51 protein-coding genes and 2 pseudogenes (1 of these 53 running past the window's edge) are annotated in these 57,671 nt (G+C 38.0%); 30 read left to right on the top strand and 23 right to left on the bottom strand.

What is annotated here, in order from left to right:
* The 4 genes and pseudogenes from DV434_RS05460 to DV434_RS05475 all read left to right on the top strand — a co-directional run.
* Positions 1 to 101: pseudogene (locus DV434_RS05460) on the top strand (IS1595 family transposase); the annotation flags it as partial.
* Between the two features lie 23 nt (positions 102 to 124).
* Positions 125 to 2,005, top strand: a pseudogene (locus tag DV434_RS05465) (TonB-dependent receptor domain-containing protein); the annotation flags it as partial.
* Positions 2,006 to 2,103: 98 nt separating this feature from the next.
* The gene (locus DV434_RS05470) at positions 2,104 to 2,922 is read left to right on the top strand and encodes a Slam-dependent surface lipoprotein (RefSeq protein ID WP_118785824.1); all 819 of its coding nucleotides are present in this window, start codon (positions 2,104 to 2,106) and stop codon (positions 2,920 to 2,922) included.
* Between the two features lie 54 nt (positions 2,923 to 2,976).
* Complete coding sequence (locus tag DV434_RS05475; protein WP_118785823.1) at positions 2,977 to 4,416, top strand: porin family protein; 1,440 nt, start codon at positions 2,977 to 2,979, stop codon at positions 4,414 to 4,416.
* A 44-nt stretch (positions 4,417 to 4,460) separates the two neighbouring features.
* On the opposite strand, the gene DV434_RS05480 is transcribed toward DV434_RS05475, so the two are convergent.
* From DV434_RS05480 to DV434_RS05490, 3 genes are read right to left on the bottom strand one after another with little or no spacing between them, the layout of a single operon-like run.
* On the bottom strand, positions 4,461 to 5,492 hold the full coding sequence (locus DV434_RS05480; protein ID WP_118785822.1) for an adenine-specific methyltransferase EcoRI family protein: 1,032 nt from the start codon (positions 5,490 to 5,492) through the stop codon (positions 4,461 to 4,463).
* A 13-nt stretch (positions 5,493 to 5,505) separates the two neighbouring features.
* Positions 5,506 to 6,339: an EcoRI family type II restriction endonuclease gene (locus DV434_RS05485; protein WP_118785821.1), complete on the bottom strand. Its 834-nt coding sequence runs from the start codon at positions 6,337 to 6,339 to the stop codon at positions 5,506 to 5,508.
* A 32-nt stretch (positions 6,340 to 6,371) separates the two neighbouring features.
* The gene (locus DV434_RS05490; protein ID WP_118785820.1) at positions 6,372 to 7,634 is read right to left on the bottom strand and encodes an HlyC/CorC family transporter; all 1,263 of its coding nucleotides are present in this window, start codon (positions 7,632 to 7,634) and stop codon (positions 6,372 to 6,374) included.
* Positions 7,635 to 7,914: 280 nt separating this feature from the next.
* Here DV434_RS05490 and ffh point away from each other — a divergent pair, with 280 nt between their 5' ends.
* The gene (gene ffh, locus DV434_RS05495; protein WP_118785819.1) at positions 7,915 to 9,303 is read left to right on the top strand and encodes a signal recognition particle protein; all 1,389 of its coding nucleotides are present in this window, start codon (positions 7,915 to 7,917) and stop codon (positions 9,301 to 9,303) included.
* 55 nt (positions 9,304 to 9,358) lie between these two features.
* Here the strand turns inward: ffh and DV434_RS05500 are convergent, their stop codons facing one another.
* The gene (locus tag DV434_RS05500) at positions 9,359 to 10,114 is read right to left on the bottom strand and encodes a Nif3-like dinuclear metal center hexameric protein (RefSeq protein ID WP_118785818.1); all 756 of its coding nucleotides are present in this window, start codon (positions 10,112 to 10,114) and stop codon (positions 9,359 to 9,361) included.
* 375 nt (positions 10,115 to 10,489) lie between these two features.
* On the opposite strand from DV434_RS05500, the gene DV434_RS05505 reads away from it, so the two are divergent.
* Positions 10,490 to 10,633: a hypothetical protein gene (locus DV434_RS05505; protein WP_005634891.1), complete on the top strand. Its 144-nt coding sequence runs from the start codon at positions 10,490 to 10,492 to the stop codon at positions 10,631 to 10,633.
* A gap of 232 nt (positions 10,634 to 10,865) precedes the next feature.
* Here the strand turns inward: DV434_RS05505 and DV434_RS05515 are convergent, their stop codons facing one another.
* Together DV434_RS05515 and DV434_RS05520 are read right to left on the bottom strand one after the other, a co-directional pair.
* Entirely contained in the window at positions 10,866 to 11,510 is a 645-nt protein-coding gene (locus tag DV434_RS05515; RefSeq protein WP_118786135.1) for an IS1595 family transposase, read from the bottom strand.
* 27 nt (positions 11,511 to 11,537) lie between these two features.
* On the bottom strand, positions 11,538 to 11,849 hold the full coding sequence (locus DV434_RS05520; RefSeq protein WP_118784866.1) for a helix-turn-helix domain-containing protein: 312 nt from the start codon (positions 11,847 to 11,849) through the stop codon (positions 11,538 to 11,540).
* A gap of 220 nt (positions 11,850 to 12,069) precedes the next feature.
* Here DV434_RS05520 and DV434_RS05525 point away from each other — a divergent pair, with 220 nt between their 5' ends.
* A complete protein-coding gene (locus tag DV434_RS05525) occupies positions 12,070 to 14,907 on the top strand; it encodes an autotransporter outer membrane beta-barrel domain-containing protein (RefSeq protein ID WP_118784871.1) in 2,838 nt (945 codons plus the stop codon).
* Between the two features lie 79 nt (positions 14,908 to 14,986).
* Here DV434_RS05525 and DV434_RS05530 read toward each other — a convergent pair whose 3' ends face one another.
* A complete protein-coding gene (locus DV434_RS05530) occupies positions 14,987 to 16,018 on the bottom strand; it encodes a branched-chain amino acid aminotransferase (RefSeq protein ID WP_005626306.1) in 1,032 nt (343 codons plus the stop codon).
* A gap of 474 nt (positions 16,019 to 16,492) precedes the next feature.
* Here DV434_RS05530 and DV434_RS05535 point away from each other — a divergent pair, with 474 nt between their 5' ends.
* The 7 genes from DV434_RS05535 to cysB all read left to right on the top strand — a co-directional run bounded on the left by DV434_RS05535 (position 16,493) and on the right by cysB (position 23,406).
* Positions 16,493 to 17,386, top strand: a complete 894-nt coding sequence (locus tag DV434_RS05535; protein ID WP_118784865.1) for a transcriptional regulator GcvA — start codon at positions 16,493 to 16,495, stop codon at positions 17,384 to 17,386.
* On the top strand, positions 17,379 to 18,470 hold the full coding sequence (gene rlmM, locus DV434_RS05540; RefSeq protein WP_118784864.1) for a 23S rRNA (cytidine(2498)-2'-O)-methyltransferase RlmM: 1,092 nt from the start codon (positions 17,379 to 17,381) through the stop codon (positions 18,468 to 18,470). The genes DV434_RS05535 and rlmM overlap by 8 nt, the downstream gene beginning before the upstream one ends.
* 35 nt (positions 18,471 to 18,505) lie before the next feature.
* Entirely contained in the window at positions 18,506 to 19,675 is a 1,170-nt protein-coding gene (sucC, locus tag DV434_RS05545) for an ADP-forming succinate--CoA ligase subunit beta (protein ID WP_118784863.1), read from the top strand.
* Positions 19,675 to 20,544: a succinate--CoA ligase subunit alpha gene (gene sucD / locus DV434_RS05550; RefSeq protein WP_118784862.1), complete on the top strand. Its 870-nt coding sequence runs from the start codon at positions 19,675 to 19,677 to the stop codon at positions 20,542 to 20,544. The genes sucC and sucD overlap by 1 nt, the downstream gene beginning before the upstream one ends.
* Before the next feature lie 134 nt (positions 20,545 to 20,678).
* Positions 20,679 to 21,302: an L-threonylcarbamoyladenylate synthase gene (locus DV434_RS05555; protein WP_118784861.1), complete on the top strand. Its 624-nt coding sequence runs from the start codon at positions 20,679 to 20,681 to the stop codon at positions 21,300 to 21,302.
* Positions 21,303 to 21,349: 47 nt separating this feature from the next.
* The gene (rluB, locus tag DV434_RS05560; protein WP_118784860.1) at positions 21,350 to 22,423 is read left to right on the top strand and encodes a 23S rRNA pseudouridine(2605) synthase RluB; all 1,074 of its coding nucleotides are present in this window, start codon (positions 21,350 to 21,352) and stop codon (positions 22,421 to 22,423) included.
* 11 nt (positions 22,424 to 22,434) lie between these two features.
* Positions 22,435 to 23,406 carry an HTH-type transcriptional regulator CysB gene (gene cysB, locus DV434_RS05565; protein WP_005626290.1) on the top strand — a complete coding sequence of 324 codons (972 nt, stop codon included), beginning with the start codon at positions 22,435 to 22,437 and terminating at the stop codon, positions 23,404 to 23,406.
* Between the two features lie 53 nt (positions 23,407 to 23,459).
* Here cysB and DV434_RS05570 read toward each other — a convergent pair whose 3' ends face one another.
* Entirely contained in the window at positions 23,460 to 24,524 is a 1,065-nt protein-coding gene (locus DV434_RS05570; RefSeq protein WP_118784859.1) for an MFS transporter, read from the bottom strand.
* Between the two features lie 103 nt (positions 24,525 to 24,627).
* Positions 24,628 to 25,572 carry a 50S ribosomal protein L3 N(5)-glutamine methyltransferase gene (gene prmB / locus DV434_RS05575; RefSeq protein ID WP_118811531.1) on the bottom strand — a complete coding sequence of 315 codons (945 nt, stop codon included), beginning with the start codon at positions 25,570 to 25,572 and terminating at the stop codon, positions 24,628 to 24,630.
* A 129-nt stretch (positions 25,573 to 25,701) separates the two neighbouring features.
* Between prmB and smrB the strand changes: the two genes are divergently transcribed.
* Entirely contained in the window at positions 25,702 to 26,205 is a 504-nt protein-coding gene (smrB, locus tag DV434_RS05580) for an endonuclease SmrB (protein ID WP_005630706.1), read from the top strand.
* Positions 26,206 to 26,281: 76 nt separating this feature from the next.
* Here the strand turns inward: smrB and pta are convergent, their stop codons facing one another.
* Both pta and DV434_RS05590 read right to left on the bottom strand, forming a co-directional pair.
* Positions 26,282 to 28,417 carry a phosphate acetyltransferase gene (gene pta / locus DV434_RS05585; protein ID WP_118811532.1) on the bottom strand — a complete coding sequence of 712 codons (2,136 nt, stop codon included), beginning with the start codon at positions 28,415 to 28,417 and terminating at the stop codon, positions 26,282 to 26,284.
* 67 nt (positions 28,418 to 28,484) lie between these two features.
* Complete coding sequence (locus DV434_RS05590; RefSeq protein ID WP_118811533.1) at positions 28,485 to 29,690, bottom strand: acetate kinase; 1,206 nt, start codon at positions 29,688 to 29,690, stop codon at positions 28,485 to 28,487.
* A gap of 220 nt (positions 29,691 to 29,910) precedes the next feature.
* On the opposite strand from DV434_RS05590, the gene yfbV reads away from it, so the two are divergent.
* From yfbV to purF, 3 genes are all read left to right on the top strand, one after another.
* Positions 29,911 to 30,354 carry a terminus macrodomain insulation protein YfbV gene (gene yfbV / locus DV434_RS05595; RefSeq protein WP_118811534.1) on the top strand — a complete coding sequence of 148 codons (444 nt, stop codon included), beginning with the start codon at positions 29,911 to 29,913 and terminating at the stop codon, positions 30,352 to 30,354.
* An 86-nt stretch (positions 30,355 to 30,440) separates the two neighbouring features.
* Positions 30,441 to 30,932, top strand: a complete 492-nt coding sequence (locus tag DV434_RS05600) for a CvpA family protein (protein ID WP_118790621.1) — start codon at positions 30,441 to 30,443, stop codon at positions 30,930 to 30,932.
* A 10-nt stretch (positions 30,933 to 30,942) separates the two neighbouring features.
* Positions 30,943 to 32,460, top strand: a complete 1,518-nt coding sequence (gene purF / locus DV434_RS05605) for an amidophosphoribosyltransferase (protein WP_118811535.1) — start codon at positions 30,943 to 30,945, stop codon at positions 32,458 to 32,460.
* 65 nt (positions 32,461 to 32,525) lie between these two features.
* Here purF and DV434_RS05610 read toward each other — a convergent pair whose 3' ends face one another.
* Positions 32,526 to 33,416, bottom strand: coding sequence for a TIGR01777 family oxidoreductase (locus DV434_RS05610; protein ID WP_118811536.1), 891 nt, complete (start codon positions 33,414 to 33,416; stop codon positions 32,526 to 32,528).
* Positions 33,416 to 33,871 carry a transcriptional regulator ArgR gene (gene argR, locus DV434_RS05615; RefSeq protein WP_105888214.1) on the bottom strand — a complete coding sequence of 152 codons (456 nt, stop codon included), beginning with the start codon at positions 33,869 to 33,871 and terminating at the stop codon, positions 33,416 to 33,418. The genes DV434_RS05610 and argR overlap by 1 nt, the downstream gene beginning before the upstream one ends.
* A gap of 206 nt (positions 33,872 to 34,077) precedes the next feature.
* Between argR and mdh the strand changes: the two genes are divergently transcribed.
* Complete coding sequence (mdh, locus tag DV434_RS05620; RefSeq protein ID WP_005663773.1) at positions 34,078 to 35,013, top strand: malate dehydrogenase; 936 nt, start codon at positions 34,078 to 34,080, stop codon at positions 35,011 to 35,013.
* Between the two features lie 86 nt (positions 35,014 to 35,099).
* Here mdh and lysS read toward each other — a convergent pair whose 3' ends face one another.
* Complete coding sequence (gene lysS / locus DV434_RS05625; protein ID WP_118811537.1) at positions 35,100 to 36,608, bottom strand: lysine--tRNA ligase; 1,509 nt, start codon at positions 36,606 to 36,608, stop codon at positions 35,100 to 35,102.
* A 111-nt stretch (positions 36,609 to 36,719) separates the two neighbouring features.
* Positions 36,720 to 37,818 (bottom strand): peptide chain release factor 2 gene (gene prfB / locus DV434_RS05630; RefSeq protein WP_118811538.1). Its coding sequence is split into 2 segments (ribosomal slippage): positions 36,720 to 37,742 and positions 37,744 to 37,818, totalling 1,098 coding nucleotides; the frame shifts between segments, so codons are not numbered across the junction.
* Positions 37,819 to 37,950: 132 nt separating this feature from the next.
* On the opposite strand from prfB, the gene dsbC reads away from it, so the two are divergent.
* The 11 genes from dsbC (at position 37,951) to yciH (ending at position 47,512) form a co-directional block, all read left to right on the top strand.
* A complete protein-coding gene (gene dsbC, locus DV434_RS05635) occupies positions 37,951 to 38,640 on the top strand; it encodes a bifunctional protein-disulfide isomerase/oxidoreductase DsbC (RefSeq protein ID WP_114890879.1) in 690 nt (229 codons plus the stop codon).
* A gap of 287 nt (positions 38,641 to 38,927) precedes the next feature.
* Positions 38,928 to 40,655: a single-stranded-DNA-specific exonuclease RecJ gene (gene recJ / locus DV434_RS05640; RefSeq protein WP_118811539.1), complete on the top strand. Its 1,728-nt coding sequence runs from the start codon at positions 38,928 to 38,930 to the stop codon at positions 40,653 to 40,655.
* The gene (locus tag DV434_RS05645; RefSeq protein WP_118811540.1) at positions 40,648 to 41,352 is read left to right on the top strand and encodes a thiol:disulfide interchange protein DsbA/DsbL; all 705 of its coding nucleotides are present in this window, start codon (positions 40,648 to 40,650) and stop codon (positions 41,350 to 41,352) included. The genes recJ and DV434_RS05645 overlap by 8 nt, the downstream gene beginning before the upstream one ends.
* Positions 41,352 to 42,041 carry a 5'-methylthioadenosine/S-adenosylhomocysteine nucleosidase gene (gene mtnN / locus DV434_RS05650; protein WP_118811541.1) on the top strand — a complete coding sequence of 230 codons (690 nt, stop codon included), beginning with the start codon at positions 41,352 to 41,354 and terminating at the stop codon, positions 42,039 to 42,041. Before DV434_RS05645 ends, mtnN begins: the two co-directional genes overlap by 1 nt.
* Positions 42,042 to 42,079: 38 nt before the next feature.
* Complete coding sequence (gene cmk, locus DV434_RS05655; RefSeq protein WP_192882520.1) at positions 42,080 to 42,757, top strand: (d)CMP kinase; 678 nt, start codon at positions 42,080 to 42,082, stop codon at positions 42,755 to 42,757.
* A 96-nt stretch (positions 42,758 to 42,853) separates the two neighbouring features.
* A complete protein-coding gene (gene rpsA / locus DV434_RS05660) occupies positions 42,854 to 44,503 on the top strand; it encodes a 30S ribosomal protein S1 (protein WP_114908866.1) in 1,650 nt (549 codons plus the stop codon).
* 103 nt (positions 44,504 to 44,606) lie between these two features.
* The gene (locus DV434_RS05665) at positions 44,607 to 44,906 is read left to right on the top strand and encodes an integration host factor subunit beta (protein ID WP_474509137.1); all 300 of its coding nucleotides are present in this window, start codon (positions 44,607 to 44,609) and stop codon (positions 44,904 to 44,906) included.
* An 80-nt stretch (positions 44,907 to 44,986) separates the two neighbouring features.
* On the top strand, positions 44,987 to 45,280 hold the full coding sequence (locus DV434_RS05670) for a LapA family protein (RefSeq protein WP_118784845.1): 294 nt from the start codon (positions 44,987 to 44,989) through the stop codon (positions 45,278 to 45,280).
* The gene (lapB, locus tag DV434_RS05675; protein ID WP_118784844.1) at positions 45,280 to 46,470 is read left to right on the top strand and encodes a lipopolysaccharide assembly protein LapB; all 1,191 of its coding nucleotides are present in this window, start codon (positions 45,280 to 45,282) and stop codon (positions 46,468 to 46,470) included. The genes DV434_RS05670 and lapB overlap by 1 nt, the downstream gene beginning before the upstream one ends.
* A gap of 23 nt (positions 46,471 to 46,493) precedes the next feature.
* Positions 46,494 to 47,186: an orotidine-5'-phosphate decarboxylase gene (gene pyrF / locus DV434_RS05680; protein ID WP_118784843.1), complete on the top strand. Its 693-nt coding sequence runs from the start codon at positions 46,494 to 46,496 to the stop codon at positions 47,184 to 47,186.
* A gap of 5 nt (positions 47,187 to 47,191) precedes the next feature.
* A complete protein-coding gene (gene yciH, locus DV434_RS05685; RefSeq protein WP_118784842.1) occupies positions 47,192 to 47,512 on the top strand; it encodes a stress response translation initiation inhibitor YciH in 321 nt (106 codons plus the stop codon).
* Positions 47,513 to 47,540: 28 nt separating this feature from the next.
* Here the strand turns inward: yciH and hda are convergent, their stop codons facing one another.
* The 8 genes from hda to aceE form a co-directional block, all read right to left on the bottom strand.
* Positions 47,541 to 48,236, bottom strand: coding sequence for a DnaA regulatory inactivator Hda (gene hda, locus DV434_RS05690; RefSeq protein WP_118784841.1), 696 nt, complete (start codon positions 48,234 to 48,236; stop codon positions 47,541 to 47,543).
* Between the two features lie 69 nt (positions 48,237 to 48,305).
* Positions 48,306 to 49,550, bottom strand: coding sequence for a nucleobase:cation symporter-2 family protein (locus tag DV434_RS05695; protein WP_005628846.1), 1,245 nt, complete (start codon positions 49,548 to 49,550; stop codon positions 48,306 to 48,308).
* Between the two features lie 103 nt (positions 49,551 to 49,653).
* On the bottom strand, positions 49,654 to 50,280 hold the full coding sequence (upp, locus tag DV434_RS05700; RefSeq protein ID WP_013525717.1) for a uracil phosphoribosyltransferase: 627 nt from the start codon (positions 50,278 to 50,280) through the stop codon (positions 49,654 to 49,656).
* Positions 50,281 to 50,419: 139 nt separating this feature from the next.
* A complete protein-coding gene (gene dnaX / locus DV434_RS05705) occupies positions 50,420 to 52,486 on the bottom strand; it encodes a DNA polymerase III subunit gamma/tau (protein ID WP_118784840.1) in 2,067 nt (688 codons plus the stop codon).
* Between the two features lie 11 nt (positions 52,487 to 52,497).
* Complete coding sequence (gene apt, locus DV434_RS05710; RefSeq protein ID WP_005650156.1) at positions 52,498 to 53,040, bottom strand: adenine phosphoribosyltransferase; 543 nt, start codon at positions 53,038 to 53,040, stop codon at positions 52,498 to 52,500.
* Between the two features lie 158 nt (positions 53,041 to 53,198).
* Positions 53,199 to 54,623 (bottom strand): dihydrolipoyl dehydrogenase, encoded by a 1,425-nt coding sequence (lpdA, locus tag DV434_RS05715; RefSeq protein WP_118784839.1) that lies wholly within the window; start codon positions 54,621 to 54,623, stop codon positions 53,199 to 53,201.
* A gap of 100 nt (positions 54,624 to 54,723) precedes the next feature.
* A complete protein-coding gene (gene aceF, locus DV434_RS05720; RefSeq protein WP_118784838.1) occupies positions 54,724 to 56,613 on the bottom strand; it encodes a pyruvate dehydrogenase complex dihydrolipoyllysine-residue acetyltransferase in 1,890 nt (629 codons plus the stop codon).
* Between the two features lie 63 nt (positions 56,614 to 56,676).
* Positions 56,677 to 57,671, bottom strand: partial view of a pyruvate dehydrogenase (acetyl-transferring), homodimeric type gene (gene aceE, locus DV434_RS05725; protein ID WP_118784837.1) — the final stretch only. The gene runs 1,666 nt beyond the window's last position; 995 of the gene's 2,661 nt are visible here — the last part of the coding sequence; its start codon lies off the right edge, out of view — the gene reads right to left on this strand; its stop codon occupies positions 56,677 to 56,679.

Below are 57,671 nucleotides of genomic sequence, written 5' to 3' on the forward strand. Positions count from 1 at the left end.
AGCATTTTGAGCTATATTTAAAGGAATGTGAATGGCGTTTTAACAACAGTGAAATAAAATCTCAAATTTCCATTTTAAAACAATTAGTTAAGGGGATTTAGATCTAGTTATCTAGTACAGCCCCAAATATTTAATAGATAAAGCCGAATATATAAAACAAATGCGTAAAAAATGGAAAGAATACGCTAATTCCAATAATAAAACACCAAATATTAAGGGGGTTTTTGATACCAAAGAAGCGCAAGCACAATGGTCAAAAGATAATCATTATGGTGTTTATGCCAGCAACCGTTTTGAAGTTACTCCAAAATTAAATTTTGATGTAATGAGTAATTACAAATGGGAGAATCTAAATTCTGAAAATGAATTTACCAAAAATACTCCACTTGCAAACGAGGTATGTGGTGGTTGGGTTGGTGGTAGTAAGAAGAACAGTAAAATATATTGCCCTAGTTGGGATTATTATATGAGTGGTGAACGTCATGGCAAACGCAAAGAGTTTAATGTTGGCTTTAATTTCCAATATAGCCCTGTGGATTGGTTAGTGTTAGATGCAGGCGCGAAATATACTCATTATAAATCTCGTGATGATGGATTAAGAAAACAAATTCAAGATAAACAAAGGGAAGAAGTATTTTATCCTGCCGCTTTAGAATTAAGTTATTATGGTTTTGTGAAATTAGACGATGAGATAAGAAAGAGACTAAATACTTATAAAATAGCAAGCAATAAGAAACTAGAATATGAAGATGAATTTGAAGCAAAGAATCCACCACCTGATGATGACAGTGCTTATGACAATTGGCTTAATGAAATGGAAAAATATGTTGATAAAAAATTAGAAAAAGAGAATTTACATAGACCTACAGAAGAAGATTATGCGATCGATAAAGCAGTAAGAAATTCTGAGCCTATATGGAGAAGTATATTCTTTGAGAGAGATGAATATGGAAACTTTAACTTTAATGAATCTGCTATAAACAAGTATTTCCCAAAAGATAAACTTGATGAAGAAATATATAATAAAGATACAGGAAGAATGGAAAAAGTTATAAAAACTATTACTCTTTCATCAGCTTTGGCTAAGAAAAATCCAACACCTGAACAATGGGAAAGAATGAAAAAGGCAAAACGAAGTGCTCATGCTTGGTCACCATCTTTGGGGATAACTATTTTAGTAAAAGATAATATTCGTTTATATGCTCGTTATACTGAGACTAAAAGAATGCCAAGTATTTTTGAAGATACAATTGGCTATTCAATTATAGAACTCCATCCATTCTATAAGCGAAAACCAGAACATAGTAAAAATATTGAAGTAGGTTATGTACAAGATTTACGCAACTTATTATCTAACGCTCGTCGTGCAGATATTCGTTTAAATTATTTTCATAATTTAACTAAAAATGTATTTGATCGAGATATACATTATGAACTAAAACAATTTGACAAACGAATTTTATCTGGGTTGGAATTACAAGCTCGTTATGATCAAGGAAATTTCTTTGCTAATTTAGGTGTAGTTTATAATCTAAAAAATAAATTTTGTGATAAAAACTCTACTATTTTAGATAGAGGAGGTTGGGATTATGACGGACTTACAGGAAAAAGAACTAGAGCATTTCCTGAATGTGTAAATGGTGGTAATAATAATGGATATTTAAAACATACAATTGCACCAAAATATTCTATTACTGCAAATTTAGGTATTCGAGCATTTGATGAGCGCTTAGAATTAGGTACTCGCTGGCTTTATCATTCTCAAGTAAAAGACAGCCGTGCAAAATCATTAAGAGATGCGGGCTTCTTAGGAAGCTCTGAAACCAATCGCTGGAATCCAGTATTAGTGGTTGATGCTTATGCTTCCTATAAAGTAAATGAAAACCTTCAATTAGAATTGGTGGGAACAAATATTACTGATCGTTATTATCTTGATCCACTCACACGTTCTAGTATGCCTGCACCAGGAAGAACGATCAAATTAGGTTTTACCGCAAAATTTTAAATGAAAATAATTATCATATTTATTTTATGATATGATGATTTTGGCTCAAGACGATTAATGTTTTGATTTTATAAACCTTCTATAATAAGGAAATTATTATGAAAAAACTAAGTAAAATTGCAGTAGCAGTAATGGCTTGTGGGGTTGTTGGTTTTACACAAGCGCAGGTAGTGGGAAATGTATCAACTGATACAAATCAAACTCGATATATAAAAATCAAGGCAGGAGAAAAAGATGGAAAGGCTGGCGTTGAAATATATGACAGTAGTATTCCTAATGATCCCGCTGTCTTAAGTAAAACAGCAAATAATAAAGGTCAATCAATGGCTTTAATGGCTGAGCGTGCAGACAAATGGATTTCGCATATTACTGGCGTTGCTAAAAAAGATTCCAATGGCGTAGTTGTGGCAAAATTATACAAAATGCCTAAATTGACTTTAATTATGCCAGATCATACTGGGTTAGGAAGATTGTCCTTTAAACAAGTTGGTAATATGGATACCTACTACGGCGAATGGGAAAATGTGAGTGGCCAAACTACCCAAGAAAAAAATGTCAGTGTTTATTATGTTGGTTCTAATCCGACAAAACGTTTACCAAAAGGTAATGCTGTTTATCAAGTTAAAGGTATTAATCAATATAATGACTTCAATAGGGCACTAATGACAGGTAAATTCAATGTTGATTTTGATGCTGGAACTATTGAGGGTTCTCTATCTAAACCTGATTTAAAACTCTCTATTCAAAGCCAAATCAATAAAAGGGATGCAACCTTTGAGGGAAGTGCTAAAGCTGAAGGAGTAACTGGTAAATCAGAAGGCCGTTTCTACGGTGCTAAAGCTGAAGGCTTGGCAGGTATGGCAACCTTTGCTTCAAAACCTGAATACAACACAGCCTTTGGCGGTACTAAAAATTAAGTTTAATAAACAAAAGGCTTGCGAAAGCAAGCCTTATTGTAAACAGGATGTTTTATGTCGAAATTCTCTTTTATCCTTCTTTTTATTCCTTTCTTGGTACTTGCCGAAAATCAAGAAAAAGATTTTCGCTTACAGCAACAATCTCAATTAAATCAACAACGACAAGAACAACAATTTATTCAACAAGATAAATTCTTTACTACATTAACAATAAACAACCAAGAATTTGAGGTGAGTAATAATATAGAAGAAATAATGACCGCTCTTTTTCTCGCAATTAATCACAAACAAACGAATGATATTCAATATTTATTAATCCGTTATAAACAATTTCCGCAAGCAGAACGAGGAATGATTTTATTTGCAGAAGCGAATATTGCATTTAATCAAGGAAATACCAAAAAAGCCATTCAGCTTTACGAGCAACTTGTTCAACAAGAACCTGATTTCACACGCGGAAAATTAGATTTAGCTAAACTCTATTTTCTAAACTGGCAAAACAATCAATCTAAAATTCTTTTTAATCAGATAGCATTGCCACAACAACCAAATGTAATGGCACGTGTAAACCAATATTTATCACAACTTGATTATCGTCAATCGTGGCAAGGATCTTTTTCTTTTGGCACAATTTATAATTCTAATTTAAATCAATCTGGTAATGAAACTAGTAAAGAAATTGTCGAAAATCCTTATCTTGGTACATTAGAATTTACACGAACTAGACCAACTATTCAAAAAAGCACAGGATTTAGTTATGAAGCGGTATTAAATAAATATACTGAAATATTAAATAATCAAGGTATTATTTTTAAAGGATTAGCTTATGGTGAGTTTTATCCGAAAAAATCAGAATTTACTGAACATAATATTTCACTTGGATTAGGATACCGTTTTAAAGATCAAAAAAATCAATTAGATCTTTACCCTTTAATTGAAAAAACAAGAGCCTATCATCATTGGTATAGCGAAAGAAAAGGGTTTAATATCTCCTATTCAACGATTTTCAATCCGAATTTATACTTTTCTTTGCAAACAGAATATAAATGGGAAAAATATCAAGATCGTAATTTATCTTATCAAGATGGAAAAATTCTCTCTTTCTTTTCTACTTTAGTTTATAGCTTACCAAATGATTGGATTTTATTTGGTGGATTGGATTATGCGAAAAAGTTTTCAACAGAATCAAAAATTGATCAATATGCTAGAAAGGGGTTAAGAATAGGTATTAATAAAAGTTTTGAAAGCGGAATTGATATTACTGCGCAAGGTATTTTTAGAAAAATAGATTATCAAGATTATAATGCACTTTTAGGAAAAACAAGAAAAGACAATGAACAAAAATATCTGTTTACCTTTGCCATTCCTAAATTCAAATTTTACGATATTGTGCCTAGTATCAATTTTATTCATACAAATCATCAGAGTAACGTAGAAATGTTATATCGCTATAAACAGAATGAAGTGGTATTGAAATTTGAAAAAAACTTTTAAAAATAAACCGCACTTAGTAAACTTAAGTGCGGTTTAATTTTCATTTAAAATAAAGGTATCTGATTAAATTTTTGTTCGGTAATTCTGGATAATGATTGAGATTTCTGTACTATATTTGTATTTTTCTTTATTTTTCTCTTAACTAATATTCTAAAATATGGGCATTTACCATTTATAGATAAATCTTTTCCGTTATCTCCTTTTCTAAATTGAATTATCTCAAATTGCTCTGGATTGAATTTATGTAAGAATGTAATAGGAACACCCATATATCCATAATAATCAAAGGGAATATCTTTAGTCTTGTTAATATTTATTGCGTTATAATTATCGTAAAATGGATAGCTCGATTTATTTTTATAATAGCTTTTTACTAATGGAATATCTTCATGACGTTTAAAATTATCTAAATTAGTTAGCCATAAACAATTATTAGGTGAAATAATTTTCTCTCCTTTTTCATTTACTTTTGTTTCTGTGCCATAAAGTTCATAATAATCAGGAACAATAAAGCCAGAAATTCCACGACCTAAATTAATTCCTAGCCAAGCTCTATTATCTTTAATTAGTTTAAAGATTTCTTTATAAGTAATACAATTAATATTTCCTATTACTAAAAACTTTTTATCATAATCTATTAATTGAGAAATGTATTCTCTAAAAAGCGAAAAAGGTGGATTGGTCACAATTATATCGGCTTGTTCTAATAATTCGATATTTTCACTATGTCTGAAATCACCGTTTCCTTTGAAAAAGTTTACATTCCAGTTAGTTAAATCCTCATCAATATTTTCTACACCAGTATATTCATACCAAAATCCAGTGTTTAATTCACTACTATTTGTGTAACTTGAGCAAATAAGTTTCTTAATGCCAAGATGATTAAAATTCAGCCTAAAATATTTAAAAAAATTACTAATCCTAATATCATCACAATTACAAAGAACAATTTTATCTTTAAAATGTTGTTTATAGTGGATTAATTCATTTTCAATATCAATAAGTTGAGTATAAAACTCATCTTTTTTATTGATCTTAGCATTTCTTAGAAATGAGCGATCTACATTTCTTTCCATTCAAATTACCTTGCTACTTATTTGTTAATTGTTCGAATAGATCACAACCTAAGAGTTTTAATGATGTTGTCGCAATATCATACATAATGTCAAACATTTCTACTTTATTCCAAGTGCTTCCATTTCCTTGAGTATAAATAGATGTTGCTTGAAGCATAATTGTTTTGTCTCGATAAGTTAAAAATTTATTTTTGCATAAATTTTTATTGATCTGCATACCATAATTTGCAGCAGTTAGTCTATCTATTCGATTTAAAATACCAGAGTTATATTCTAATTTAATAAATTGTCCATCTGGTCTTTCCACGGTTACATCTTCAGTTAAAAAATTAGAGCCCTCTAAGAATAATATGTAAGGAAAATGAGATTCTTTCAGCATAAAATTAGCAATTTCTGCAATATTTTTATGAGAACGCTCAATAGCATTTCCTGCAGCCATTAAATCTTGATCATTGTTTTTTCCAACAAGTTTTCCTTGGTTTATATTATCAATATCTTTTCCTTGATGTTTTGCTTCTGTAACAAGAACAATTCGCCAATTTTCTAAATCATCTTTTACTTCAATAATTCCTCCATCTGGCTTTATACTAGAGTTTTCAACAAAAAGTGTTTTTCCTAATTCATTATCTAACGCATTTAAATACTGGTTTATTTCTACTTTAGAAATACTAGTTCTATATCTAAAAACCAGATTTGGATAATTTTGCTCTAATTTTTGTTTAACAAGTTGAGCAATTTCACTTACTGTTTTATCGTGAAGTTTAGCTTCGTCACCAAATATACCAACAACACCTTTTGATAACTTATGTTGTTCGGTTAGCCGTGATGATTGATTCTTTTTTGCCATAGCCTTTATTCTCTTAATATTTAGATTGAAAATTATAACTTCACTACTTTAGCTTGTTTAATCATATTATCGCCCACTTCAAGAATGGTAATTTGCAAGCCATCAATTTCGCAAACCGTGCCTTCATCGGGAATTTCTTCTAAGTGTTCGAGAATTAAACCATTAAATGTACGGGCATCTTCTGTATCCAATTCCCAGTTAAACATTTTGTTGAGATCGCGTAGGTTGGCAGAGCCATCAATAATCATGGAACCATCAGATTGTTGCGTTACTTCCTCGTCAATACTCGGAGCGGTGGAAGTGGTAAAATCACCAACGATTTCTTCCAAAATATCTTCCAACGTCACAAGTCCTTTAATATCGCCATATTCATCCACCACTAAGCCAATGCGTTCTTTATTTGCACGGAAATTCGCAAGTTGAGTTTTTAATGGCGTACTTTCAGGAATGAAATACACTTCATCCGCGGCACGAATTAAGGTTTCTTTGGTAAATTCATTTTTTTCAAGCAGTAAGCGGAATGCTTCACGCACGCGCAAAATGCCAAGCACTTGTTCATCAAGGCTGCCTTTGTAAAGCACCACGCGGTTATGTGCCGCATGATTGAGCTGGCGCATAATGGCTTTCCAATCATCATCAATATCAATGCCGCCAATTTCGTTACGTGGAACCATAATGTCATCAACGGTGACGGTTTCCATATCTAAAATAGACAGCAACATTTGTGGATGTTGTTCATCAGGTGTGGCTTCGCCCGCTTCTGATACGATACTACGAAGTTCTTCACGGCTAATTACTTGTTTTTGCATATCGGGTTTTAATCCCACCAAATGCATTAATGATTTGGTAAAAATATTCATCAACCAAACTAACGGATAGAAGATTTTAAGTAATACCGTCAAAACATGGCTGGAAATGAAACCGACTTTTTCCGCGTGCATCGCTGCCACCGTTTTAGGAAAAATTTCAGAAAAGACAAGCATGACGAAAGTGAGCAAACCCGTTGCAATCGCCACGCCGGCATCGCCATATAAACGCATACCAATCATGGTCGCAATCGCCGATGCGCTGATATTCACAAGGTTATTAAAAATAAGAATAAAGCTTAACAAGGTATCTGGCTTTTCGAGCAGTTTTTCTGCTTTTTGTGCGCCTTTATTGCCTTGTTCAGATAGAAAACGAAGACGATATTTATTGAGAGAGAGTAGTCCGGTTTCTGATCCGGAAAAATAGGCAGATAACACTAAACAGATAATGAGAATAATAAATAAAGTACTAAGGGGAATACTGTCCAAGGGAAAATCCTTTTGTTCGTTAATCAACAAAAAGTGCGGTCATTTTTCACCGCACTTTTTACCTGTTATTTGATTTTGCTAAATCAAATGGCTACTCAAATAGCCAAGAGTGGGCAGAATGATACCTGAAATTGGCTAAATAATCATTCTTTTTCCTTATCTCCTATGCTTTCTTCATGAAATCGCCTACTCAAAAAGCCATTTTCATTTGAAATGATGAAAAACGCCTAAATTTCGGTATAATCAGTGCAATTTTTTAAGAAAAACAGGATTGTTAGCCATGTTTGAGAATTTATCGGATCGCCTTTCCAAAACTTTACGTAATATCACAGGAAAAGGCCGTTTAACGGAAGATAATATTAAAGAAACCTTGCGCGAAGTGCGTATGGCATTACTTGAAGCAGATGTTGCCTTGCCTGTGGTGCGTGAATTTATCGCAAAAGTAAAAGAAAGCGCGCTTGGGGAAGAAGTCAATAAAAGCTTAACGCCGGGGCAAGAGTTCTTAAAAATCGTTCAGCGTGAGCTTGAAAAAGCCATGGGCGAAGCGAATGAGAGTTTAAACCTTGCAATCCAACCACCAGCGGTTATCTTAATGGCGGGTTTACAAGGTGCGGGTAAAACTACCAGCGTGGGGAAATTGGCAAAATTCTTGCGTGAACGCCATAAAAAGAAAGTGTTAGTGGTTTCTGCCGACGTATATCGCCCAGCTGCGATTAAGCAACTTGAAACCTTGGCTCAATCCGTTGGCGTGGATTTTTTTCCATCGGATGTTAAACAAAATCCGGTTGATATTGCTAAAGCGGCACTTGCTGATGCAAAACTGAAATTCTACGATGTGTTGATTGTGGATACGGCGGGTCGCTTGCACGTTGATACAGAAATGATGGACGAAATTAAGCAAGTCCATGCAGCATTAAATCCAATCGAAACCCTTTTCACCGTAGATGCGATGACTGGTCAAGATGCGGCCAATACGGCAAAAGCCTTTAATGAAGCATTGCCGCTTACAGGGGTTATTTTGACGAAAGTGGACGGTGATGCGCGCGGTGGTGCAGCGTTATCGATTCGCCAAATCACAGGTAAACCAATCAAATTCTTGGGTGTGGGTGAGAAAACAGAAGCACTTGAGCCTTTCCATCCCGATCGTGTCGCTTCCCGTATTTTGGGCATGGGCGATGTACTTTCCCTTATCGAAGATCTTGAACGTTCTGTTGACCGTGAAAAAGCAGAAAAAATGGCACAGAAATTCAAGAAAGGCGATGATTTCACTTTAGATGATTTCCGCGAGCAGCTTATTGAAATGAAAAAAATGGGCGGAATGATGTCTATGCTTGAGAAATTACCGGGTGCCAAAAATTTGCCTGATCATGTTAAAAATCAAGTAGATGACAAAATGTTTATCAAAATGGAAGCGATCATTAACTCCATGACCCTAAAAGAACGTGCAAACCCAGATATTATCAAAGGATCTCGCCGTCGTCGTATTGCATTAGGTTCTGGCACTCAAGTGCAAGATGTTAATAAATTACTTAAACAATTCGATGAAATGCAACGCATGATGAAGAAAATGCGTAAAGGAGGCATGGCTAAAATGATGCGTGGAATGCAAGGCTTAATGGGCGGTGGCTTAGGCGGGCTTGGCGGTTTAGGCGGAATGTTTAAACGATAATTTCAGAAGATAAAAGTGCGGTAAAAAAGAAATATTTTTACCGCACTTTTGTATTTTACGCTGGATTATCTATATCTTTAAATTCTACATCAAAGCCATATTCTTTCGCCAACCATTCGCCTAATGCCTTGATGCCATATCGTTCAGTTGCGTGATGGCCTGCAGAGAAGAAATGTAATCCTTGCTCACGGGCAGAATGGATCGTTTGTTCTGACACTTCACCAGTAATAAATGCGTCGCAGCCTTGTTCTGCCGCAAGATCAATATAACCTTGTCCGCCACCGGTGCAGATACCAATTTTTCGGATTAAGTGCGGTCCGTTTTCAATGCAAATTAACGGTTTTCGATTTAACACTTTTTCTATTTTTTCTGCAAAGTCTTTACCTGTCATCGGTTCTTTTAATTCGCCCCAAACAGGAATACTCACAGCGCCTTTTTCTAATGGTTTTAAATTTTCAATGTCGAGCAGTTTGGCTAATTGCGCATTGTTGCCTAATTCTGGGTGCACATCTAATGGCAAATGATAGCCATATAAATTAATGTCGTTCACTAAAAGGGCTTTAATTCGCTTGCCTTTCATTCCTCGGATACAAGGGTTTTCACTTTTCCAAAAATAGCCATGATGAACCAAAATCGCATCGGTGTTTTGACTGATTGCGTAATCAATTAGAGCCTGACTCGCCGTTACGCCAGTAATGATTTTTTTGATTTCTGTTTTACCTTCGACTTGTAAGCCGTTGGGCGCATAGTCATTGATTTTATCAGAAGAAAGTTTTTGATTAATGAGTTGTTCAAGTTCGAGATTATTCATAATGGATCGTTGATTGGAAAAAGTTGAGATATGGTACAAAATTCCAAAAAAAATGGCTAGTGCGAAGGAGTGGGGGAATGCACTAGCCAAGTTTCATTACTATTAAATTACTATCTAGTATCTAAAACAGGATTCATTATATACATAAATTTATAGCGATCAAGAGAAAATAAGAAATTTTTTATTTAATTTAAAGTGCGGTTTAAATTTCTTACGTTTTTTAATAGTTCAATAAGTCAAATTTGTCAGCAAAGAAGGGAAGCTTGGCTTTGGTGAGGGGTGTTAATGATGGCAAGGAAAGCAAAATATTTCGTTGGGATGTGTCGTCGTTGTGCTACAATTCGCACGTTTTTAATTTAGCAAAAAGGCTTACTTATGAAAAAATGGTTGTTGATTATCGCAGGCGCATTGATTATTTCAGCTTGTGCGAATAAAGATGTGTATTTTAACGGCGCAGAAGGTTCTCATTCAGGTGTTAAATTTGATAAAGATTCTCGCCAATGGGGACTAAATCAATAAAAAGTGCGGTTATAAAGAAGCCTATTTTACATTGTAGATAGGCTTTTATTATTTAGATTTTTTAGTTTTCGCACTTATTGCGGCTATCAATAAAATTTCATAATTTTATTTTGATTTTAATAGCTCAATAATCTCTTTTAATGCCTTAATTTCATCGTCTTTTTGAGCTAATAAGGTATCTTTCATTGCCAGTAAACTATTTAATTTTTGGGGCTGTACTAGATAACTAGATCTAAATCCCCTTAACTAATTGTTTTAAAATGGAAATTTGAGATTTTATTTCACTGTTGTTAAAACGCCATTCACATTCCTTTAAATATAGCTCAAAATGCTCTTTGGGAATGCCATTAAACTTCCGTAAGTGGCGTTTTGCTTGATTCCAAAAATTCTCAATTCCGTTTATGTGGTTGTGATTTTCAGCAAAATGCGTGCTGTGATTGATGCGAAAATGGCTAAATTCACTGACATCAAGCACATCATAACTACGAAAGGTATCCGTGTACACAATGCTATCAGGCTTAACTTTCTCTCGGATAATTGGCAATAATGTCGCTGATTGCGCATTAGGGACAACGACGGTATAAACCTTGCCATTTCGTTTGAGAAGCCCGAATACTGCGACTTTTCCCACAGCACCACGACCACGTTTGCCTTTTCGAGTACCGCCGAAATAGCTTTCATCGGCTTCAATCTCGCCTTCAAACATTTCCAAATGGGGGCTTGTTTGATAGATGAGTAAGCGTAATCGATGAAAGTAATAAGCGGCTGTATTTTTGTTTACATTAACCAATGCACTGGCTGTTCTTGCTGTGACACCTGCGACAAACAGTTCAATGAGTTTATTTTGTTTATGCTGACTTAAGCGACTTTTTCTCATTGGTTTATTCTAACCTAAATGGGATTTTTAGTCGTTATCTAGTACAGCCCCTAATTTTTTATTTTCTGCTGCAAGAATATTACTTACACCAAAATAACTATTATTATTTGTGTGATCACCAATACTAAAGAAAAATGATTTATCTTGGGCAGTAATCAACTCGCCCATATCAATATTAAACACATTCGCAATTTGCTGTAATTTATCTAAATTAATGCTGCTTTGTCCACGCTCAATTTTGGCATATCCATTCGGTGACATTGAAAGCTTCTCCGCCATTTCTTCTTGCGACCATTGATTGATTTCTCTCATTACGCGAATTTTATCGTGGACTTTCATTTTATTTCCTTAAAGTGCGGTTTTACATATTGTTAGGTTAGTTTTTAATATTACTTGTTTGTGGTAAAAATTTCCTTGAAGTATATCATTCAGACAATTTTTATCCAAAATTTTATGGAGTCTTTGATGGTTAATAATCAGGGTAAGGTAATTCTATTCCACCTGAAAAAATTTCATCTTTAAGTAAAAAATAATGAAACATTGTAAAAATTCTCTTCTTATGAGAAATCGAAAAATCTTATTTATTCTTTTAATTCCTTTAGTTGCACAAGGAAAAGTCATTGAAGAGTCGGGCTATACCTTAGTACATTCACAAACAGGGGATACAATAGAATATACCTACGATGCCGCTACCAAAGACAAACCCTTAAATTCCCTCATCATTGCCGCCAACGGCGGTACGAACAACATTACGATAAAAGGCAAATTGGCAGACGGCTCTGCCGATGCCTCGCCGACGATTGACAATAATTCTGCTGTAAGAACAATAAACAAAAATGGTTATCAGTACGATACAAACAAAGAAGCCAATTATCCGGGCGGCGCGGTGATGTTGGCGGATCAAAGCTATGAGGGCAAAAATAACGTTACTTTTGAAAACGTAACCATAGCCGCCCATAATGAGCCCGCCGGCATTTTGTCTCGTGCCCATATCACCACTAACCGCAAAGGTTTGGCACCGGCGACGCTTACCTTTAAAGGGCGCAATACCATCAGTGTAGACGGGGACGGCTACCCTAGTAACGACGGTATCGTATTGATTAATAAAACTGAAAAAGTGGGGGAATATCGCATTATTTCCGAAGAAGGCTCGACGCTGAATATCAACACCAAATTAAGACAAGGTAGAGGACAAGGCATTACCGTCAACCACTATGGAGAAGACAACCCCAATCCTAATTCTCCAAGCATTACCACGATGGAATTCAAGGGCGATGTCAACATTAAAATCGATAGGAACGGACAGGACGAGGCGGAAAGCAACGGTTTTGGTTTCTATTCAACCCCAAGGAACGGCAAGATTCCGGAAGGCTCCAAAATGGAAGCGATTTTCCGTGGAAACGTCGATATCGAGGCAACGCCGGTTTATGACGGGCAAGGCAGGCCCAAAAGCATAGGCAGCGCGTTTCAGATTGATGGGAGAAACAGCAAGGTCGAGGTTGTCGGCGGGGAAGACAAGGTTGTCAAAATCAAAGGCGATATTTTCGCCTACAACGGCGGCAGCGTGAGCGTAAACCTCGCCAACAAAGATTCTTATTTTGAAGGGGAAGCCCATATCGGGAAAAGGAGCTTTGCCAAAGGGAAAGATATGTTCCGCTTAACAACCGTGGATGCGGAAGGGAATGTACTGCCCACGGAAAAAAGTATCGACAGTACAAGGAAAAGTCTAGTTCGCAAACAGGAAAGATTGCCCAAGCTGGATGAAGACTTGGCTAAACTCAAGGAAGAATTGGCCAAACTCAATGAAAATGGCTCACAAGAAAAAGAAAAAAAAGAAAAACAAATAAAAGCAAAAGAGAGATTAAAAGAAAACCTAATAAAACAGATTGCGAGAGACGAAGAAAAAATCAAAGAATATGAAAATTTCTTCGATGAAAACGGTTGGATTAAAGACAGCGCGATCGACGACAAGACAAACAACACCGTCAACCTCAAAATAAGCAACGGCGCGCGCTGGAAGGTGACCAATGATTCGATGCTGAAAGAGTTGGATTTGTCGGAAGGCGCGCAGGTCGAATTTAGCGACAGCAATAAATTCGTCAAAGTGTCTGTGAGCAAGCTTAAGGGCGATGGGGGCGTTTTGACGATGTACGGCGACATCGTCAAAGGCGAATCGGACAGGCTGGTTACCCGAAAAGGCAGCGAAGGGACGCATATTATTGAATATGAAGATAAAGATAAAGATAAAGCGACTGCGAAAACAACAGGAAAGGAATACCTTAAACTTGTTGAAAATAGAGGCGATGAAAAAGATAACAAAGCGATTTATAAACTGAATGTCCGCTGTATCGAACAAGGGGCTTACTGTTTTTCCATAGGCGAATCTACAGATTCTAAAATAGTCGATATTAAGGCTGACAATAAATACGATTTCTATCTTTATCCAGCCACTTTGAGTTCATGGGCTCAGGCTGCAGTGGTGTTGAATGATTTAATCTATCAATCTAATTTAACTTTAACTGAAAGTTTACATCAACGTTTGGGAGAGGTTCATTTCAATAAAGAGATTGTTAAACAACAAAATGTTTGGGTTAAATCTCTTGGTGGCGAATATGTCGGAACAGAAACTGTGAAAGTGAGAGGATACACAAATCGTTATCGTGGATTAAAAGCAGGTTATGATTGGATTAAAGCAAGAGGAAATTGGATTAATTACAACGGGCTCTCATTTGGATACATCAATTCAACTGCACGATTGAACACATTTGGTGGAAAAATTCATATTTATGGTAAAGAGTTAGGTTTATATTCTGCTTGGCTAAACAAAGAAAACGATCTGTATTTGGATTTTTGGGCAAAAGCTATTAGATATCGTGGTGGCTATAATGTAATTAATTATTCAAATAAAGACATTACATCTCCAAACATCATGGCGTCTACATACATTTTTTCTTCTGAAATGGGGAAACGTTTTAACCTAAGCCAAAATGCTGAACGTGTTATTTATTTCCAACCAGAAGCACAATTAAGTTATCACGCTACGAATGGCTATTCATTTAAAACCTCACATGATGCAAGCGTTAAAACAGAAAGAATGCGTAGTTTAGTGGGGAGAATTGGTTTTCGTGCGGGGATAGATTATTTCAAAGAAAAAAATCTACATCCTTATGTCAAGCTAATGTATGAAAGAGAATTTTTAGGTGAAATGCAACACACATTTAATGAAGTTGCAGTTGAGAGATTCAGTAATAAAGGGAGTTGGTGGGTTTATGGTTTTGGGCTCTCTTATATGAATAAAGCGAAAAATACGCAACTCTATTTCGAGGCACAACGTTCTTCAACGCATAACTTTAAACAAAATTGGCAAGCTCATCTTGGTGTAAGATACTTGTTCTAATTAATGTTTCATATTTACGTTCCATAAAAATAGAGCGATAACTTTTAGGAGAGTTATCGCTTTTTTATTTCAGGAAAAATTATTCTACTTTCACAATCCAGCCTTCAGGTGCTTCGACATCACCGAATTGGATGCCTGTGAGTTCTTCATAAAGGCGACGTGTTACTGGGCCAACTTCAGTTTCAGAATAGAATACATGGAATTTGCCTTTATGTTGGATTCCACCAACAGGAGAAATGACCGCTGCAGTACCACAAGCGCCAGCTTCAGCAAATTGATCTAGCTGATCGATATAAACATCGCCTTCAATTGCTTCCATACCTAAACGCTCTTTTGCGATATGTAAAAGAGAGTATTTGGTGATACTTGGTAAAATAGATTCTGATTTTGGTGTGATGAATTTATTGTCTTTTGTGATCCCAAAGAAGTTTGCCGCACCGACTTCTTCAATTTTAGTGTGAGTTTTTGGATCTAAATAAATAGCATCAGCAAATTTACGTTCTGGCGTACCTTGTTCTGCCGCTAATACATGTGGCAGAAGGCTTGCAGCGTAGTTACCCCCCACTTTTACGCCACCGGTTCCCATTGGTGCTGCTCGATCGTATTCGGTGGTAATAAAGTTAGATGGTGTTAAACCACCTTTGAAATAGGCACCCACTGGGCAGCAGAATACAGAGAAAATAAATTCTGGCGCAGCTTTCACACCGATATTTTCACCCACACCAATTAAAAATGGACGTAAGTATAAGGTTGCGCCAGAGCCGTAAGGTCCGACCCATTCTTCGTTCGCTTTCACCACTTCTTTACATGCACGGATAAATAATTCAGTGGGCACTTGTGGCATAAGTAAACGATCTGAAGTATGTTGCATGCGTTTTGCATTTTCTTGTGGACGGAATAAGTTGATTGAGCCGTCTTTGCAACGATAAGCTTTTAAGCCTTCAAAGCATTGTTGACCGTAGTGAAGTGCGGTAGAACCTTCGTGAATATGTAAGGTATTGTCTGTGGTGAGTTTGCCTTCGTCCCATTTACCATCTTTCCAGTGTGCGATGAAACGGTAATCTGTTTTAATATAACTAAAACCAAGGTTATTCCAGTCTAAATCTTTCATTTTACTTCCTTAATATTATTTTTTGAATGAAATGCCGTTTAATCTACACTATTCCAGAAGTGATTTAAATAATAAATTCTCGAAATTATGCAATTTTTATCCAATTAAAAAGGAATAATGAAATTTTGGAAACAGGGCAGGAAATAAAGATATAGTTATGCTAAAATCGGGATGAAAAAAACGCCACTCAATGAGAGCAGCGTTTAACCAAATTGGTTTAATAATATACAGGAAGTAAATGAGTAACATATTTGTTACTCAAGTTCGGTTACCCGAACTATATGCAAACACAACATCATACTTAAGTCCGAAACTCATTAACTAGTAAGGAATTACCAATCATTAAGTATGGCGATATTTTAAGAAAAAGGGTTAGAAAGGACAAATGACGTTTTTTTATTTGAGGTATTAGAAAAACTAATCCGAATTAAATCTTGTCTATTATAGACGAAAATTTTATAAATGGAAATACTTATGTATAAACGTTTGCCACCATTGAATTCACTAAAATCTTTTGAGTCAGCTGCTCGCCATTTAAGTTTTACTAAAGCGGCAGATGAGCTTTGTGTCACACAAGCGGCAGTTAGTCATCAAATTAAATTATTAGAAGAGTTCTTAGGAATTGGATTATTTAAGCGAATGAATCGTTCTTTAGAATTAACAGAGCTTGGAAAAGCATATTTTGTTGATATTAATAAAATTCTGCGTCGCTTAAATGAAGCAACAGAGCGATTATTAACGTTAAAAACGGATCCGCATTTAAATATTAGCGTGCCACAAACTTTTGGTATCCAATGGTTAGTGCCACATTTAAGTGAATTTAATCAGCTTTATTCGCAAATTGAGGTGCGTTTAACGGGCGTGGATCAAGATGAAGGCTTGTTAAATAAAGAAATTGATCTTGCTATTTATTATGGTTTGGGAAATTGGCAGAATCTTCAAGTAGATCGCCTTGGCGAAGAAAATTTATTGATTTTAGTCTCACCTGAATTGCTAGCCGAAAATCCAATTATTCAGCCTGAAGATTTAAAAAAACACACATTAATTCACATTCATACACGTGATAATTGGCAAGCGATGGCAAATCATTTACAGTTAGATGATTTAAATATTCAGCAAGGGCCGTTATTTAGCCATACATTTATGGCGTTACAGGCAGCAATTCATGGGCAAGGTATTGTATTAGCGAATCGCTTATTAGCTTTACAAGAAATTGAAAATGGCTCATTAAAAGTGGTGTTGCCAACCAATTTACCTGATCCAAAATCATTTTATGTGGTCAATCATCTTGATCGCCTAGATGACCAAAAAATTCAAGCATTCCGTCAGTGGATTATTAACTCAATTAAACAAGAAGAAAATGAATAAACTCGCATTATATTGTCGCCCAGGTTTTGAGAAAGAAGTCGCCGCAGAGATCACTGATCAAGCAAGTAATTTAGGTGTATTTGGTTTTGCACGAGTACAAGATAATTCGGGCTATGTGATTTTTGAATGTTATCAACCTGATGAGGCAGATCGCCTTGCCCGAGACATTCCTTTTAACCGTTTGATTTTTGCTCGTCAGATGATAGTTATTTCCGATTTATTGGAGGATTTAGATCCTGCTGATCGTATTAGCCCCATCGTGGCGGCGTTTGAAGAATTATCACAACAAGTTAATTTTGCTCAATCTAGCGAGCTTTTTGTCGAAACTGCAGACACAAATGAAGCGAAAGAGCTTTCCACTTTTTGTCGTAAATTTACCGTGCCTTTACGTCAGGCATTGAAAAAACAAGGCTGGCTTTCTGCAAAAGCGACTCAAAAGAGCGGTCAATTTTTACATTGTTTTTTTGTAAAACCGAATTGCTGCTATGTGGGATATTCTTATGTAGATAATCATTCCCCCCATTTTATGGGAATCCCTCGTTTAAAATTTCCGGCAGATGCGCCGAGTCGATCTACGTTAAAACTAGAAGAAGCTATTTTGACTTTTATTCCGCGTAAAGAAGAGAATAAACGTTTAAATGAAAATATGATTGGCGTTGATTTAGGGGCTTGCCCTGGTGGTTGGACGTATCAATTAGTCAAACGTGGTTTATTTGTTTATGCAGTTGATCACGGAAAAATGGCGGCGAGTTTGCATGATACGGGTCGCATTGAACATTGCGCGGAAGATGGTTTTAAATTTCAGCCTCCCAAAAGGAAAAAAGTGGATTGGTTAGTCTGTGATATGGTGGAACAACCAAGCCGTATTTCGTTATTGATTGGCAAATGGTTGTTGAATGGTTGGTGCCGAGAAACCATCTTCAATTTAAAATTACCCATGAAAAAACGTTATCAAGAAGTGATATTATGTTTAGAAAACTTGGCTGTTATGTTGGCGGAGCAGAATTTTAATTTTGATATTCAAGCAAAGCATTTATATCACGATCGTGAAGAAATTACGGTACATATAGCATTAAAATCTTGAGTGAATTGTTTTCATAACCAAAAAGGACGTCGCGAATGAATTTACACGAATACCAAGCAAAACAACTATTTGAGCATTATGGATTACCCGTAAAAAATGGGGCGGTCTGTCAATCTATTGATGAAGTAGATTTGGTACTGGCTCAACTTTCAGGCGATAAGTGGGCGGCGAAATGCCAAGTTCATGCTGGTGGGCGTGGTAAAGCAGGTGGCGTTAAATTAGTGCACGATGTAAAGGAAGCAAGCTCTTTTGCAGAAAAATGGCTAGGGCAACGTTTAGTCACTTTTCAAACGGATAAATCGGGTCAGCCAGTAAACCAGATTTATTTTGAAGAAACTTGCGATATTGATAAAGAATTTTATTTAAGTGCGGTTGTTGATCGCGCCTCTCAAAAAGTGGTGTTTATTGCTTCTCCTGCTGGTGGAATGAATATTGAAGAAGTTGCGCAAAATTCACCGCACTTACTCCATAAAGTCACTATTGATCCTTTATTTGGAGGATTGCCTTATCAAGGCCGTGAATTAGCGTTTAAATTAGGGTTAAGTGGTACGCAAAACAAACAGTTTACTGATATCTTTATGGGATTATCTCGGTTGTTTCTAGAAAAAGATTTATCTTTAGTGGAAGTCAATCCACTTGTTCTCACTAAACAAGGCAATTTGGTTTGTCTCGATGCCAAAATATCTGTTGATGATAACGCTTTATTTCGCCATAAAGATCTCTTTGCACTGCAAGATTTAACTCAAAATGATGCCCGTGAAGCAGAAGCTGAAAAATTCCAGTTAAACTATGTGGCTTTAGAGGGCGATATTGGTTGTATGGTAAATGGGGCTGGGCTGGCAATGGGAACGATGGATATTGTGAAACTCTATGGTGGGAAGCCTGCGAATTTTCTTGATGTTGGTGGTGGTGCAACGAAAGAGCGGGTTGCTGAAGCATTCAAAATCATTTTAACCGATCCTTCTGTGAAGGTGATTTTAGTGAATATTTTTGGTGGCATTGTTCGTTGTGATTTGATTGCTGAAGGCGTGATTGCTGCCGTAAATGAAGTGGGCGTGAGAGTGCCTGTGGTTGTGCGATTAGAAGGAACGAATGCTGAAATCGGTCGCCAAATTTTAGCGGAAAGCGACGTTAATATTCTTACCGCACACAGTTTACAACAAGCCGCAGAATTAGCCGTGAATGCAGCAAAAGGAGAACACTAATGGCGATTTTAATTGATAAAAATACCAAAGTGATTTGCCAAGGTTTTACTGGTGGACAAGGGACTTTTCATTCTGAACAAGCATTAGCCTACGGAACGCAATTAGTCGGTGGCGTATCACCAAATAAAGGTGGAACTACCCATCTTGGTTTGCCTGTATTTAATACGGTTCGTGAAGCTGTCGAAAATACGGGGGCAACAGCGACAGTCATTTATGTGCCAGCACCATTTTGTAAAGATGCCATAATTGAAGCTATTGATGCAGGGATTAAGTTAATTGTCTGCATTACTGAGGGCATCCCTACATTGGATATGCTTAAGGTGAAACAAAAATTAAATGAAACAGGCGTTGTGATGATTGGACCAAATTGCCCAGGAGTGATTACGCCTGATGAATGTAAAATCGGCATTATGCCTGCTCACATACATAAAAAAGGCAAAGTGGGGATTGTTTCTCGTTCTGGTACGTTAACGTATGAAGCGGTAAAACAAACTACAGATGAAGGCTTTGGGCAATCTACTTGTGTGGGTATCGGTGGCGATCCTATTCCAGGTTCTAGTTTTATTGATATTCTTGAAAGATTTCAACAAGATCCCGAAACAGAAGCCATTGTGATGATTGGCGAGATCGGCGGTTCCGCAGAGGAAGAAGCGGCAACCTTCATTAAAGATAAGGTCACTAAACCAGTGGTAGCTTATATTGCTGGGATTACTGCGCCAAAAGGCAAACGGATGGGGCATGCAGGTGCCATTATTAGTGGTGGGAAAGGTACTGCCGCAGAAAAAATTGCAGCGCTTGAGTCCGCAGGAGTGACCTGTGTAAAAAGTCTCGCTGAAATTGGTGCAGCCTTGAGAAAGGTATTAAAATAATTTTAGAAAATTAACCGCACTTTGGTTTGACAAGGCGTAGATTGACTCTCTACGCCTTTATTTTTATATGCTCGCCATTATAAAGTGAGCGCAAAACTGCTATAATCAGCGCACACTTTTTAAGGAAGAAACAGATGAGCCAATTTTTTTATATCCACCCTGAAAATCCACAAGCTCGCTTGATTAATCAAGCCGTAGAGATTTTACAAAAAGGCGGTGTGATTGTGTATCCGACGGATTCGGGATATGCCTTGGGCTGTATGATAGGCGATAAACATGCAATGGATCGCATTGTGGCGATTCGTAAATTGCCTGAAGGACATAATTTTACGTTGGTGTGTAGTGATTTATCTGAGCTTTCAACTTATGCAACGGTAAGTAATACCGCCTATCGTTTGATTAAAAATAATACGCCAGGGCGTTATACTTTTATTCTTACTGCAACGAAAGAATTACCGCGTCGTTTAATGACATCAAAACGTAAAACCATAGGTTTACGCGTACCAGATAATAAGATCGCTTTAGATTTACTTTCAGCCTTAGGTGAGCCGATTTTATCTTGTTCGTTAATGTTGCCAGGTGAAGAACATACTACGCAATCTGATCCTGAGGAAATTCGAGATCGTTTGGAACACCAAGTCGATTTAATTATTCATGGTGGATATTTAGGGCAAGAGCCTACAACAGTGGTGGATTTAACGGAAGAATCACCAGTGATTTTGCGCGAAGGAAGTGGAAGTACTGCTCCTTTTATTTAACTTATAGACGCTTGTGAAAGCGACCTTTCCATTATTTAAGGAAAACAATGAAACCTAGTCAAAAACAAACTCAAAGACAACCGCACTTTTCCAAAGATTCAGCAAAGAGAAGTGATTTTTCAGCTAAAAATGATAGACGTTCAGTATCTCGTACTGCTCGCGTAGAAACGACAAATACGAAAAAAAGTGCGGTTAATTCTGACAACAAATTTTTAGCGAAGCCGAAAGCGAAACCTGTTGTAAAAGCCTCGAATCAACCTAAAGTAGAGGGCGAAAAATTACAGAAAGTTTTAGCGCGTGCGGGGCAAGGCTCTCGTCGTGAAATTGAAACGATGATTGCCGCAGGCCGAGTGAGCGTAGAGGGTAAAATTGCGACTTTAGGCGATCGTATTGACGTACATTCTGGCGTGAAAGTGCGTATTGATGGCCAAATCATTAATCTTAGCCACGCACAAAAAGAAATTTGCCGCGTGTTAATGTATTACAAACCTGAAGGTGAACTTTGTACGCGTAGCGACCCAGAAGGGCGCGCGACAGTGTTTGATCGTTTGCCGCGTTTAACAGGCTCTCGTTGGATTGCGGTGGGGCGTTTAGATATTAATACATCAGGTTTATTGCTTTTTACCACTGATGGTGAGCTGGCAAATCGCCTAATGCACCCAAGCCGTGAAGTGGAACGTGAATATTCTGTGCGTGTATTTGGTCAAGTGGATGATGCAATGTTAGCGCGTTTACGTAAAGGTGTTCAGCTTGAAGATGGTCCTGCTAACTTTAAAGAAATTAAATTTACAGGTGGTGTGGGTATTAACCAATGGTATGACGTAACCTTGATGGAAGGACGTAACCGTGAGGTGCGCCGTTTGTGGGAATCACAAGGGATTCAAGTCAGCCGCTTGATTCGTATTCGTTACGGAAATATCAAACTGATGAAAGGTTTACCTCGTGGTGGCTGGGAAGAAATGGATCTTGAAAATGTCAATTACTTGCGTGAACTTGTGGGATTACCGGCTGAAACCGAAACTAAATTAGATGTCACCCAGCCACGTCGTCGTCCAAAATCAGGACAAATTCGTAAAGCGGTAAAACGTTATTCTGAACTGAGCAAACGTTATAAAAAATAAGGACTTTTTTTATGAAAATGCAGCAACTTCGCTATATTGTTGAAATTGCTAACCATAATTTAAATGTAACTGAAGCGGCTAATGCGCTTTATACATCACAGCCAGGAATTAGTAAGCAAGTGCGGTTGCTGGAAGATGAATTAGGTCTAGAAATTTTTGAGCGTCATGGCAAGCATATAAAATCAATTACGCCAGCAGGGAAAAAGATTATTTCGATTGCACGCGAGTTACTTGTTAAAGCGCAAGGTATCCGTGCCGTTGCCGATGAATATACTCAACCAAATCACGGTGTATTACGTATTGCAACGACAAATACTCAGGCGCGTTATATGCTGCCAAGCGTGATTGAACGTTTTTCTAAAAAATATCCTGATGTGAGTTTGCATATTCACCAAGGTTCGCCAACACAAATTCATGATGCATTAATGTCGGGAGAGGTGGATTTGGCGATTACTACCGAAGCGCCTTATTTATTTGATGATTTGGTTCAGATTCCATGCTATTGGTGGAATCGAGCTGTGATTGTTACGCCAGAACATCCGCTTGCCAAAGTGAAAGAACTGACGATTGAGGAATTAGGTAAATATCCACTTGTAACCTACACTTTTGGTTTTACAGGTGTTTCTGATTTAGATTATGCATTTAATAGCGCAGGAATTTTGCCGAATATAGTCTTTACGGCTACTGATGCTGATATCATTAAGACTTATGTACGTTTAGGCTTAGGGGTGGGCATTATGGCATCTATGGCTCATACGCCATCAGATACAGATCTTGTGGCGATTGATGCAAGTCATTTGTTCCGCCCTAGTATGACGAATATTGCATTTAAACATAGCACGTTCTTACGTAATTATATGTACGATTTCATGGAATATTTTTCACCGCACTTAACTCGTAGTGTCGTAGAAAAAGCCGAGCGTTTGCGTGATAACAATTCAGTGAAGAAATTATTTGAAGGCATTGAATTGGAAACAAAATAACAAGGATAAATGAAGTGCGGTTGAAATTTAATGAGAATTTCAACCGCATTTTTTTATACTAAAAATAGAACTGGAACAAGGTTCATCACACCGACGGTTGCGATAGAAAGTAATAATCTTGATGCACCAAAAATAAAGCCACGATTGGTGCCATTATCAAATTTCACTAATAAGTTTGCCATCGCCGTGAGGGCATATACTTCAATGACGGTAAAAATGACTAGATAAGCATAGGCGGAAAATACGGAAAGATAACGTAAGGTGATAAACCAAGGCACGATAATCCCAATAACTAATAGAGGGGCAACCCATGCTGCTTGTTTGATCGTTAAATTAATTTTTCGGGAAAAATAGCTTTGTAATAGCACAGTGAGTAAGCCATTGCCAAATAATGCTATCGGAGAATGTTCTAGCATGCCAAGTTTATTGTTAAATAAAAATGGGAAAATAACAAAGAAAGAGCTCGCAATAGCAAGAGGTAAAAAGAGCATTAAATGCACCATGAGAAATTCTTTTGTAATAATTTCTTTAATTTGTGTAAAGCGAAATTTTACCAACGTTTGTAAGGTTTGAATTTGATAGAAAGGCTTCACCATTAAGGCGAATAATACGGCCTCCATTGAAAAGCAGACCCAAATGAGCAAGTCGATATGTTCGTATTTAATAAATGGGATGACTAAAAGCGGTGCAAACATGGATGACATGGAGGTCACTTTTAGGTATTTTCCTTGCAAGCGAGTTTTTTCTTTGTATTCATCTCCAGCCAACACAAGTAAGCAGGCTTTAGCATTGGTTCCAAATAAGCAACTACCTAAACCAAAACAAGTGGTCGCAATAAGAAGTAATAAATAATTATCTGCCGCGAGAAAGAAAATATAAGCTATCACATCTAAAAAACAGCCGAGTAACATCATTTTGGCTAAACCATAACGATCGCCCCAAATACCAGCAAGAATGGAAAGGGCTTGGTTTGAGAAAAAGAGTAGTGATAAGGAAAAGGCAATTTCGCTGTTGCTCAATCCTTTACTTTGTAGATAAATCAGAAATACCGTTTGCACAGAAAAAAAGGCAAGGGTGGAAAAGAAACGCCGAGTCAGTAAAAGTTTTTGTAAATTCATAGAGTCAAATGATAAAAAAGAAAAGCACGCGTTGAATAACGCGCGCCATGAATTTTATAAGTGCGGTTGAAATTGATATTAAAATTTTACCGCACTTGAAAGATTAAAACAGATCGTGATATTTCACTAAATCTTTACGCTGAATAGCAAATACACCTAGTCCGCCATTTTTAAGTTCTACCCATTCAAATGGTACATCTGGATATTGCTCAATTAAGCTCACCATGCTATTGCCCACTTCACACACCAACACGCCATTTTCGGTTAAGTAATCTGGCGCTTGTTTCAAAATTTGTTTGGTAATGTTTAAGCCATCATGGCCAGAACCTAAGGCTAATTCTGGTTCAAAATGGAATTCTTCTGGCATATCGGCGAGATCTTCTTCGTCTACATAAGGTGGATTGGTCACGATAAGATCGTATTTTTGTCCTAAAATATTTTCAAATAAGTTTGATTGAATCGGGAATACGCGATGCTCTAATTGATGGTGTGAAATATTGATCTCCGCGACATTAAGTGCATCAACTGATAAATCTACCGCATCTACTTCCGCATTAGGGAAAGCATAAGCACAAGCAATGGCAATACAGCCGCTGCCTGTGCATAGATCGAGAATATGATTCGGCTCTTGTGAAATTAAATCTTCAAAGCGATCTTGAATTAACGCACTAATTGGAGAACGTGGAATAATAGTTCGTTCATCGACATAAAATTCGTGACCACAGAACCAAGCACTATTTGTTAAATATGCCACCGGTACGCGTTGTTCGATTCGGGTTAATACAAGTTGAACTAAGGTTTCTTTTTCAGATGGGGTTAATCGACTGTTAAATAATTCGGTAGGTAAATCAATGGGTAAATGTAAGCCACTTAAAACGAGTTGCAGGCTTTCATCCCAAGGATTATCGTGCCCTTGCCCGAAGTAAATATCAGAACGATTGAGAATGCTATACGTCCAACGCAGAAAATCTTGGATGGTTTGCAGTTCGTTTGCAACATTATCTTCCAAGATAGTTGCAACTAATTCTTGGTTATGTGAAGTTTCCATCGCATTTCTCCATAAAAGTGAGTAGAAAAGTTAGCATAAAATTCGGTATGAAAATTTGGCGTAGTTATACCACAGATGAGAATGTAGAACTATGATATGATACGCAAAATTTGAAATTAATGAGAAAAAATGCAAGACGAATTTGATTTATTCCGTGCGGAAACCAAAGGTATTAAGCCAATGAAACAAGATATTTTTGTTGCTCCTCGCCAAAAACGTGATCAGAAAAAAATAGAATTGAAAGAATTACGAGCGAAAGAAGATACATTGTTCTATTTTTCTGATGAATATGAGCCGTTACTGAATGAGCATGATGGTGTTGTGAAATATTTACGTGACGGAGAAGATTCCCATTTATTAAAACAACTTCGTCGTGGGGATTTTTCGCCAGAATTGTTTTTAGATTTACACGGTTTAACCCGTGAACAAGCTAAACAAGAATTAGCCGCACTTTTACTGGCTTGTGAAAATGAGCATGTTGATTGTGCCAGTATTATGACGGGCTATGGCACCTTTACATTGAAAAAACAAATTCCACGTTGGCTAGTACAACATCCTAAAGTGCGGGCATTACATCAAGCGCCAAGAGAATGGGGCGGTGAGGCCGCAATTTTAATTTTGGTTGATTTGTAAAAAACGTTATAAAAAAATACCGCACTTCTACTGCCAGTGGCAAAGTACGGTATTTTCTTTTATGTTTTTACTTGAACTATTGTGTCGCTTGAATTGCGGTTAAGGCAATTGTGTACACAATATCATCAACTAAGGCACCACGAGATAAATCGTTCACTGGTTTGCGCATACCTTGAAGCATTGGGCCAATAGACACTAAATCTGCAGAACGTTGTACTGCTTTGTAAGTAGTGTTACCAGTGTTCAAGTCAGGGAATACGAATACTGTTGCTTTACCTGCCACTGGTGAATTTGGTGCTTTAGAGCGAGCCACATCTTCCATCACAGCCGCATCGTATTGTAATGGGCCATCGATTAATAAATCAGGGCGTTTTTCTTTCGCAATACGGGTTGCTTCTTTCACTTTTTCTACATCAGCACCACTACCAGATGTACCCGTTGAGTAAGAAATCATCGCGACTTTTGGATCAATACCAAATGCTTTCGCAGAATCCGCAGATTGAATTGCGATTTCAGCAAGTTGTTCTGCAGTTGGATCTGGGTTTACCGCACAGTCACCATAAACAAGCACTTGATCTGGTAATAACATAAAGAAGATAGAAGAAACAATTGAACTACCCGGTGCAGTTTTGATGATTTGCATTGGTGGGCGAATGGTGTTTGCAGTCGTGTGAACTGCACCAGATACTAAACCATCCACTTCATTTGCTTCTAACATCATGGTTCCAAGCACTACGGTATCTTCCAATTGTTCACGAGCCGCAGTTTCTGTCATACCTTTTGCTTTACGTAATTCAACTAAACGAGCAACATAGTTTTCACGAACGTCTGCTGGGTTAATGATTGTAATGCCTTTACCTAGTTTAACACCTTGTGCTTCAGCTACACGTTGAACTGATGACGGATCTGCTAAAAGCACACATTCCGCAATGCCACGTTCTGCACAAAGTACGGCTGCTTTGATTGTACGAGGTTCATCACCTTCAGGAAGAACAATGCGTTTTTTCGCAGCACGAGCAAGTTCAGTTAATTGGAAACGGAATGCTGGTGGGGATAAACGACGTAAACGAGTAGAATCCGCAACTAAGTTATTGATAAAGTCAGCATTAAAGTGCTGGCTTGTGTATTGTTTGATGTTTTCAATACGCTCTTTATCATCAACAGGCACTTCAAGATTGAAGTTTTGTAAATTTAATGCTGTTTGCCAAGTATTACCTTCAATACGGAAGATTGGCAATTTTGCTTTTTCAAAAGCCGGTTGGCAAAGTTTATTGATTTGAGCATCAATTTTGTAACCACCAGTTAATAAGAGACCGCCGATTTCAATACCATTTGACGCTGCGAGAGCGGCTGCCACAAGCACATCTGGACGATCTGCTGAAGCAACTAATAAGCTGCCTGCACGGAAATGCTCAACCATATTTGGTAAACTTCTTGCGCAGAAAGTGATACCACGGATACGACGGTTAATATCTCCTTCAGTGATAATTGATGCACCTAAGTATTTCACTAAATCGATAGCACGTGTTGCGATTAAATCTGCAGACCAAGGCACGCAAGCTAATAATTTGATTGAGCTATTTGCAAATAATTTGCTCACTTCTGCTTCACATGCATGGCTATGTTGGAATGAATCAAAGATTTCAGCAAGATCAGGGCGTGTACGGCCAGATTCATCAACGGGTGCATTAAATTTATTTACAACCACACCTAAAAGATTCGGATTGTTTTTCCCACCAAATAGAGAGGCTGCAGCTTCTACACGATCTTTTAATTCGGTTGGGGTTTCAGTTGCAGGTGCTGCAACTAATACGATTTCAGCATCTAATGCTTGTGCAATTTCATAGTTGATGCTATTTGCATAACCATGTTTTCTTGTTGGAATTAAGCCTTCAACCACAACGATATCGTTGTTTTTAGTTAATTGTTGGTGATTTGCCACAATTTTTTCTAACAACACATCAGACTGATTTTGCCCAATCAATGATTCCGCAACGCTTAACATAAACGGTTCAGACGTTTCAAGGGGAGTGCTGGTGCGAATGATAGAGGTTGTGCGATCCAGTTTATCTTCACCTGTGCTTGGTTGAGAAACCGGTTTCATAAAACCAATTTTTGCGCCTTTTTGTTCAAGAGAATGGATTAATCCCAGACTAATGCTAGTTAAACCCACGCCTGTGCTTACAGGGATAAGGATAATCGTGCGAGACATAGTTAAACCTTAATGTGTATATGTTATAAATAAAAACTGCCGAAAAATTCGGCAGCTTGTTGTTAAATTAGAAACAAAGTTTTGCGGTATCTTGTGCGATAACTAATTCTTCGTTAGTTGGAAGAACAATCGCTTTAAATGCGGAATCATCAGTGGTGATTACACCATCTTTACCGAAGCGTGCCGCTAGATTGCGTTCGTTATCCACTTTAATACCAAATAATTTCAAGTGATTTAATGCTAATTCACGAACGTGTGCTGAGTTCTCACCAATACCACCAGTGAAAGCAATCGCATCTAAGTGATCATCACCTAATACAGCCATATAAGCACCGATATATTTCGCTAAACGATAGCTGTATACATCTAAAGCGCGTTTTGCTTCTGGTTTAGATGCGTCATCGTAGTTATCTTCAGCATAACGGCAGTCGCTCGTTACTTCAGTTAAACCTAAAAGACCAGATTTTTTCACTAAAGTCTCTTCGATTTGTTCCATAGACATACCTAAAGTTTTGTATAGGTAGAATACGATTGCAGGGTCGATATCACCACAACGAGTGCCCATGACTAAACCTTCTAACGGAGTTAAGCCCATTGATGTATCGATACATTTACCGTTACGCACAACAGAAACAGAACCACCATTACCTAAGTGACAAATAATAGCATTGACTTGGTCTGCTGGTTTACCTATATATTCAGCGACTTCACGAGAAACGAAGTAGTGGCTAGTACCGTGTGCACCGTAGCGACGAACACCATGTTCTTTATATAAAGAGTATGGAAGGGCATAAAGAAATGCTTCTTCAGGCATGGTTTGGTGGAATGCCGTATCAAAAACTACCACGTTTTTATCTTTTAAGTGCGGGAATGCGTTGAATGCTTCGCGAATACCGATTAAGTGCGCTGGATTGTGAAGTGGCGCAAATTGTGCAGCATCTTCAATACCTTTAACGACTTCATCAGTGACGATAACAGATTGGGTGTATTTTTCGCCACCATGCACGATACGGTGACCAATTGCCGCGATAGAGTTCTTAAGCTCATCTGTCATGATATTAGACGCGATAAAGTTAAGCGCTTCAGTATGCGCTGCGCCTGCGCCTAAATCTGCGTTACCTTTCTCACCATTGAGTTTCCATTTGATACGCGCTTCTGGTAAGAAAAATGCTTCCGCTAAGCCGGATAATTTTTCTTCACCTGTTGCAGGATCAAGAATTGCAAATTTTAGTGAAGAACTACCACAGTTAAGGATAAGAACAAGTTTTGACATGGGAACCCTATATTTGATTAAAGTTAATGGAAATCCACCTTGTAGATGGACTGAAAAAATCTGGCATAGGATACACCTTTTGACAAACAAAATAAATTCATCTCAGCATAAAAAGACAAGGATTTATGGAACTTTTTGAAAAATTAAACTTTTTCAGTAAGGTGACAATTTCAGGCAAACTGGGGTATGATAAGTGCGGTTGTTTTTTAAAGGTGTTTTTATGGCATTTTTTTCCATTTTAAAACAGGGACAAATTTATCTTAATACTTGGCCACAGGAGGCTAAGTTAGGCATTATTTTCCCAGAAAACCGCATTATGAAAGCTACGAATTTTGCACAAAAATTCATGCCTTTTGTTGCTGTATTTGCAGTGGTGTGGCAACAGATTTATGCAAAAAATGATTTGATGGCATTTTCTATTGCAATTTTGACCGCACTTTTTGCCTTGCTTATTCCTTTTCAAGGTCTTTATTGGCTTGGTAAGCGTGCCAATACGCCGTTAGAAAATCAAAGTGCGGTATGGTTTTATGATATTTGCGAACGCTTAAAACAACGACATGAACCCTTGCCTTTTGTGCAAGAGCAACCGACATACCAACATTTAGCAGAAGTCTTAAAGAAAGCTCAAAGCAAATTTGAACGAGCTTTTTGGCAGGAAATTTAGTTTACGCAAACGTTTTCTTTTTGGCTTTATTTTTGTAGAATACCTCGGTCGTTTTAAACGGCCGTTTTTCATTGAGAGATTTTTTAATGATCGATTACATTATTATTGGCATTATCGCTTTTTCCATTCTTGTCAGTTTATTACGCGGTTTTGTGCGCGAAGTGCTTTCACTCGGTAGCTGGGTTGTGGCATTTATAGTAGCAAGCCAGTTCTATCCTTATCTTGCCGCTTATCTTACGCAAATTGAATCAATGTATATTCGTAATGGAACGGCAATTGGGATTTTATTTGTACTGACTTTAATCGTGGGCGCCATAGTAAATTATGTGATTAGTCAATTAGTAGATAAGACGGGTTTAAGTGGCACCGATCGTGTGTTAGGTGCGGCTTTTGGCTTAGTGCGCGGTGCACTGATTGTGGCTGCGTTATTATTTTTCATGGATACCTTCACCAATTTTGAACAAACTGATTGGTGGAAAGAATCTCAATTAATACCGCACTTTGGTTTTATTATTGAATGGTTCTTTCAACAACTTCAGGCGAGTTCAAGTTTTTTAAATTCAACGCTTAATCAATAAGGAACACAAAATGTGTGGTATTGTCGGTATTGTTAGCCAAAGTCCGGTTAATGAATCTATTTATGCAGCATTAACTCTTTTGCAACATCGTGGGCAAGATGCTGCGGGCATTGTGACGCTTGACGATGAAAATCGTTTCCGCTTACGTAAAGCTAATGGTTTAGTGAGTGATGTGTTCCGTCAAGAGCATATGCTACGGTTGCAAGGAAATGCTGGATTAGGGCATGTTCGCTATCCTACAGCGGGGAGTTCTAGCGTCTCAGAGGCGCAGCCTTTTTATGTGAATTCTCCCTATGGTGTCACTTTGGTGCATAACGGCAATTTAACCAACTCAGTGGAGTTAAAAGAAAAAGTCTTTAAAACAGCTCGCCGCCATGTAAACACGAATTCAGATTCCGAACTTCTTCTTAATATTCTCGCTAACCATCTCGATCATATTTCTCAAGCTCACCTTGACCCACAAGATATTTTCTATGCCGTTCGTAAAACTCATAACGATGTTCGTGGTGCTTATGCTTGTTTAGCGATGATTATTGGGCATGGCATGGTTGCGTTTCGTGATCCTTTTGGTATTCGTCCTTTGGTGTTGGGTAAACGCGAAGAAAATGGAAAAACCGATTATATGTTTGCGTCTGAAACAGTAGCCTTAGATATTGTGGGTTTTGACTTTGTTCGTGATATTGCCCCGGGTGAAGCTGTTTATGTGACGTTTGATGGCGAGCTTTATTCGCAGCAATGCGCCGAAAGTGCGGTGTTAAATCCTTGTATTTTTGAGTATGTTTATTTTGCACGCCCAGATTCAACGATTGATGGCGTCTCTGTTTATGCTGCGCGTGTTCACATGGGTGAAAAACTTGGACAAAAAATTGCAAAAGAATGGGCGGATGAAATTGATAATATTGATGTGGTGATTCCCGTTCCTGAAACCTCCACAGATATTGCGTTACAAATAGCTCGTGTACTAGGGAAACCTTATCGCCAAGGATTTGTGAAAAATCGCTATGTTGGTCGTACGTTTATTATGCCAGGACAAGCACAGCGTATTAGTTCTGTTTGTCGCAAATTGAATACCATCAAAGCTGAATTTAAAGATAAAAACGTCTTATTGGTGGACGATTCTATCGTTCGCGGTACAACCTCTGAGCAAATTGTTGAAATGACTCGCTCAGCTGGCGCGAAGAAAATTTACTTTGCCTCTGCTGCCCCAGAAATTCGTTATCCGAATGTATATGGTATTGATATGCCGAGCCGCGATGAACTGATCGCTTACGGTCGAAATGTTGATGAAATTGCGCATTTGATTGGCGTAGATAAACTAATTTTCCAAGATCTGACCGCACTTACTGAATCTGTTCAGTTAGAAAATCCAGCTATTCAAGGATTTGATTGTTCAGTGTTCACAGGCGAATATATTACAGGCGACATCACGCCAGAATATTTAGAGAAAATCGCAAGTCAACGGAACGATAGTGCAAAGAAAAAACGTGAAAAACAAGCATCTAATCTTGAAATTTATAATGAACAATAAATGGCGATAAGGCGAGATATTTAGTCCGATAAAAATCACCGCATTAAAAAAGTGCGGTGATTTTTTTATTTGTTTTTTAAGATGTCTTCCAGATAGTTTTCGCAATCAGAATATTGAAATTGGAATCCAGCGTTGAGTAATTTTTCAGGCACCACATTTTGGCTTTCTAGTAATAGATTCGCTCGTTCGCCAAGAATGAAGTGTAATATCCATTTTGGAATGGTTGCAAAGGCAGGGCGCTTTAATATTCCAGCCAAAGTGTGGTTAAATTTATACTGTTTTATGGGATTCGGTGCGGTGAAGTTAAATGATCCTTGGCACTCTGAATGATGGAGTAAAAATAAAATGCCATTAACCATATCTTCCAAAGCAATCCAGGGAAAATATTGCTCTCCGTTGCCCAGTTTTCCACCAAGTCCCCATTTGTATAAAGGCAACATTTGAGCTAGTGCGCCTCCTTTTTTAGAAAAGACCATGCCTGTTCGAATCAAACAAACTCTTGCATCAGCTTGTCGCGCAATATTTTCCCAATCTTGGCATAATTGTGCGGTGAAAGTTTTTGCTGTTTTGCTTGTTTCAGTAATTGTTTGTTCGTCTTGATCGCCGTAAATTCCAGTTGCTGAACCTGAAATAAAAATAGGGTATTGCTGATACTGATTGATGAATTCAACCAGTTGAGTAGTGAGGCTTAAACGACTTTCTCGTAAAATAGATTTCTGGTTTTTCGACCAAACTTTATGAAAAATTGGTTCTCCAGCAAGATTGATGATAGCATCAAACTGTTCTTGTAAATCGAGTTCTGAAAGTGCGGTAATAAATTTGATGTTTTTTTGCTTTGAGAGAGTGTGCGGCGAACTTGAGCGCGTTAAGATCGTCACTTGTTCATTGCGTAAGCAGAGTTGTTCAACAAGTGCTTTGCCGATAAGCCCTGTGCCTCCTGTTAATAGAATATTCATTACAATGCGTTTTCAAATAAGCGTTGGATATTTTGCAATAATTCGTCGATAGGTTTATCGCTTGTGGGCGTGACAAAAATAGTATCATCGCCTGCGATAGTGCCTAAAATGCCTTCCGATTTTCCAATGGAATCAAGTAATCGTGCAATTAATTGAGCAGCACCGGGCGTCGTTTTTATTACGATTAACATCGAATTGTGATCAACATCTAAGACAAGATTTTTTAATGGACTACTGGTATTGGGAACACTTAATTCATTTGGTAAGCAATAGACCATTTCCATTTTTGTATTACGAGTGCGAACCGCACCAAATTTGCTGAGCATTCTTGATATTTTTGATTGATTAATGCCAGTAAAGCCTTGTTTTTTTAAGGCATCGACAATTTCACTTTGAGAACCAAAGCGTTCTTGATTGAGTAGTTCTTTAAAAGCACGGGTTAAATTATCAGTCATCTTTATTTTTCAATAGTCAAAATTTGCATAAGAATTGCATAAAAATTCACTTTCATCAACTGAAATATGAATAAGAACAAAGAGAAGAAAATATTTATCTCAGAAATGTGAACTAGATCATAGAATGATATTTCTCTATTTGTAATTGTAAGATGAACATTTTAAAATCAGTCTGTTCTCAATTAACTAACACATAAGGAGTATTTATGAAAGTTGCTGTATTAGGCGCCGCAGGTGGTATTGGTCAAGCATTAGCGTTATTACTAAAACTTCAGTTGCCAGCAGGCACCGACTTAGCATTATATGATATTGCCCCAGTAACACCAGGTGTTGCAGTAGATGTGAGCCATATTCCAACGGCAGTGAATGTGAAAGGTTTTTCTGGTGAAGATCCAACTCCTGCACTTGAAGGTGCGGATGTTGTATTAATTTCTGCTGGTGTTGCACGTAAACCTGGTATGGATCGTTCAGATTTATTCAATATTAATGCAGGTATTGTTCGTGGTTTAATTGAGAAAGTCGCGATTACTTGCCCGAAAGCGTGTGTTGGTATCATTACTAACCCAGTAAATACTACTGTTGCGATTGCGGCTGAAGTATTGAAAAAAGCAGGTGTTTACGACAAACGTAAATTATTTGGTGTGACAACTTTAGACGTGTTACGTTCTGAAACTTTTGTGGCTGAATTAAAAGGTTTAAATGTTTCTCGTACGAGCGTTCCTGTTATTGGTGGTCACTCAGGTGTGACTATTCTTCCATTACTTTCTCAAGTTCAATATGCTAAATGGAATGAAGATGAAATCGAACCATTAACAAAACGTATCCAAAATGCAGGTACAGAAGTGGTCAATGCAAAAGCGGGTGGCGGTTCTGCAACTCTTTCAATGGCACAAGCTGCAGCACGTTTTGCTCGTTCTTTAGTGAAAGGATTGAGTGGCGAGACAGTTGTTGAATGTACTTATGTTGAAGGCGATGGAAAATATGCTCGCTTCTTCTCTCAACCAGTTCGTTTAGGCAAAGAAGGTGTAGAAGAAATTTTACCAATTGGCCCATTAAGCAATTTTGAACAACAAGCCTTAGAAAATATGTTGCCGACTTTACGTGCAGATATTGAATTAGGTGAAAAATTTATTAATGGTTAATCATTGAAAAATAAGGGGAGCATTAGCTCCCTTTTTTATGTTTCGATAAAAAAGCCACCAAATGGTGGCTTTTGTTTGTGTCTTTATTATTTCTGACGCATTGCAGGGAATAAGATCACATCACGAATTGATGGTGCATTTGCATAAAGCATCGCTAGACGGTCGATACCTAAACCTTCACCAGCTGTTGGTGGTAAACCGTGCTCTAATGCAACAACAAAGTCTTCATCTTTAAACATCGCTTCATCATCGCCCGCTTCTTTCGCAGCCACTTGTGCATCAAAACGTTCATTTTGATCTTCCGCGTCATTTAATTCTGAGAAACCATTACCGATTTCACGACCACCGATAAATAGCTCAAAACGATCTGTTACATCAGGATTTTCATCATTACGACGTGCAAGTGGTGAAATTTCCGCAGGGTGAGCCATTAAGAATGTTGGTTGAATTAAGTGATGTTCAGCCACTTCTTCAAAAATTGCATTTACAATGCTGCCTAATCCCCAAGATTTTTGTACTTCAATACCTAAGCGCTCTGCCGTGGCTTTTGCACGATCAAAGTCATATAAATCTTCTTTTACGATACCTTTGTCTGCACCATATTTAATTGTTGCATCGTGTAACGTAATACGTTCGAATGGTTTACCAAAATCAAATTCGTATTCGCCGTATTTCACAATAGTGGTACCAAGAATATCAATCGCTAATTTACGAAGAAGTTCTTCGGTGTTATCCATTAAATCATGGTAGTTCGCATACGCTTGGTAGTATTCAAGCATGGTAAATTCTGGATTATGGCGAACAGAAACTCCTTCATTACGGAAGTTACGGTTTAATTCAAATACTCGTTCAAATCCACCAACGACTAAGCGTTTTAAATAAAGTTCAGGTGCGATACGTAAATACATATCCACATCTAATGCATTGTGATGAGTCACGAAAGGACGCGCAGATGCACCGCCTGGAATCACTTGTAACATTGGCGTTTCCACTTCCATAAAGCCTTTAGAAATGAAATATTCACGAATACCCGCGACAACTTTAGAACGAATAATAAAAGTGCGGCGAGATTCTTCGTTAGAAATTAAATCTAAATAACGTTGGCGATAGCGAACTTCTTGGTCGGTTAATCCATGGAATTTATCTGGTAATGGGCGAAGTGCTTTAGTTAAAAGTTGAACTTCGGTGGTTTTCACTGTGAGTTCATCGGTTTTTGTTTTAAATAAAGTGCCTTTAACGCCAATGATGTCACCTAAATCCCAAGTACCAACGTCATCTTTATAAACGCCTTCAGGCAAATTATCGCGTGCAACATAAAGCTGGATTTTACCGCTCATATCTTGAATGGTGATAAACGTCGCTTTACCCATTGCACGGCGAGTCATAATACGCCCCGCAACTTGTACTTCAACGCCTTTCTCTTTTAAGATTTCACCGTCTTCTGCATCATATTGATTGTGCAAATCTTGTGCGAGCGCATCACGACGAAATTTATTTGGAAATGCATTACCTTTTGCACGTAATGCGGCTAATTTTTCACGACGAACGAGCATTTCGCCATTGAGATCTAATTCTTTAACTTCTTGTTCTGACATGTTGTTTACCTTTAATTTTAACTTTAAAAATACCTTCAAAAATAACCGCACTTTTGGGTTATTTCTATGATGGGATAAGTAACGCGTCTTTATTTATCCAGTCAATCATGCTTAAAGCCCAGCTTTTAAACTCGCTTCAATAAATCGATCTAAATCACCGTCTAATACGGCTTGCGTATTACGGTTTTCCACGCCAGTACGCAAATCTTTAATGCGTGAATCGTCTAATACGTAAGAGCGAATTTGGCTTCCCCAACCAATGTCGGATTTATTATCTTCCATTGCTTGCTTATCCGCATTTTTCTTCTGTAATTCAAGCTCATACAATTTCGCTTTTAATTGTTTCATCGCTTGATCTTTGTTCTTGTGCTGCGAACGGTCGTTTTGACATTGCACCACAATACCACTTGGCATATGGGTAATTCGCACCGCACTTTCAGTTTTGTTTACGTGCTGACCACCTGCTCCCGATGCTCGATAAACATCAATACGTAAATCAGCAGGATTGATTTCAATATCAATATCGTCATCAATTTCAGGATACACAAATGCCGCACTGAATGATGTGTGACGACGGTTATTGGAATCAAATGGACTTTTACGCACTAAACGATGAATACCGGTTTCTGTTCGTAACCAACCAAAGGCATATTCACCACTCACTTTAATCGTTGCCGATTTCAATCCAGCTACATCACCGTCAGATACTTCCATCAGTTCTGTTTTAAAACCTTTGCTTTCAGCCCAACGGAGATACATACGAAGCAACATTTCTGTCCAATCTTGAGCTTCAGTACCGCCAGAACCTGCCTGTAAGTCCACATAGCAATCGCAAGCATCATGTTCGCCACTAAACATTCGACGGAACTCTAATTTTTCCAGTTGTTGTTCGAGTTCATCTAATTCAGTAATAGCTTCATTAAAGGTGTCTTCGTCTTCTGCTTCGATGGCAAGTTCTAACAGCCCATCAACATCTTCTAAGCCTTGTTCTAAATTTTTGATGGTATTTACAACTTGTTCTAAAGAAACGCGTTCTTTACCAAGCGCTTGGGCTTTATCCGGATCATTCCAAACATCTGGCTGTTCTAATTCGGCATTGACTTCTTCTAAACGCTCAACTTTGGCATCGAAGTCAAAGATACCCCCGAAGCACCGAAGTGCGATCGGACAAGTCGGCGATTTTATTTTTTACAGGATTGATTTCAAACATAATAAATTCACTGTGTGATAAAGTGTGGAATTATATGCTATTTTCTGATTTTTGGATAGTTTGACCTTGCAGAAATTAGCAATCTCTCTATAATTTTAGACTTTCTTACTCAAGCTAATTTAGGAACAAAAAATGAAGAAAATTTTTACCGCACTTTTGTGCGTGGCTGCGGCTAATGCAATGGCAAACGATGCCACGATTAAAAGCAAATTACAGTCTCTTGGCGCATCCAATATTGATGTGAAATCCTCGCCAATTTCAGGTATCAAAACTGCCGTAACAGATCAAGGCGTACTTTATGTGACGGAAGATGGAAAATATGCTTTCCAAGGTAAACTTTACGAGCTCACGAATAATGGTCCTGTTGATGTAGCGGGTAAAATTTTAGTGGATAAACTGAATTCTTATAAAAACGAGATGATTGTTTATCCCGCTAAAAATGAAAAGCATGTTGTGACGGTATTTATGGATATTACTTGCCATTATTGCCATTTATTACATCAGCAATTAAAAGAATATAACGATCTTGGTATTACCGTGCGTTATTTAGCTTTCCCTCGTGCGGGCATGAATAACCAAACTGCAAAACAAATGGAAGCGATTTGGACGGCGAAAGATCCCGTTTTTGCTTTAAATGAAGCAGAAAAAGGCAATTTACCGAAAGAAGTTAAAACCCCAAATGTTGTGAAAAAACATTATGAATTAGGCGCGCAATTTGGCGTAAATGGCACACCAAGTATTGTTACCTCAACTGGTGAGCTTATTGGCGGTTATTTAAAACCAGCTGATTTATTGAGCGCACTTGAAGAAACAGCGAAATAATTTTATAATGAAAAGCAAGGGGCAGATGCCTACCCCTTGTATTTAGTCGGTTATGCTTAATATGCTGGGGAGCTTAAAAGCATTAACAATACTAAGACTATGATATAAATACATAATTTAGGCATTATTAAAATCCTTAGCTGACACAATAGTTAGACTAATGGTCAGTAGGGCTTTTAACCCCTGTCAGCATTCAGGGTTAAAAGCCCTGACCGACAGGAAAAAGTATAGATAAAAGAGCTGTTGATTTCAACAGCTTTTTGCTTTTAGATATGAATTAATATCCAGTGAAAAAACTTATCAAACGCCGTGAAATTCCAATTGGAAATTCTGTTTCAAACCATCCATTATTAGATCGCCTTTATCGCGCACGCCATATTCAAAACACTGAAGAATTAGACCGCACTTTAAAATCAATGCTGAATCCAAATCAGCTATATGGTATTGAGCAAGCCGTAAATTTATTAGTGGAAGCTTACCAACAACAGCAAAAAATAGTGATTGTTGGGGATTTTGATGCTGATGGTGCAACCAGCACAGCATTGAGTGTGCTGGCTTTAAGACAACTTGGTTTTGCTGACGTGGATTATCTTGTACCAAATCGATTTGAACAAGGTTATGGTTTGAGTATTCCAGTGGCTGAAATGGCGATTGAAAAGGGCGTTCAGCTTTTAATGACGGTGGATAACGGCGTTTCATCTTTTGAAGGCGTTGCATTTTTGAAAGAGAAAGGTGTGCGTGTTTTAGTGACAGATCATCATTTACCACCCGAAACTTTGCCTCCAGCTGATGCCATTGTTAATCCTAATTTAAGTCAGTGTGGTTTTCCTTCAAAATCTTTAGCGGGTGTTGGTGTTGCGTTTTATTTGATGTTAGCCGTACGAGCAAAATTTCGTGAACTCGGTATTTTTACTGCAGAAACACAACCTAATTTTACTGACTTGCTTGATTTGGTGGCATTAGGTACTGTCGCTGATGTGGTGCCTTTAGATCAAAATAATCGTATTCTTGCTTATCAAGGTTTAATGCGGATTCGTGCACGGCGTTGCCGTCCAGGTATTGTTACATTAGCAGAAGTGGCTAACCGTAATGTTGAACAGTTTACTTCAAGTGATCTCGGTTTTTGTATCGGGCCTCGTTTAAATGCAGCAGGGCGTTTAGACAATATGTCCATTGGGGTAGAGCTTTTACTGGTGGACGATATGCTAAAAGCCAGAGAATTAGCGTTAGATCTTGACCAACTCAACCAAACGCGTAAAGAAATTGAAGCTGGCATGAAGCTTGAGGCGCTAGAAATTTGCCAAAATCTCACCGCTCTTTTTAAAGAGTTACCTTCGGGGATTACACTTTATCAACCCGATTGGCATCAAGGTGTGTTGGGCATTGTGTCATCTCGGATTAAAGAGCAATATCATCGCCCTGTGGTTGCCTTCGCGAAAGATAGTGAGGGAATTTTGAAAGGTTCTGCGCGTTCTATCGAAGGTTTGCATATGCGTGATGTTTTAGAACGTATTCATTCGCAACATCCTAATATGATTTTAAAATTTGGTGGCCATGCGATGGCTGCGGGATTAAGCCTCCGAGAAGAACACTTTGACGATTTCCAACATGTTTTTAATCAAACCGTTGCCGATTGGCTTGATGAAGAACATTTACAAGGTGTAATCTGGACCGATGGCGAATTAAATTCAAATGAATTTAATCTTAAAACGGCGGAACTGATAAAATCAGCAGGCCCTTGGGGACAAGCTTTCCCAGAGCCTTGTTTTGATGGCGAATTTAAAATTTTAGATCAGCGTGCAATTGGACAAAATCAAAACCATCTCAAAATGTTAGTAGAGCCAAAACAAGGCGGACCTTTATTAGATGCAGTTGCGTTTAATATTGATACAAGATTGTATCCCGATCTTTCAATTAAACAGGCGAGATTTGCATATAAATTGGATGTTAATGAGTTTCGTGGTAACCGAAATGTACAGCTTTTAGTGGAATATATTGAAGCGATTGATGAGTAATGTTTTGAAATTTTATGGATTATTCGTATTAGGTTTATTTGGGTTTACATCATCGGTTCTAGCTGAAGTAAATCAAAAAGAATTTTCTACTCAAAATTCACCGCACTTACCATCTTCTGATGTCATGCATTTTGAAGATGGGCGGGATTATTTTTCTTATCAAGAGCCTATTGAACAAGCGCCTAGAGCGGATAAAAAAATACGTATTCAATTCTTTTTTGAATACGATTGCCGCGTATGTTCGTCAGCGCAAGATATTTTAGAGCTTTATAGTCAAATACGTACAAATAAAGTTGCGTTGGAACAATATCCTATTGCAACTGCGGATAGTCAGTTTAGCGCACGTATTTTTTATACTTTGCAAGCGCTAAGTGCGGGTGAATTATCTAATGTTTTATTATTTGAAACTTCAGAAAAATCCCGTTATGCAGAGTTGTCTGCGACAAATAAAATTCAACAATGGGCGGAAGAACAAGGGCTAGATAAGCCGTTATTTATTCAAACTGAAAATTCAGAAAGAGTAAAAGAACAAATTCAAGATGCGATTGAATTGACGGAAGAATATGGTGTGTTTACCTATCCTTACGTTGTCATTGGGGGAAAATATGTACTCACGGCGAGCACGCTTTATAACGATGATTATAGTGTGGCTGTGCTAGATTTTTTGGTAAATAAAATAGAACAGGAACAAAAGTGATGAAAATCGGAATTGTTGGCGCAATGGCGCAAGAAGTAGAAATTTTAAAAAATTTAATGGAAGAGAGAACTGAAACTCGAGTAGCAAGTGCGGTCATTTTTGAAGGCAAAATTAATGGTAAAGATATTGCATTATTGCAATCAGGTATTGGCAAAGTGGCCGCTGCCATTGGCACGACGGCATTGTTGCAATTAGCCAAGCCAGATTTTGTGATCAATACTGGCTCTGCGGGTGGGGTAGCAAAGGGCTTGAAAGTGGGGGATATTGTAATTTCTGATGAGACACGCTACCACGATGCGGATGTGACAGCTTTTGGCTATGAAAAAGGGCAGTTGCCCGCTAATCCCGCGGCATTTTCATCCGACAAAAAATTAGCTGACCTCGCTCAAGAAATTGCAGAAAAGCAAGGACAATTAGTAAAACGTGGTTTAATTTGCTCGGGTGATAGTTTTATTAATAGTGAAGACAAAATTGCACAAATAAAAGCAGACTTCCCGAATGTGACGGGGGTTGAAATGGAAGCCACTGCGATTGCTCAAGTTTGTTATGCTTTTAATGTGCCTTTTGTGGTGGTTCGAGCTATTTCGGATGGAGGAGATGGTGAAGCAAGTATGTCTTTTGAAGAGTTCTTACCATTGGCCGCAAAACAGTCTTCGGCGTTAGTGTTGGGGATGATTGATAGACTGTAGTTAATACGTCAAATTTTGATAAGTAAAGGATAAGTTATATGGGAACGATTATTACCGTTGATGGCCCTAGCGGTGCTGGGAAAGGCACGCTTTGTTATGCGTTGGCAGAAAAGCTAGGTTATGCCTTATTGGATAGTGGAGCAATTTATCGAGTTACAACATTAGCTGCATTACAACGTAAAACTGATTTAACAAATGAATCGGCTCTGGCTGAATTAGCTCGTCACTTAGATATTCAATTTATTCCTCAAAATGGCGAGGTGAATATTTTGCTTGCCGGCATGAATGTAAGCCATTTAATTCGCACTCAAGAAGTCGCTGATGCTGCATCTAAAGTAGCAGTGTTTCCCCAAGTGCGGTCAGCTTTGCTACAACTTCAGCAAGATTTTGCGAAAAATGATGGATTAATTGCGGACGGTAGAGATATGGGGACTGTGGTATTCCCGAATGCTCAAGTGAAGTTATTTTTAGATGCGAGTGCTGAAGAACGTGCAAAAAGACGCTATAAACAGTTGCAAAATAAAGGAATAAATGGTAACTTTGAGCAGATTTTAGCCGAGATAAAAGAGCGTGATTTTCGTGATAGAAATCGAGAGGTTGCGCCTCTAAAACCGGCTGATGATGCTTTGTTATTGGATAGCACAACGTTGAGTATTGGTGAAGTTATTGATCAGGCGTTAGCTTATATTCAAGAAAAGGTGTCAGTTTCGATTTAACTGTTTGTTCAAGGAAGAATAAGCATTTATCCTCAACCCCGCATTTTATGGATTTTAATGTGGATGTTATTAACTTAAATTAAGAAGATTATTTATATGTCAGAATCTTTTGCTCAACTTTTTGAAGAATCATTAAAAGGCCTTGAAACTCGTCAAGGTTCAATCGTTAGCGGTACTGTAGTAGCTATCCAAAAAGGCTTTGTGCTTGTTGATGCAGGTTTAAAATCTGAGTCTGCAATTCCAGTTGCTGAATTTTTAAATGCACAAGGCGAACTTGAAATCCAAGTTGGCGATACTGTAAATGTTGCATTAGATGCAGTTGAAGATGGTTTCGGTGAAACTAAACTTTCTCGTGAGAAAGCTGTTCGTCACGAATCTTGGATTGAATTAGAAAAAGCTTACGAAGAAAAAGCGACCGTTATCGGTTTAATCAACGGCAAAGTGAAAGGTGGCTTCACAGTTGAGTTAAACGGTGTTCGTGCATTCTTACCAGGTTCTTTAGTTGATACTCGTCCAGCGCGTGAAGCAGATCATTTACTTGGTAAAGAATTAGAATTCAAAGTAATCAAATTAGATCAAAAACGTAACAACGTTGTTGTTTCTCGTCGTGCAGTGATTGAATCTGAAAATAGCCAAGAACGTGAACAAGTATTAGAAAATCTTGTTGAAGGTTCAGAAGTTAAAGGTATCGTTAAAAACTTAACTGAGTACGGTGCATTCGTTGATCTTGGTGGTGTTGACGGTTTATTACATATCACAGATATGGCTTGGAAACGTGTTAAACATCCAAGCGAAATCGTGAATGTTGGCGATGAAGTTACTGTTAAAGTATTAAAATTTGATAAAGATCGTACTCGCGTATCTTTAGGCTTAAAACAATTAGGCCAAGATCCATGGGCTGCAATTGCTGAAAATCACCCAGTAAACAGCAAATTAACTGGTAAAGTAACTAACTTAACAGACTATGGTTGTTTCGTTGAGATCTTAGATGGCGTTGAAGGTTTAGTTCACGTTTCTGAAATGGATTGGACTAACAAAAATATCCACCCATCTAAAGTTGTTAGCTTAGGCGATACTGTAGAAGTAATGGTATTAGAAATTGATGAAGAACGTCGTCGTATTTCTTTAGGCTTAAAACAATGTAAAGCTAACCCATGGACTCAATTTGCTGAAACTCATAATAAAGGCGATAAAGTAACTGGTAAAATCAAGTCTATCACTGATTTCGGTATCTTCATCGGTCTTGAAGGTGGTATCGATGGTTTAGTTCACTTATCTGATATTTCTTGGAATGTATCAGGTGAAGAAGCAGTTCGTAACTACAAAAAAGGTGACGAAGTTTCTGCAGTAGTATTAGCTGTTGATGCAGTGAAAGAGCGTATCTCTTTAGGTATCAAACAACTTGAAGAAGATCCATTTAATAACTTCGTAGCAATCAACAAAAAAGGCGCTGTAGTATCTGCAACAGTAGTTGAAGCAGATGTAAAAGGTGCTAAAGTTGAATTAGCGGGTGGCGTTGAAGGTTATATCCGTGCAGCTGATTTAACAAATGAAGTTGCTGCAGGTGATGTGGTTGAAGCTAAATACACTGGTGTAGATCGTAAATCTCGTATCGTTCACTTATCAGTGAAAGCAAAAGATCAAGCTGAAGAAGCTGCTGCAGTTGCAAATGTGAATAACAAACAAGAAGAAGTTGCTATTCCAAACGCAATGGCTGAAGCATTTAAAGCAGCTAAAGGTGAATAATTAATTCACGTAATAAGGCTGGGCTCATGTCCAGCCTTATTTTTAGGGCCTATTGCTAATACATTGAAATAATGTATTAGCAATAAATCTTAATTTGAATAATATTAAGGGAGAAAAGACGATGACTAAGTCAGAACTTATAGAAAAATTATTAGCGAAACATCCGACTTTACCCGTAAAAGAAATCGAAAATATGGTAAAAGATATTTTGGAGTTTATTTCTCAATCTCTTGAAAATGGCGATCGTGTTGAGTTGAGAGGATTTGGAAGTTTTTCACTGCATTATCGTAATCCTCGTTTAGGGCGTAATCCCAAAACGGGTGATTCTGTTAAATTAGAAGCTAAATCTGTACCGCACTTTAAGGCTGGTAAAGAATTAAAAGAGCGTGTAGATATTTATTAATAAAATTAAAATGGTTGAATATGCCCTTCAAACTACAACATTTGTCATTATTTAGCAAAGCCATATTTTAAGGAAATGTTATGATTAAATATATTTTAGGTATTGTGATTTTTATCGCTATCGTATTGGTCGCAATTACCGTTGGAGCAAATAACGATCAAGTTATTACATTTAATTATATTGTGGCGGAAAGTCAGCTCCAACTATCAACTCTTGTTGCTATTTTATTTGGATTAGGTTTGATTCTTGGCTGGTTAATCACCGCTTTTTTCTATCTTAAGTTAAAACTTAAAAATATGGCATTAGCTCGCCAAGTTAAGCGCCAAACTTTACAAATCAACGAGTTGACTACTGTGCGCGATAAGGTCGCCTGATGCTAGAATTACTCTTTCTACTATTGCCTATTGCTGCAGCCTATGGTTGGTACATGGGGCAGCGTAGTGCAAAGAAAGATCAAGATGATATTAGTAATAAACTCTCCCGAGATTATGTTACGGGGGTAAACTTCTTACTTTCCAATCAAACCGATAAAGCTGTAGATTTGTTTTTAGACATGCTTCAGAAGCAAGAAACTGAAAATGAAATCGAAAGTCACTCCCAATTTGAAGCTGAGCTTACACTTGGTAATCTATTCCGCTCTAGAGGCGAAGTTGATCGTGCATTGCGTATTCACCAAGCTTTAGACCTTAGTCCTAATTATACATTTGAGCAAAAATTACTCGCAAAGCAACAGCTTGCTAGAGATTTTATGGTGGTTGGTTTTTTTGACCGAGCTGAAAATCTTTATATTTTACTAGTGGATGAACCTGAATTTGCAGAAAATGCTTTACAGCAACTTTTACTGATTTATCAAAAAACTAAAGAATGGAAAAAAGCGGTTAATATTGCTGAAAAACTCGCTAAAATAAAACCACAAGAGAATAATATTGAACTTGCGCAATGTTATTGTGAATATTCACAAAGTTTAGAGCCTGAAAGTGCGGTTGAAAAACGCAGTGTTTTACAAAAAGCTTTGTCGGTTTCTCCTACTTGTGTTCGCGCTTCTTTATTACTCGCAAATTTAGAAATGCTTGAAGAACAATATCAACAAGCTGCAAAAATACTAGAAAATGTTTTAGAGCAAAATCCAGATTATACGGGTGAAATTCTGTCACCTTTAAAACATTGTTATGAAGAATTAAATCAGTTAGATAACTTTGAGTTATTCCTAATTCGTGCTGGCCAAATTACTAATAATGATGAAGTAGAGCTAGCTTTGGTTAAATTAATTGAAGAAAAAGATGGAAAGTCTGCTGCTCAAGCTAAGCTTTATCAGCAACTCACGAAAAAGCCAAGTACTTTAATTTTCCATCGTTTTATGCAGTATCAAATTGATGATGCAGAAGAAGGGCGGGGAAAAGAAAGCCTAATTTTATTACATAAAATGGTTGGTGAAAGAATTAAGCAAACATCGGCTTATCGTTGTACAAATTGTGGTTATCAAATCCATAAGCTATTATGGAATTGCCCATCTTGCCGTCAATGGGAAAGTATTAAACCAGTTTCAAGTCAAGAACATAATTAATTGATACTCAGCGAGGTAACATTATGACAAGCAAAATTATTGTGGCATTGGACTATGAGAAAGAAGCAGAGGCTCTTGCTTTAGTTGATCAAATTGATCCTAGTTTGTGTCGATTAAAAGTGGGTAAAGAAATGTTTACTACACTTGGTATTAATTTTGTAAAACAATTACATCAACGTAATTTCGATGTTTTCTTAGATCTTAAATATCATGATATTCCAAATACTGTAGCAAGAGCGGTCAGATCCGCAGCTGATTTGGGTGTATGGATGGTAGATTTGCACGCAAGCGGTGGGCTACGAATGATGGAAGAAGCTAAGAGAATTCTTGAACCTTATGGGAAAGATGCGCCATTGCTTATTGCTGTGACGGTATTAACCAGTATGGAAGATTTGGATTTATTACAAATTGGGATTAATGCATCGCCAATGGAACAAGTTTTACGCTTAGCTCATTTAACCCAACGTGCAGGTTTGGATGGTGTGGTTTGCTCTCCACAAGAGGTTGAAATTTTACGTAACGCTTGTGGAGAAGAGTTTAAATTGGTGACCCCAGGGATTCGTCCAATTGGAGCGGATTTTGGTGATCAAAGACGAGTGATGACACCTACTGCTGCGATTCGTGCTGGTTCAGATTATTTAGTGATAGGGCGTCCTATTACTAAATCTGATAATCCTGCAGAGGTTCTTCGTTCTATTAATGCATCTATTGGGTAATTATGATGTCAAATTCTGTTTTAGTGTATTCAACAGATGTGGGGCGAATTAAAGAGGAAAAGGCTTCTGTAGTTCGCCCAAAAGGAGACGGTGTTGTACGTATCCAAAAACAAACGAGTGGTAGAAAAGGTGCGGGCGTATCCGTTATAACTGGTTTAGATTTATCTGATGAGGAATTGAAAAAATTAGCGGCTGAATTAAAAAAACGTTGTGGATGTGGTGGTTCAGTTAAAAGTGGAATGATTGAGATTCAAGGTGAAAAGCGTGATTTGCTCAAGCAATTGTTAGAGCAAAAAGGGTTTACCGTTAAATTATCAGGTGGATGATTAAAAAGGCGCATTAGCGCCTTTTTTGTTAGAGATTCAAAATTTCTTTGACGAAAGGAATCGTAAGATTTCGTTGTGCTTGTAACGAGGCTTTATCTAGTAGATCAAGGGCTTCAAATAATGTGTGCATGTCTCGCGCTAGTCGTGTAAGTAAAAAATTAGCCGTCTCATCAGGTAATTGAATTCCTCGTTGATAGGCGTTATGTTGCAGCACACTAATTTTTTGCTCATCAGTTAAGGAATTTAATTGATAAATTTCACCCCAAGTCAAGCGAGAGTTCAAATCAGGCAATTTTACAGAAAGTGCGGAAGGCGATTTATCTGAACTAATAAGCAAAAGCGTTTTTCCGCTCGCTTTAATTCGATTGAATAGATCAAAAATAGCTAATTCCCATTCATCATTGCCAATCACACTTTGTACATCATCTAGACACACTAATTCTTGCAGTTCTAGATTTTCAAGAACTGCAGTAGAAAAGTATTGAGATTTGCTGAGCGGTACATAAATAGCAGTACGTTGATTGATTAAATATTCGTTACTGAATGCTCTAAGCAGATGAGTTTTTCCAGAACCTTTATTTCCCCAAATATAGAAAAACTGTTGTTTTAATTCAGATGAATTTTTGCGTAAAGAATCGAGCAATAAAAGATTATTATCGCCGTAAAAGTTTTCTAATGTGGCATCATCAATTTGATGAATGGGTAAGGGAAGCTGCTTATTCAAATATTTATGTAGTACAGATTATAAGTAAGAAAAAGGGCTAAATTGGTATTTAACCCTTTAAAAGGAATCTTATTCTACTTCATTTTTTGCTTTCGGTAAAACAAGGTTTAAGATGATAGCAACAATCGCACATAAGCTGATGCCTTTTAGTGATACGTTACCCACATCTACAAACATATTGCCGATACCAAATGTCATGACGACAGAAATAATACACAGATTACGTGCTTCGGTAACATCAACTTTGCCACGAATTAAGGTGCTCATGCCCACGACTGCGATTGAACCGAAAACAAGCATCATAATTCCACCCATTACAATAGTTGGAATCGTTGATAGGAATGCGCCTACTTTTCCACAGAATGAAATGGCAATAGCCCAAACTGCAGCCCAAGTCATAATATTAGGGTTGAAATTTCGGGTTAACATTACGGCACCAGTTACTTCCGCATAGGTTGTATTTGGTGGTCCACCCACTAAAGATGCAGCTGCTGTTGCTAAGCCATCGCCTAATAAAGTGCGGTGTAATCCTGGTTTTTTTAAAAAGTCTTTACCTGTTACAGAGCTGATTGCCATAATGCCGCCCACGTGTTCTACTGCAGGGGCAATAGCAATGGGTAACATATAAAGAATCGCTTCTAGGTTAAATTCAGGCGCAGTTAATTTTGGTAAGCTGAACCAAGGCGCATCAATCACTGGCTGGAAATTAATTAAACCTAGGAATAAACATAAAATATAGCCCGCAGTAATACCAAACATAATTGGGATGAGTTTCATCAATCCTTTGGCAAATACTGCCACAGATAAAGTAGTAAGAAGAGTTACCATTGAAACTAATACCGCATCGTTATACGCATAAGCACTGTTTTTGCCTAATGACATATCAACTGCCACAGGGGCAAGTCCCATACCAATAATTATAATTACTGGGCCAACTACAATCGGTGGGAAAATGCGTTGTAACGCTTCTGTTCCGCGTAATTTTACTAACATGCTCAGTGCTAGATATACAAGCCCAGCGGATGCTAAACCACCCATAGTGGTCGCAATGCCCCAAGTTTGAACACCATATTGAATCGGTGCGATAAAGGCAAAAGATGAGGCCAAGAAAATAGGAACTTGTTTGCCAGTGCAAAGTTGGAAGAGTAGGGTACCAACACCAGCGGTTAATAATGCTGTATTGGAATCAAGGCCTGTAATTAATGGTACAAGAACGAGCGCACCAAATGCGACGAAGAGCATTTGTAGGCCAACGAATGATTGTTTTAATGTACTTTGTTTTTCCGAAGGGAAAGAAGAAGTTTGATTTGTCATTTAGTTTCAACTCTCTGTTTGAATTAACTTAAAGTGCGGTCAGTTTTTCTTGTGTTTCACGCACGGAAAAAAGACGGCTTTAATGCCGTCTTGTTTTTGGGGATTATTTTGTCCCAAAAATTTTATCGCCCGCGTCACCTAGACCCGGAATAATGTAACCTTGTTCATTTAAATGGCTATCAATAGAAGCGCAGTAAAGTTCAATATCAGGATGCGCAGCTTCAAGTGCTTTAATTCCTTCTGGTGCAGCGACTAACACTAATACTTTGATGTGTTTACAACCTTTTGCTTTTAAAAGATCAAGGGTTGCAATCATAGAACCGCCTGTTGCAAGCATCGGATCGACCACAATTGCGAGACGCTCTTCTAAATCGCTAGCTAATTTTTGGAAGTAAGGGACTGGTTCAAGGGTTTCTTCATTACGGTAGATTCCCACTACGCTGATACGTGCGCTTGGTACATGTTCAAGTACGCCATCCATCATGCCTAAACCTGCACGTAAAATTGGCACAACCGTTACTTTTTTACCTTTAATTCGATCGATTTCTACAGGGCCATTCCAACCGTTGATCGTTACTTTTTCAGTTTCTAAATCAGAGGTTGCTTCATAGGTTAATAAGCTACCGATTTCTGTTGCCAGTTCACGGAATTTTTTCGTATCAATTTCAGCTTCACGCATTACACCTAGTTTGTGTTTTACAAGTGGGTGTTTTACTTCAACCAGTTTCATTTTTACTCTCCTTTTGGCTCTTAAAAAACAAATTGACGAATTTTAGATTAAAAACATACAAAATGGTAGAGCTTAATAAAAATATTCTGATGATTTTATAAATTTGATAGGAAAATTGTGAGGGGAAAACACAATATTTTTAAACTGGTCGAATACTCTCTATATCTAATTTTGCATCAAACTCATTAAGTAGAATTTGTAATTTACTATCTTTTTGCAACTCATTTTGAGCCTTTTCCCGCAATGCTTGATAAATATTGCGGCGATATTCAATTGGCGTCGTGACATTGCTATCATCAATATTAATTGTTAATCGAATATTTTTACCTTGCAATTTGCTTAAAGCTTCAACCAAATTTTTTATACTTCTGTCTTGGCGTAAATGAGATTTTTCTGAATGTAGTCCAAGATTGATTTCATCATCGGTTTTGTTTTGTAAGAAACAATTTAACGCTAATTCTTTGCTAAATCCTGTTACGCCAGAACGCTCAACTATATCTGCCCACTCATCTTGTTGTTGAGTTTGGGTGATGATTTTTAAACGTAATTCAGGCGTAATATCTTTCAAAATCGCCTGTTTTATATCAGAAGGACGAACGCCTGTATCGGCTTTAGCAAGTTCTGGATTGCTCCATTCCCAACGATAGGTGTCAGCACTCAAGATTTCTTGCTCATCTTGAGCAATTTCTACATTATCACCACTTGAATTTTCTTCTGTACTATTTTCTTGTGAAGCTTGTGCGGCATTTGGTGGTGATGTTGGCTTTTCTATGTGCTTGAGCTTCGGTTCAGACATTTCTCGCACGGGAAGTGCGGTCATTTTTTTATGAGATTTTTCTTCGTCCAGTTCTTGGATGTGATGTAAAGTTTCACTTACAACAGCTAATGATTCAGCTTTGTGTTCTTGACGTTCTTGGTTTTCCAGTTGTGTTAAATGTTCAAGTGCATCTAAAGCTGAAAGGCTTGCCAAATTTGGAATGCTTGTTTTATTTGGTTTTGCTTGAGAATAAGCTGATTTTATACTTTGCGACAGTACTGGCACATCTACATAATTACCTGTATTTTCAACCGCACTTGGAGTTGATGGCGGTGGAGTAATTGTAGTGTTAGCCTTTGGTACTGCCGTAAGGAACTTTGGGTGAAATGCCAATGCCCTCAATAATGTCATTTCTGCGCCAATACGACGATTTGGCGCATTTGATAAATCTTTTTTACCAGAAACAATGACTTGATAAAAAAACTGAACATCTTCTGGAGAGATATGTTTGGCTAAAAATGAAAAATGTTCATTGTCATCTGAAGATTTTTGTGGAAGAAGTTGCATGAGTGCAATTTGATGTAATTTTTCTGCACATTCGCCAAGTAATTTATCCCAATCGCCTGCTGCATCTGCAACTCTTTGCAGTGTTCGCATTAAGAGTTCGCCATTGCCTTGGTTTAAGGCGTATAAAATATCAACAGAATAGTTATCGTTAAGCAGCCCTAACATATTGCTTACAACACTATTAGTAACTTGTCGGTCACCCATAGCAATGGCTTGATCCGTTAAACTTAAACTATCACGAATACTTCCTTGCGCCGCTTTTGCAAGTTTAACTAATGCAGGTTCTTCAAAAGGAATATTTTCTTGCGTCAGAATATGGGCAAGATGCTGGGAGATTTGGGTTTCATCTAATGCTTTGAGATGAAATTGTAAACAGCGAGAAAGGATGGTTATAGGTAGTTTTTGCGGATCCGTTGTCGCGAGTAAGAATTTTACATATTCTGGAGGTTCTTCCAACGTCTTGAGCAATGCATTAAATGAATGACGGGACAGCATGTGGACTTCATCGATTAAGTAAACCTTAAATCTTCCGACAACAGGTTTATATTGCACGTTATCCAATAATTCACGCGTGTCTTCAACTTTTGTGCGGGATGCCGCATCAATTTCAATTAAATCAATGAAATTGCCTTGCTCAATAGCTTTACAATTTTCACATTCACCACAAGGAGTAGCCGTTATACCATGTACACAATTTAATCCTTTTGCAAACAATCTGGCGATAGAGGTTTTCCCTACGCCACGCGTGCCAGAAAAGAGGTAAGCATGATGTAGTCGATTATCTTTTAATCCATTTGCTAATGCCGTGATAATGTGTTCTTGCCCAACGACATCAGCAAATGTTTTTGGTCGCCACTTTCTGGCTAAGACTTGATAGCTCATCGAATCCTTAATTAATGACCTTCAAAATTGACGAGTGTATAGCAATCAACGCCCAAATTATTTAAGCGTTTTTCGCCACCTAATTCAGGTAAATTAATCACAAATGCAGCGTGTTTTACCGCGCCACCTAAACGTTGCACTAATTTTACTGTAGCTTCAACGGTGCCACCTGTTGCTAATAAATCATCAATGATTAAAACATTGTCACCTTCTGAAATTGCATCAACGTGCATTTCCAAAGTATCTTGACCATATTCTAATTGATAAGATTGAGAAATGGTTTCACGTGGTAATTTTTTAGGTTTACGTACTAATTCGAAAGGTAAACCTAGTGCTAAGGCAACTGGTGCGCCAAAAATAAAACCACGAGATTCAGTTCCAAGCACTTTGGTAATTCCTTTGTCGCGATATTGTTCCACAATAAGATCTATTGTTGCTTTAAAAGCTGCTGGAACTTCTAAAAGAGTTGTGATGTCGCGGAAGATAATGCCTTCTTTTGGATAGTTCGGAATTGATTTGATAGAAGATTTAATTAAATCAAGTTGTGTAGTCATAAATAATGCTCAAAAGTGCGGTAAAAAAAGAAACGTTTTTAGGACGGTATCTTATCATAAAAAAATAAAAAGATAGGAAAATAAAAATCCCCTATTGGGGATTTTTATTTAGGTTTGAATTTACAATTTTAGCTGAATTAAAACTTCTTAAATAGAAATTATTTTTTCTTCGCTTTGGCATTTGGAAGGTCAGTGATTGAGCCTTCAAATACTTCCGCAGCTAAACCAACAGATTCGTGTAAAGTTGGGTGAGCGTGGATAGTTAATGCAATATCTTCTGCATCGCAACCCATCTCGATGGCAAGACCGATTTCACCTAATAATTCACCACCGTTAGAACCTACGATTGCACCGCCAAGTACACGATGAGTATCTTTATCAAAGATTAACTTCGTCATACCTTCTGAACATTCAGATGCAATCGCGCGGCCTGATGCTGCCCAAGGGAATTTAGCCACTTCGTAGTTTAAACCTTCTTGTTTACATTCTTTCTCAGTTTTACCTACCCAAGCCACTTCTGGTTCGGTATAAGCGATTGATGGAATAACTTTAGGATCGAAGTAGTGTTTTTGTCCCGCAATGACTTCTGCAGCAACGTGGCCTTCGTGAACACCTTTGTGCGCTAACATTGGTTGACCAACAATATCGCCGATTGCAAAGATATGCGGCACATTGGTGCGCATTTGTTTATCAACATGAATGAAACCACGATCATCCACTTCAACGCCTGCTTTACCTGCATCAATCAATTTTCCATTTGGTACACGACCGATAGCAACAAGCACCGCATCATAACGTTTGGTATCATTACATGCTTTGCCTTCCATTGAAACGTAGATACCATCATCTTTTGCTTCAACAGCGGTTACTTTGGTTTCAAGCATTAACTTGAATTTTTTCTCGATTTGTTTGGTATAAATTGCAACAACATCTTTATCCGCTGCTGGGATAACTTGGTCGAACATTTCTACCACTTCAATTTCTGAACCTAATGCGTGGTAAACCGTCCCCATTTCTAAACCGATGATACCGCCACCCATAATGAGAAGTTTTTTAGGTACTTCTTTTAATTTAAGCGCATCCGTTGAGTTCCAAATACGTGGATCTTCATGTGGAATAAATGGTAATTCAATTGGGCGAGAACCTGCTGCAATAATCGCATTATCGAATTTAATGGTAGTTGGGTGACCATCACGATCGCGAGCCACTAAAGTGTGAGGATCCGTAAATGCTGCTAAGCCTTCAACAACAGTGACTTTACGAGCTTTAGCCATCCCAGCTAAACCGCCGGTTAATTTTGCCACAACCGCTTCTTTTCCGGCACGAACTTCATCTAAATCAATGCGTGGTTCACCGAAATAAATACCATTTTTTGTCGCGTGTTTTGCTTCTTCAATCACTTTTGCTACGTGCAACAATGCTTTAGACGGGATACAACCTACATTTAAACATACCCCACCAAGAGTTGAATAACGTTCAACTAATACAGTTTCTAAGCCTAAATCCGCACAACGGAACGCCGCAGAATAACCTGCTGGGCCAGCACCAAGTACGACGACTTGGGTTTTAATTTCTTTACTCATTTTTACCTCGTAAAAACGTTCAAAATAGTGACCGCACTTTTTGCGATCATAATGGATTTGCTAAAACGCCCTTTCTTCTAATTAGAAGAAAGGGGCGTTATTACATAATCAAACGGCGTAAATCTGCTAATACAGCACCGATATAGCTGATGAATCGAGCACCATCCGCACCATCAATAACACGGTGGTCGAATGATAACGACATCGGAAGAATTAAGCGTGGCGCAAATTCTTTACCATTCCATACAGGCTCCATCGATGATTTAGATACACCAAGGATGGCCACTTCTGGCGCGTTTACGATTGGTGCAAAGTGAGTTGTACCAATACCGCCAAGACTTGAAATGGTGAAACAGCCACCTTGCATATCAGATGCAGTTAATTTGCCTTCACGTGCTTTTTTCGATACTTCCATTAATTCACGTGAAAGTTCGATAATGCCTTTCTTGTTCACATTTTTGAATACAGGCACGACTAAGCCATTTGGCGTATCTACTGCGACACCGATGTTAATATATTTTTTCAGGATTAAGCGTTGTGCATCTTCGGTAATTGAGCTGTTGAAACGTGGATATGCTTCTAATGCTTTTGCTACCGCTTTCATAATGAACACAACTGGCGTGATTTTTACGCCGAGTTTTTGTTTTTCTGCTAACGCATTTTGTTCTTTACGGAATGCTTCTAAATCCGTGATATCTGCTTTATCGAAGTGAGTAACGTGTGGAATCATGACCCAGTTACGATGTAAGTTAGCACCTGAAATTTTATTGATACGACTTAATTCAACTTCTTCAATTTCGCCAAATTTACTGAAATCAACTTTTGGCCATGGTAATAAGCCTAAGCCAGCGCCATTTGCTACACCATTGCCAGCAGCTTGTGTTGTTGCACCGCTTTCATAAGCTTTAACTGCTGTCTTCACATAAGCTTCGATATCTTCTTTAACAATACGACCTTTACGACCTGTACCTTTTACTTTATCTAAGTTTACGCCAAATTCACGTGCTAAACGACGAATAACTGGAGTAGCATGCGCATAGCCAGCACTTGCGACCACTTGTTCTTGGCTTAAGCCCGATACATTGCCTGATTGAGCAGGTTGTGCAACTGACGCGGGTGATGCAACTTGTGGTGCTGGAGCAGATGTTGCCACAGCTGGGGCTGCACCCGCTACTTCAAAGCGCATAATTAATGAACCAGTCGATACTTTATCACCTGATTTTACGAGAATTTCTTTTACCACACCGCCGAATGGAGCTGGAACTTCCATTGACGCTTTATCACCTTCAACGGTAATTAATGATTGATCTTCTGAAACGGTATCACCCACGGCAACCATAATTTCGGTTACATTGACTTCATCGCCACCAATATCTGGTACATTCACATCTTTGATTGCAGATGTTGTAGCAGCTACAGGCGCAGCAGTTTGAGCAGGTGCTGATGCAGCAAATGGAGCCGCTGATGCAGTTTCAAATTTCATAATCAATTTGCCAGTTGAAACTTTATCACCGACATTAATTAAAATTTCTTTTACTACACCTGCGATTGGTGCCGGTACTTCCATTGAAGCTTTATCACCTTCAACATTGATGATTGATTGATCAACTTCAACACTATCACCCACTTTAACCATAATTTCAGTAACGTTTACTTCATCAGAACCGATGTCTGGTACGTTTACTTCAATAACAGCCGACGCAGTTGGCGCAGTAGCGGCTACTGGTGCAGCAGGTGCTTCAGCTACTGGCGAAGCGCCTGCAGCTTCTAAAACGAGCATTGGGGTGCCTGTTGTAACTTTATCACCGACTTTGACTAAAACTTCTTTTACAACACCCGCTTCTGGTGCAGGCACTTCCATTGAAGCTTTATCGCCTTCAACGTTAATGATAGATTGATCAACAGAAATGGTATCGCCTACGTTTACCATGACTTCTGTTACTGTAACTTCATCACTACCAATATCAGGAATTTGAATTTGTTTTGACATTTTTTTGTTCCTTTTAAAGTGCGGTCATAAAACACGCTGTTTTTTGACCGCAGTTTTCATCAATTACGCATAAAGCGGATTGATACGATCTACATTCAAACCGAATTTCGCAATCGCATCTGCAACAACTTGGTTCGATACTGTACCTTCTTTCGCTAATTGAGAAAGTGCAGCAACCACAACATAACGAGCATCAACTTCGAAGTGTTCACGTAAGTTTGCACGGCTGTCTGAACGACCGAAACCATCTGTACCTAACACATGATAATGACGACTTGGTACGAATGCACGGATTTGATCTGCGTATGCTTTAACATAGTCAGTTGAAGCAACGGTTGGTAAATCAGCTAATACTTGAGCAACGTATGGTACGCGTTGTGTCTCTGTTGGGTGTAATAAATTCCAACGTGCAGCGTCTTGACCTTCACGGGCTAATTCATTGAATGATGGTGCAGAGAATACATCTGAGGTGACACCATAATCTTTTGCAAGAATTTGTGCCGCTTCACGAACGTGACGCATAATTGCACCAGAACCTAACAATTGAACGTGGCCTTTGCCTTTTTTACCTTCCACTGTTTCAAATTTGTATAAACCTTTGCGGATACCTTCTTCCGCACCAGCAGGCATAGCAGGTTGATCCATAACTTCATTTAATGTTGTCATGTAATAGAATACATCTTCTTGTTTTTCGCCGTACATACGGTTGATACCGTCTTGCATAATTACAGCAACTTCAAATGCAAATGATGGATCATAAGTGATACAGTTAGGAATGATACCTGCTTGAATATGGCTATGGCCATCTTCGTGTTGTAAGCCTTCTCCGTTTAAGGTTGTACGACCTGAAGTACCACCCACCATGAAACCACGAGCTAATTGGTCACCAGCAGCCCACATCATATCGCCCACACGTTGGAAACCAAACATTGAGTAATAGATGAAGAATGGAATCATCGGTTGGTTATTGACAGAGTACGAGTTCGCTGCTGCTAACCAAGATGCGGTTGCACCTAATTCATTGATACCTTCTTGTAATACTTGACCATCTTTTGCTT

The organism is Haemophilus haemolyticus, from assembly GCF_003493685.1.
GTDB lineage: Bacteria > Pseudomonadota > Gammaproteobacteria > Enterobacterales > Pasteurellaceae > Haemophilus > Haemophilus haemolyticus_O.

Coding starts and splice junctions, on each gene's coding strand:
- lpdA (WP_118784839.1), bottom strand. CDS start 54,623: ATGAGTAAAGAAATTAAAACCCAAGTCGTCGTACTTGGTGCTGGCCCA.
- argR (WP_105888214.1), bottom strand. CDS start 33,871: ATGACTGATAATTTAACCCGTGCTTTTAAAGAACTACTCAATCAAGAA.
- mdh (WP_005663773.1), top strand. CDS start 34,078: ATGAAAGTTGCTGTATTAGGCGCCGCAGGTGGTATTGGTCAAGCATTA.
- mtnN (WP_118811541.1), top strand. CDS start 41,352: ATGAAAATCGGAATTGTTGGCGCAATGGCGCAAGAAGTAGAAATTTTA.
- DV434_RS05480 (WP_118785822.1), bottom strand. CDS start 5,492: ATGGAAAGAAATGTAGATCGCTCATTTCTAAGAAATGCTAAGATCAAT.
- pyrF (WP_118784843.1), top strand. CDS start 46,494: ATGACAAGCAAAATTATTGTGGCATTGGACTATGAGAAAGAAGCAGAG.
- cmk (WP_192882520.1), top strand. CDS start 42,080: ATGGGAACGATTATTACCGTTGATGGCCCTAGCGGTGCTGGGAAAGGC.
- DV434_RS05505 (WP_005634891.1), top strand. CDS start 10,490: ATGAAAAAATGGTTGTTGATTATCGCAGGCGCATTGATTATTTCAGCT.
- DV434_RS05610 (WP_118811536.1), bottom strand. CDS start 33,416: ATGAATATTCTATTAACAGGAGGCACAGGGCTTATCGGCAAAGCACTT.
- rlmM (WP_118784864.1), top strand. CDS start 17,379: ATGAATAAACTCGCATTATATTGTCGCCCAGGTTTTGAGAAAGAAGTC.
- yfbV (WP_118811534.1), top strand. CDS start 29,911: ATGGCATTTTTTTCCATTTTAAAACAGGGACAAATTTATCTTAATACT.
- DV434_RS05500 (WP_118785818.1), bottom strand. CDS start 10,114: ATGAATAATCTCGAACTTGAACAACTCATTAATCAAAAACTTTCTTCT.
- lysS (WP_118811537.1), bottom strand. CDS start 36,608: ATGTCAGAACAAGAAGTTAAAGAATTAGATCTCAATGGCGAAATGCTC.
- purF (WP_118811535.1), top strand. CDS start 30,943: ATGTGTGGTATTGTCGGTATTGTTAGCCAAAGTCCGGTTAATGAATCT.
- DV434_RS05535 (WP_118784865.1), top strand. CDS start 16,493: ATGTATAAACGTTTGCCACCATTGAATTCACTAAAATCTTTTGAGTCA.
- DV434_RS05670 (WP_118784845.1), top strand. CDS start 44,987: ATGATTAAATATATTTTAGGTATTGTGATTTTTATCGCTATCGTATTG.
- DV434_RS05590 (WP_118811533.1), bottom strand. CDS start 29,690: ATGTCAAAACTTGTTCTTATCCTTAACTGTGGTAGTTCTTCACTAAAA.
- DV434_RS05570 (WP_118784859.1), bottom strand. CDS start 24,524: ATGAATTTACAAAAACTTTTACTGACTCGGCGTTTCTTTTCCACCCTT.
- DV434_RS05695 (WP_005628846.1), bottom strand. CDS start 49,550: ATGACAAATCAAACTTCTTCTTTCCCTTCGGAAAAACAAAGTACATTA.
- DV434_RS05470 (WP_118785824.1), top strand. CDS start 2,104: ATGAAAAAACTAAGTAAAATTGCAGTAGCAGTAATGGCTTGTGGGGTT.
- ffh (WP_118785819.1), top strand. CDS start 7,915: ATGTTTGAGAATTTATCGGATCGCCTTTCCAAAACTTTACGTAATATC.
- rluB (WP_118784860.1), top strand. CDS start 21,350: ATGAAACCTAGTCAAAAACAAACTCAAAGACAACCGCACTTTTCCAAA.
- aceF (WP_118784838.1), bottom strand. CDS start 56,613: ATGTCAAAACAAATTCAAATTCCTGATATTGGTAGTGATGAAGTTACA.
- smrB (WP_005630706.1), top strand. CDS start 25,702: ATGCAAGACGAATTTGATTTATTCCGTGCGGAAACCAAAGGTATTAAG.
- lapB (WP_118784844.1), top strand. CDS start 45,280: ATGCTAGAATTACTCTTTCTACTATTGCCTATTGCTGCAGCCTATGGT.
- DV434_RS05530 (WP_005626306.1), bottom strand. CDS start 16,018: ATGAAAGATTTAGACTGGAATAACCTTGGTTTTAGTTATATTAAAACA.
- DV434_RS05475 (WP_118785823.1), top strand. CDS start 2,977: ATGTCGAAATTCTCTTTTATCCTTCTTTTTATTCCTTTCTTGGTACTT.
- prmB (WP_118811531.1), bottom strand. CDS start 25,572: ATGGAAACTTCACATAACCAAGAATTAGTTGCAACTATCTTGGAAGAT.
- DV434_RS05600 (WP_118790621.1), top strand. CDS start 30,441: ATGATCGATTACATTATTATTGGCATTATCGCTTTTTCCATTCTTGTC.
- sucD (WP_118784862.1), top strand. CDS start 19,675: ATGGCGATTTTAATTGATAAAAATACCAAAGTGATTTGCCAAGGTTTT.
- DV434_RS05485 (WP_118785821.1), bottom strand. CDS start 6,339: ATGGCAAAAAAGAATCAATCATCACGGCTAACCGAACAACATAAGTTA.
- yciH (WP_118784842.1), top strand. CDS start 47,192: ATGTCAAATTCTGTTTTAGTGTATTCAACAGATGTGGGGCGAATTAAA.
- cysB (WP_005626290.1), top strand. CDS start 22,435: ATGAAAATGCAGCAACTTCGCTATATTGTTGAAATTGCTAACCATAAT.
- DV434_RS05520 (WP_118784866.1), bottom strand. CDS start 11,849: ATGAAAGTCCACGATAAAATTCGCGTAATGAGAGAAATCAATCAATGG.
- rpsA (WP_114908866.1), top strand. CDS start 42,854: ATGTCAGAATCTTTTGCTCAACTTTTTGAAGAATCATTAAAAGGCCTT.
- DV434_RS05555 (WP_118784861.1), top strand. CDS start 20,679: ATGAGCCAATTTTTTTATATCCACCCTGAAAATCCACAAGCTCGCTTG.
- sucC (WP_118784863.1), top strand. CDS start 18,506: ATGAATTTACACGAATACCAAGCAAAACAACTATTTGAGCATTATGGA.
- upp (WP_013525717.1), bottom strand. CDS start 50,280: ATGAAACTGGTTGAAGTAAAACACCCACTTGTAAAACACAAACTAGGT.
- DV434_RS05515 (WP_118786135.1), bottom strand. CDS start 11,510: ATGAGAAAAAGTCGCTTAAGTCAGCATAAACAAAATAAACTCATTGAA.
- DV434_RS05645 (WP_118811540.1), top strand. CDS start 40,648: ATGAGTAATGTTTTGAAATTTTATGGATTATTCGTATTAGGTTTATTT.
- dsbC (WP_114890879.1), top strand. CDS start 37,951: ATGAAGAAAATTTTTACCGCACTTTTGTGCGTGGCTGCGGCTAATGCA.
- apt (WP_005650156.1), bottom strand. CDS start 53,040: ATGACTACACAACTTGATTTAATTAAATCTTCTATCAAATCAATTCCG.
- dnaX (WP_118784840.1), bottom strand. CDS start 52,486: ATGAGCTATCAAGTCTTAGCCAGAAAGTGGCGACCAAAAACATTTGCT.
- DV434_RS05525 (WP_118784871.1), top strand. CDS start 12,070: ATGAGAAATCGAAAAATCTTATTTATTCTTTTAATTCCTTTAGTTGCA.
- pta (WP_118811532.1), bottom strand. CDS start 28,417: ATGTCTCGCACGATTATCCTTATCCCTGTAAGCACAGGCGTGGGTTTA.